This is a genomic window from Phocaeicola acetigenes (assembly GCF_027529745.1).
In the GTDB taxonomy this organism is placed as follows: Bacteria; Bacteroidota; Bacteroidia; order Bacteroidales; family Bacteroidaceae; genus Phocaeicola; species Phocaeicola acetigenes.
The window spans coordinates 1-57,671 of record NZ_JAPZVM010000007.1 but is presented as its reverse complement, the minus strand read 5'-3'; the positions used below and the strand labels follow the sequence as shown (position 1 = coordinate 57,671).

Below are 57,671 nucleotides of genomic sequence, written 5' to 3'. Positions count from 1 at the left end.
CGTGAAAGATATACTGACATCATTCCGACAAGGGAAAGGACTATTCATGTTTATGCGGGCACAGTTGTCTGCACAAATTGCGACAGTAACAGATTTTCTGTTGTCTATTCTGTTGAATCAGTTTTTTGGAATGTATTATGTATATGCCACACTCATCGGTTCAGTAACAGGCGGACTGGTAAATTGTATCATTAACTACAAATGGACATTCCGGACCGACGACTGCAGTCCGGCAAATGTCTTATTCAAATATATATTGGTATGGATTGGCAGCATCGGACTAAATTTATGGGGAACTTACCTGCTTACCGAATTCCTGCTCATGCAGAGTGGCTTTATTCAACTTAATTCTTCCACAGCCTTCATTTTATCCAAAGTTATTGCAGCAATAATGGTAGCTGTACTTTGGAATTATAATTTACATCGGACTTTTGTATTCAAAAATGCACACATCAACAGATTACTGAAGAATAAAATAAAACGAATAAAATATGGAAATAAAAAAACAAGCAAAAAAGATGCGTGATGCCTTGCAGCAACTCATCTACAAAATCATCAATCCTCTTATTCATGGAATGATTAAGATAGGAATTACTCCTAATGTAGTTACAACAATAGGATTTCTCGGTAATCTGGCCGGTGCCTGCATACTTATCTACGCCGGTGCACACCCGGAACAAGAGCCTTTTACCTGCATAGGATGGGCTGGAGGTATTATTTTATTATCTTCTTTGTTTGATATGATGGACGGCCAGGTAGCACGTATCGGAAACATGGCCTCTACTTTTGGAGCAATGTACGACTCTGTGCTCGACCGTTACAGCGAACTGGTCACATTGGGTGGTATTATTTTCTGTCTGTTCGGACATCAGCAACTGGCAGGTGCAGTGATTACATTTGCTGCTCTTATCGGCTCATTGATGGTCAGCTATGTACGAGCTCGTGCAGAAGGTCTGGGACTGGAATGCAAAATCGGATTCATGCAGCGTCCGGAACGTGTAGTACTGACTTGCATCGGACTACTGGCTTGTGGAATCACAGCGCATACAGCATCCGATTTGTCTTTTGACCCAATGCTTATCCTTATCGTACCGATGGGATTCATTGCCATCTTTGCCAACGTAACAGCTTTTGCGCGTATCGAATACAGCCGTCGTCAGTTAATCAAGAAATAAGTCCAACCGATGAATACATTATACAATAAACCTACTGCAAGGGAAAGCCTGACGCTTGTCTTGTCTCTGGCAGCCTGGATGCTTGTAACGGCTTTATTTGTGGGAATACGTCCGGAACACATCGGAATGGGAATACTGATAGCTGCCCTTTTCCTGATCAGCTCCGTTACACGCAAACTCGTAGTAGCTCTTCTTCCTTTTGCCATATTCGGCATTTCATACGACTGGATGCGCATTATTCCCAACTACGAAGTAAATCCTATTGACGTACAAGGACTTTATGAAGCAGAAAAAAGCCTGTTTGGTATAACTACAGCTACAGAAGGGATACTGACCCCCAACGAATATTTTCATCTTCACAACTGTCCTGCAATGGATTTTATGGCTGGTATATTCTACCTGTGCTGGGTACCCGTACCTATTCTATTCGGATTAGGACTTTATTTTGCCAAACAACGTGCCATATACCTTCGCTTTGCTTTGGTATTCCTCTTTGTCAATCTGATTGGCTTTGCCGGATATTACATTCATCCGGCAGCTCCACCTTGGTATGTGATGAAATACGGATTCGAAGTCATACTGAATACTCCCGGCGATGTAGCCGGACTGGGACGTTTTGATGCAATGACGGGACTCTCTATATTCGACAGCCTCTATGCCCGAAACTCAAATGTGTTTGCAGCAGTTCCTTCACTCCATTCGGCCTATATGGTAATAGCTTTTTATTACTCACTGAAGGCTAGATGCAGCAACTGGCTACGAGGTATCTTTGCCTTCATTATGATTGGCATTTGGTTTACTGCCGTTTATTCCGGACATCATTACGTTATAGATGCCATACTCGGCGCCTCATGTGCCATCATCGGTATCGTGGTTTTCGAATATGGATTGATGAGAATTCCTGCATTTTCACGCTTCATTGACAGATATACTCACTACATTAACTGATAAAATCAGCCTGTAAATGAGAAATTTGCCATAAAATGAGATAAAACGACAAACATACATCTCTTAAAAGTCTAAAAAATTGCCTACCTTTGCGGGCAAATTTTTAGACTTTACGCCAATGAATGATATTTGTTGCATCGGACACATCACTTTAGACAAGATAATTACTCCGAAACAAACTACTTACATGCCTGGAGGAACGGCCTACTATTTTTCTCACGGAATCCGTCACCTACAGAACAGTCAAAATTATAAACTGATAACAGCACTGGCACCAAGCGAAATGGCTTCGGTAGAAGAGCTTCGCAGCAAAGGAGTAGAAGTAAAAGTGCTTCCCAGCAAGCATACTGTATATTTCGAAAATGCATACGGTGAAAACCAGGACAACCGTACCCAACGCGTATTGGCTAAAGCCGATCCGTTCACAGTAGAAGGCCTCGAAGGAGAAGAAGCCCGTTTCTATCATTTGGGAAGTCTGTTGGCCGATGATTTTCCGTTGGATGTTCTTCAATATCTGTCAAAAAAAGGTACACTTTCTGTCGATGCACAAGGATATTTACGTGAAGTAAGAGGAGAGAATGTTCACGCTATAGATTGGGCAAACAAAAAAGAAATGCTGCAATATGTAGATATTCTGAAAGTAAACGAACACGAGGCAGAAGTGTTGACCGGACTATCAGACTATCAACAAGCCTCTATCCGACTGGCAGAATGGGGAGTCAAAGAAGTTTTGCTCACATTGGGAAGTTCCGGTTCTCTGATTTATGCAGACGGTAAATTTTACAGAATACCAGCTTATCCACCCAAAGAAGTAGTAGATGCTACCGGTTGTGGAGATACCTATGTAATGGGATATCTGTATATGAGAAACAAAGGAGCTTCATATGAAGAAGCCGGCTGTTTTGCTGCTGCATTGTCTACTCTGAAAATTGAAAAATCAGGTCCTTTCTCCGGCAGTGAAGAAGAAGTCCTTCAAATCATAGAAAACAGTAATCTTCATCCAGAGATTTTATAACATAAAAAAAGAGTGTATCCATTATAAGTTATTCAGTGGATACACTCTTTTCTTTTATAATTATATAATGCTATTTTAAATCTTTACTCAAAATCGCTTTGCTGCTTCTCAACTTCCTTTAAACGCATTTTCTTCTGTCTATTATCATTGTCAACCTCTACACTCTGATGCTCTATACGGTATTTTTGTACAGAATGAAGCAGATTTAATTCTTCTTGATCGGCTATCCACTCTCCAGAAGCAGGATGAGTAGTAATCTCTATTTCTGCCAACTGAGGTGTATGAATACCTTGCCAACACATAGAAGCACGCACTCGAATCTTTCCCGGTACCGTAGTTGACTGCACTAACACAGGAGCAGTCCCCCACGAAATAGCCCTTGGATTAGTAAATGTACGTTCATCAGCCACCAACCGGCCTTCTCCTTCTATTTCAAATTTTATCATTCCGTTATTCAGGCGTTTGATATTTCCTTTTTCATCGGTTATAGCTGCTACTACTGTCACTATATCCGAACCATCAGCTACCATGTCCACTCCTTCATTGTCTACCCACAGCACTAATTTAGATGGACGGCGTGCTGGTTCCACTTTATGTGTAGCTACTACCTTGCCACCTACAAGTCCCTCTGCCAGCAAATAAGAATCAGCCTGTTTTGCTTCACGAGAGAGTGCCTTATCATCCATGACATCAAAAACCCCGGGAAAAGTAATTATAGGAGAAGGCATACCTTGTTCATCTGCCGGTTTACGATAAGTAAACGTTTTCCCTTCCTTACAATACGTCAACCGTACTTCTTCACAGTTACTATATACGGTAATATCTTTAGGTGAAAAAGGAGTCATGGCATGAGCAATATATACCATCGGACCATTCTCTGCTATTAAAGCCGGATTCTCTTGTACCGGACGCTGCGAACAAAACATATAATAAGAATATTTAGGTTGACGGAATGCATCCATTATCCCTCCATAAAACGGATCGGGATGATAACCTCGCTGATGATCGAACGAATGCCATAAACAACCACCTACATGTTGACGGGATGTACGATATAAAGCATCATAACAAGTATATTGATAAGAAGGCTTGGCATATCCCTGAGCCTGAATCAGCATTGGAACTTCTCCCCATCCTCTATATACCCTACTTGGAGAATTATGAGAATTCCAGTCATCCACGTTATCGCCCCATTCCCGGGTAAAATAACTGATTTTGGGATCCATTGTATCCGTATTAAACGCTCCTCCTGCTCCATTCAACGGATGAGTAAAATGAACCGGGAAATACTCGTGTCCTTTAGCTGTCACATCACATCCTGCATAACAATAAGGATAGGGATACTCTTCTTTCAGAATATTAACTACATTACAGGCAAAATCTTCCGGATACCAGGTTTCATTCAAAATGGGTTCCCATATCCATACAGAAGGATGATTACGGTCACGACGTACCATATTACGTATATCACTATATACACGACGCGCAAATACTGGTTCCTCATTCCAGAACTGCCAGCCTGGTGTATTGACAATGACAAAAAGTCCCAACTCATCGCAAGCATCCATGAATGCAGGATCCTGCGGATAATGTGCATTACGAATTACCCGAAGCCCTGCATCTCTCAGTTTTTTTGCGTCACGCCAGTGTAAGCTATTTGGCAACGCATTGCCTATCACAGCGAAATCCTGATGACGGTTGGCACCAATTAAAGGGAAAGGATAAGGTTTTCCATTCAGCCAAAATCCGTCCTTTCCTTTGAACTCAATACTTCGTATCCCTATTCTTCTGCGGTATCCATCCACCGTATCTCCATTCCGATCTTTGACATACACAAACAAATCGTACAAATAAGGAGAATCAGGTTCCCACAAATGAGGTTGCTGTACCTTCATTTCTGCAGACAACTGTTGCGCTTTACCAGAGCGGAGCTTTACATTCTTTTCGGTCATAGCTACCAGTTTTCCATCTTTATCGCATAAGCGGTATATCAGTTTGCCTGTAAACATTGCAGACGATGCATTTCGCAGATGAGCATCCAGACGGACCTGAGCTTCTACATCCGAGATATTTCCAAATGAAACGAACAAACCACCACCAGCTACTTCTTCCTCATAATTAGGATCGGTAATATATACTCTATTATGTGCCACCAGCCAACAATCACGGTAAATACCACCTAAATAAGCAAAATCAAGCATATCTTGTGCCTTACCGGGAGGATAAGAAGGGTCATCTGAATTATCTGTCCACACAGCAATCACATTATCCTGTCCATAACGGAGATAGGATGTTATATCTGCAATAACCGGAAGGAAACCTCCAAAGTGTTCCTTCACCAACTGTCCGTTTACCCATACCTTCGACTTACCCATAATTGCTTCAAAATGCAGGAAAAGCTGCTTTCCCTTCCATTCTTCCTGTGGGGTAAAATGCTTTCGATACCAGGCCTCTCCTTGATAATTGATGCAACCACTTGCCTCGTAGGGCAACAGTTCCAAGCCATGAGGCAAAGATACCAGTTTCCAATCCTTGTCTTCAAAATCTACACTTTGAGCTCCAGGCATTTTCCCACGTAAGAATCTCCAGGCGGGATTCATACTATAGGCACTACGTCCGGTTTCAGGAAGCTGATAGAAACCAGCAGTAGAAAAACGGGGTTGATACGAGGCAAAGGCCGAAACGGCACAAAGAACCAGACAAAAACATAAAAGCCTCAACAAATTGGTACAGTGTTTCATAAAATCATAAGATTAGCATCGGTAAATTAAAACATCTGCAAAACTATAGAATAAATAAACAGATACAAAAAGAGACCGTCTCAAAATAAAAAGAAGTTTATCATCTTGCGAACCATCTAGCACAGATAGTTTAGGATAATCTTTTTTACTTTGAAACGGTCTCTTTCTTATTCTATCGAATCAAGCTACAGACAACATTTTACGTGCATAGAACCATACAAATACATATGCACAGAAAGGAACTGCAAACGACCATACCATCGTAGTCTGATCGGCCACATATCCCATCAACAACGGACCAACTACTCCTCCCACCGGAGACATCATCAGGAAAGAAGAAGCACGCTTGGTATGGCTTCCCAGTCCTTTCAGAGACAACGCAAAAATAGTAGGGAACATAATTGCTTCAAAAGCATAACCGCACAGAAGAGCAACCAGCGAAATCAGTCCCACATCGAGCAGCACTACAAACGTAGTAAATACAACTCCGGTAGCACATACAAACAGCATTTTTTCTGCACGCACCCGACGCATAATCCAGCTACCGACAAAACGTCCAACCATGAACAGTCCCAATCCACCGAACGATAAAACCCAAGAGGCATCACGGGCACTCATCCATTTTTGTTCTACCACGTAGTTGATGAAGAAACTATTGATTGAAATCTCACCTATTTCATAAGCAAACAAAGCAAAAGCTCCAAACACAAACAGCTTATGCGACCAAAGACTGACCTTATGTCCTTCCGAATCCACTTCTATTGCATGTTCTATTTCCGGCAGTTTTACACGAGAAAATATAACAGCTACCAGCAATACTATTACTCCCATGCATACATAAGGCAAAGCTACACTTCCACTTCCCTCCTGCCCATCGCTGGAAAACAACATAAATCCTACCAATATCGGTGCACAAATACATCCCAGTCCATTGAACGATTGAGCAAAGTTCAGACGGCTTGCAGCTGTTTCCTTTGCTCCCAGTTCCGTCACATAAGGATTAGCCGCTGTTTCCAGAAAAGCCAGTCCACATCCGATTACGAACAAAGCAAAAAGAAAAGCATTAAACGAAGCAATATACTCCCCTGGAATAAACAGCAAAGCTCCTACTCCATAAAGAATAAGTCCAGACACTACACCTTTTCGATATCCGAAACGATTGATAAATAATCCTGCCGGAATTGCCATCACAAAATACCCCATATACATCGTTACCTGAATAAAGGCCGAATGAGCTTTCGTAATATCAAGCGCTTCCTGAAAGTGTTTGTTCATCACATCCAGAATAGCATGGGCAAATCCCCATAAAAAGAAAAGTGAGGTTACAAGTATAAACGGAATAATATACTGCTTGTCAACCAATGAAGTTCCTTTCGATTTCATTTTTCTACGTTTGTTGGTTTTATAATTATTATAGTTTTGTTTTTATAGATAATATGGCCTCAAAGACCAAAATATCATCAGGTACAGTCAGCTTCATATTCAGTCTGTGCCCCTTTGCAATATACAGCGGATACCGTTTCAGTTCTGCCATAAGTGTATAAAGCGACTGCGCACAGATTCCTTTTCTATCTGCTTCTTCATAGGCCTCTTTCAGGTCTTCCAGCCTGAAAGTATGAGGAGTCTGTGCCTTATACATCACTTCTCGCGGGAAATATTTTTCCGATGCCACACCGTCTGTACTGTACATTAACGCTTCATTATCCAATACAGCCGTTATAGCATTCCCTTTTGTTCGGCAGACCTCAATATTATCGGTAATAATCTGTGCAGAGATAAAAGGACGTACCGCGTCATGCACAAGTACAATTTCTTTCATATCGCACACTTCACACAATCCTTCCATTCCTGCCCGCACTGACTCATGACTACTTTTTTTCCCGACAAAAATATGTTTCAATTTGTCAATGCCATGTTTCTGAGCCAGTTCGCGCACAAAGTCTTCCCAACCCGGCACACAGACAACACCAATTTCATCTATTTCCGGATGCTCTTGAAAGGCTTTCAATGTATATAAAATAACAGGAACACCTCCCAGACATACAAATTGCTTTGGAGTATCAGTTCCCATACGGTCGCCCGAACCTCCAGCCATAATCAGTGCTATGTTCCTTTCTTTTTTCATTTCAACAATATGTTTTCTCAATATTCTTACATAAATTCTCGTGCTTATAGCGCATATAGAAAAACAGAACATTCAAGACTGTTATTTCGAACACAAAATACAGATACGGTTCTTTGACCAGCATCACGACAAAGAGTACCAGTGCCCTTGTATCAAAAGTCAGAATATTTGTGTATTTCATCAGCGGCTTACTTCCACGACGGAATTCTTCGCGCAACTCAACAGGCAAAGTATTTCCATATTTTGTCTTTAATGCTTTCAGTAAATGCTGACAAGCGGGCGACATTTGCTCCTGACTGCGAGTATATCGGATATAAAAGAAGAGATAAATCTTCTCGAACCATGCTTCTTTCCACAAAAGTTTTCTCATTTTCTCCTTCTGTACTACAGAAGAATCCAATTCACATTTATCGGCACCTTTCTGAAAGAATATATGCACATTGCGATAATAATCGGCCAGTGCACATTGCTTACTATGACATATCAGTCCGGCAAATGCTGCCAGCAACCAAATCCATAATCCCCATTCTTCATTCAAGCGCAAACAAATAAAGAAATAGATAGAGAAAAACCATACATCACCGGCAAATCCATCTAAGATACGTCCCAGCAGACTTTTCTGCCCCGTCATTCTTGCCAGTTGCCCGTCGGCACAGTCGTACCAGTTTGCCCATATCAGCAGGAAAATCCCCCAAAGCGTATGATACAAATCGTCAAAATAAAACATATATCCAGCCAATGCTCCCAGTACAATGGATATAATGGTCACAGCATTGGGATGTACATGTAATTTTTTGAAAAACAAAGCCCAGATATATCCACAAGAACGGGTCACGTAAATTTCAAAAAATCCTTCTGTATCCTCCGATTTCAGCGTAGACTTAATTCCTTTTTTCAACGATTCAAACGACATGATACTTTATAGCTATTTATATTCTTCACTTTCTACCGGACGGCGGTTACCAAACTTCATCAGTCCGATACCTACAACAATCCAGATAAGTTCGCGCACACGCATAATCAGTCCCATATATACTCCATAAGCATAAGGTAAGGCCAATCCTCCTACAGCTAAAGCGAATCCTCCCTCACGGGCACCCAACTGCATAGGTGAAAAGAAAAGAGCATTGGCAAACAGAGAAGTAAATGCCAATATCAGAATACAGTCCCAGTAACTGATTGCATCCGTAAAAATCAGCAAAATACAATAAATCTCTGCACACGAAAACACCCTTGCAAAGAATTCTGCTCCTAGCGAAGAGTAGAACGTAATACGATGCTTTCCATGCAACTCGGCTATTTGAGCATCTACCCGTTCCAAAGCATCTTTCTTCCGCTGTGCAAACCCCGTAGCCCAATTCCGCAGAAAAGGTACCTTTTGCAACAGTCCAATGCTTCGCATGGCAAGTCCCGAGCGATATCCTTTTGTAAAGAAATACACGCCACAGAGGCAAAACAGTCCGGACAAACCAAGAAAAGCAGACATACCCGTCGTAAGATAATCAAAATGCAGTACGACATACAGTCCGATAGAAAAGAGCCAAAAACAGAAATGAGAGAAAATATGCATCATCACATACAATATCACACTCGATGTAGCCTTTTCTACCCCCACATATGGAGTCAGTTCCATAATACGGTAAGGCTCTCCTCCCATCAATCCCACAGGTGTGGTTGCGTTCAGGGCAAAACCGGTTACCGTATATTTGTATACACGCCAGAAAGGAATTTTTCCCCCTTTGAATCCATCGTGTATAATAATATACCATGCACCTGCGTTCAGCACATAAATCAGCATCCAGAGCAAGACTACCACCGGAAACCAAAGACCAGCCCTGCGTACACTCTCGGCCAGTTCGGTATACGACACATCAAAAGTGAAAAGCATAACGGCTATTGCCGCTATGCCAAACACCAAAAATATATTTCTGTATTTATTCTTCATCGATAGAGTCCAACTTCAGCTTATCGCTGTCGTCACGTTTCTCATAATACTGTTTACGCAACGGACGCGCACTGATTTCTTCCTCTATACAGCGGTTACGATATACATCCAAAGCTACATAAATAGCCTGACGGAAGGAATCTTCCGAAGCAATACCCTGACCGGCAATATCGTAAGCAGTGCCATGTGCGGGAGATGTACGTACAATCGGCAGTCCGGCAGTAAAGTTTACACCCTCATCCATAGCCAACGCCTTAAACGGTGCCAATCCCTGATCATGATACATTGCCAATACTCCATCGAAATAGCGATAGTTTCCAGCTCCCATAAATCCATCAGCCGGATAAGGACCAAAACACTGAATACCTTTTGCTATCATTTCATTGATGGCAGGAATGATTATTTCCTGTTCCTCCTTACCAATCAGGCCACCGTCGCCTGCATGAGGATTCAAGGCAAGCACAGCAATACGCGGACAATCTATTCCGAAATCCTTTTTCAAGGAACGATGGAAAATAGCAATCTTTTCCATAATCAATTCCTTAGTCAGATGATTTGCAATCTCTGCAACCGGCACATGGCCTGTTACCAATGCAATACGGAAATCACCTTTCAAAAGAATCATCAATGCTTTTTGTCCCTCGCCCACACGTTCTTCAATGTATTCGGTATGTCCGGGAAAATGGAATGAATCCGACTGAATCGTATGTTTGTTAATCGGAGCTGTAACCAGCACATCAAACAAGCCTTCACGATATTCTTCCAGTCCTGCTTCCAAAGCAGAAAGAGCCGCTTTTCCAGCCTCCTGAGTAGGGCGGGTCAATTCCACCTTCAATTCATCATCTATACAGTTCACAATATTCACCCGGCCATCCTGAGCTTCCGAAGCCGAATTGATAATACTGAAATTAGTCTGAATATCCATTGTCTTACGATGGTATGCCGCTACTTTCGGTGAACCATAGATAATAGGTGTACACAATTCCAGCATGGACGGGTCGGAAAAGGTCTTTAAAATAACCTCATAGCCCACTCCGTTTATATCTCCGTGAGTAATACCTACCCTTATCTTACCTTCTTCCATTTCTATTTGTTTACTTGTTATTATTCTGTTCAGTTTCTACCTGAGCCTTCTCTTCATCGATGGAGTTGTCTACCGGAATTTCAGAAACCTCTTTTTCTGAAGGAAGTTTCAAGGTATACAACGCTGCATTCAGCTTACGGATCTGATCGCGTTTCAACTTACCCGGATTATAGACAAAACCTTCTACCACAATTACCCGGCCGTTGTTACGGTCTACACGCATATGCGATACAAAAGGACCACCCATTGCGTCATTCCGCATTTCCCACAAGCCACGAGCCTCGAAAGCATAATCGCCTTTTACGGCAATATTGCGTACATCCACAAAGATAGAATCGGCAGTTTCCATATACATACCTTCGCTGGCACCCGGAAGATTGATTTTCATTACCGAGTCACGTTTGTGGATAAAATATTCTTTTGTAAATGTATTCTTATCAGTATATGGGAATGCATACATTACAAAGTTCATATCATTCAGATTAGTAGAAGCCCAGAAGAAATCCTTGCCTTCCTTATAAGAAAGCATATCGGCCGGCATCCAGATGTCACAGTCGAAAAGACTTGCCACTTTAGAAGAAATCACCTGATTGTGTTTCTTTTCCAGTTGCTTCACTTCACGATTCATTTCCGCACGAGTGAAAAAATCAATAATCACCTGTCCGTTTTTCGATACATAATCAGCAAACTCAGCCTGAGTAGGTGCCTGAATAGTCATAATCATCTGAGGAGATGAATAAGCATCACGGGTATACTTAAATTTAGTCTGCGTATATGTGTTCGGGTTAATATCTACGATAATAATATTTCGGAACAGTCTCATCGTACGATCAAAATGCTCCGGACGTACACGTGAAATACGGAAAGAGCGTTCAGCCTGAGGCAATCCCGGAACATCAGTATCCAGCACATGAAACAAAGCGCTGTCCGGACTCATCCAACAATTGTCGTCTGCCACTACCATTACTTCATAGGGACGTCCGCTCGATACGGGTGTCATTATACTTTTTCCTCCTTCTTTACAAGAAGCCAGCACCAGTCCAACCAGTGCCATACATAAATAAAAGGATAAACGTTTCATATTTTTCTCTGTATTAAATGGTTTCATTTTCTTTTTCTGCCTGTTGCTTGGCAGTAGAGAGCATTCCGCAAGCTGCAAAAATATCCTCTCCTCTCGATGCACGAATGGTCGCAAACAGGCCATGCTGTGTAAGATAATCGCGGAAAGCAATCATCGAATCCGAATCGGTACCCTCCAGATCTACATTCGGAATGGCATGGAAACGAATCAGATTCATGCGGCAATCCAGTCCACGCAAAAGCTTAATCAACTCCTTGGCATAAATCAGACTGTCGTTTACACCCTTGAATACAATGTATTCGAACGAAAGACGACGTTGCTTGCTGAAATCATAACGGCGTAAAATCTCCACCATTTCCGTAATAGAAAATGCCTTTTCTGCCGGCATCAGTTCCCTTCGCTGTGCCGGGAAAGGAGAATGCAGACTGATAGCCAGATGACAATCGCTTTCTTCCAGGAAACGTTCCAGTCCTTTGCGCAGTCCCACAGTAGAAACAGTAATACGTTTCGGACTCCATTTATACCCATAGTCGGCCGTAAGTATTTCCAGTGCACGAAGCACCGCATCCAGATTATCAAAAGGTTCTCCCATTCCCATAAACACCACATTAGTCAATGTATCGCGTTCAGGAATCGAGTAAATCTGATTCAATATCTGTGTAGCGGTCAGACTATTGGTATATCCCTGCTTCCCTGTCATACAGAATTTACAGTTCATCTTGCAACCTACCTGCGAAGATACACACAGAGTAGCTCTGTCCGCATCAGGAATATACACAGACTCTATATAATCTCCTTCAGGAGTGCGGAAAAGATATTTCACCGTACCGTCTACCGAGCGCATTTCATGTACAGGAGCAGAAGCACCGATTTCATAGTTTTCCTTCAGGCGTTCCCGGTTCTTCAACGACAGATTTGTCATTTCGTCAATCGAGGTCACCTTTCTGTCGTAAATCCATGCAGCAATCTGTCCGGCAGTAAACTTCGGCATCCCCAAATCGGAAACAATCCCCTGTATTTCGTTCAGAGTTTTCCCCAATAAAGGAGTTTTTGTCATATCCATTTCTTTTCAAATCTATATATTAGCGTACAAAGTTACCGAAAATCTGTGGAATATCCTTATAAAAAACACAGATTAGCACAACCTATTATGATTATTAAAAGATTAGAAAGGAATACAACCCCAAAGATCCTCTTCATATCGCACATCTACATAAACAGCAAACATCAGAATCAAGTCACATAAACCATCCCATTCAAAAAAAGGGGAAACGGGCAGATACTCCCCATTAAAAACTGTTTATCAACCCTATTTCCATCACATCTTACTCTGAACATACAATCTGTCAATACAGAATTACAACAAACAAGAGCCCATTTTCCATATCATTTATCAAAAATAATTTATAATTTTGCTTCATCAAACAAGGACAAGTTCCATAGAAAAACACATACACATGAACTATCAGCTATACCAATACTCTCTTTGTTCAGCCATTGCATTGATGCTCTTTTTCTGCTTTTACTTCTTTTTTGCCAAGACTCCGGAAAAAGAAATATTCAACAACTATCTCCGTTCGCGAAGAACAATGGGCGTGGCACTTCTGGCACTATCTGCAAATTATTCCGTACATTTATTCTGTGGAATACGATTCATCAATATAAATGCCGCCATTCTGATGAACCTTTCCACCTACTTCCTGTGTTACTGGCTTTTCAGTTCAGCGCTCACTTCACTTCTCGACCGTTCTTACATCACGCCAAGACGATTGCGGACTCATATTTGCCTTTGGATTGTATTTTCTACTCTTTCCGGTACAGTGTTGTTTCTACTCCCCAAAGGAATGATACAAAATATAGGCTTACTCGCCATGGCTGTATGGCTGATAACTTACGGAATTATCTTAGCCCGAAGATTGATACTGACCTACAAACGGGCTGTGCAAACTTTAGATGAAACACATTCCGACGATGTGGCAGTATATGTACACTGGATGTCCGTTTTCACCTATTGGGCTGCTATATTTGGAGTAGGATGTGGACTTCTGACTTTCCTACCCGATGAATACATCTATATTTGGATTTTGTCATCCATACCGTTTTATATCTATCTTTTTTATTCTTATCTGAACTACCTGTTATTCTACGAACAGATAGAACGTACCCTTGAAGATGGAAAAGAAACAAGTTCCACAGACGAAACAATACCCGAAAAGGATATTCCACAATATTACGAACACATTGCCCGCAACCTGGAAAACTGGATAAAAATGGAGACCTATACCCAATCCGGGTTTACTATCAATGATATGGCTAAAGCACTCGGAACAAACAGGACTTATCTAAGTGCATATATTAAGGAAAGATACAATCTTTCATTCCGGGATTGGGTTGCAAACCTCCGTATTGAGTATGCCAAACAAATGCTGAAAGAACATCCGGATATGAATATAAAACAAATATCAGAAGCTTCCGGCTTTCTTTCAGTAAGTCATTTCATCAAGACTTTCACCGAAAAAGAAGGTTATACACCAGCCAAATGGAGAAAACAATAAGAGCAAAGACATACAAATAAAATTACTTTCACAACAAAAAAATGCTCATGCAACAATTATAAATTGTGCTAATCACAAAAAGAAGAGTATTTACAAAAAAATCCTTCCACTTTTTGGGGTAGATTTTAGTTTTTCTTAACTTTGAGAAAGCAACAAGTTATAATTCTTATCATTATGAGCAAAAGAATCTTTTTTCCGGTTCTGTTTCTGTGGCTGATGGTAATAGTTTCTCCTTCTGCCGCACAGCAGAAAGCTGATACGACTTACACCTTCCGCTTCGTACAGAAAAAAGGTATGTTTTATGTACCTTTCGAGAACAACAGTCGGGAGCTTACACGACTTATAAAATGTATAGAAAGTAACAAATCGGATATTGCAAACGGACAGTTACCGCTGTACGTCGATGGTTACTGCAACTCCTTAAACAGTGAAGCAAAGAATCTGGCCACGGCGAAGATCCGTGCCAACCGTGTGAAATCCGAACTGATTACACGCGCGGGAATAAAAGAGGAGAATTTCATTACCCGCAACCATGCAACTGAAGGTGATTTCGTCACCGTGCGCATGACGGTACCGGTAAAGGAAACAGCCGCGACGGATGCGGAAGCGGAAGCACGACGCAAGGCGGAAGCTGAACGACTGGAAGCCGAGAAGCGTGCCGAACAGGAACGGCTTGCCGAAGAGCAGCGCAAGGCGGAAGAAGCCCGACTTGCCGCTGAAAAGGCAGAAGCTGAGAAAGCCGCTCAACAAAACACACTTGCCGACACTCCGTCGGAAACCAAAATCACAAATGATTATCATCTCTCCCTGCGTGCCAACCTGCTGCGCTGGGCTACCCTGACACCCGATTTAGGACTTGAATGGCGTATCTGTCCGTCGTGGGGCATTGCCGTAAACGGCTCGTGGACTTCATGGAGCTGGAGCGACAAAGACCGCCGCTATGCACTCTGGGAAGTGGCTCCGGAAGTGCGTTACTATATGGGTGAGAAGAAAGCCTGGTATCTGGGTGCGATGTTCAAGGCGGGCGAGTTCAACTATAAACTTTCGGATACAGGCAAGCAGGGCGACCTGATGGGTGGCGGCATCACTGCCGGCTACCAGCTGCGGCTGAACAAGGCATTAGATCTTGATTTCAACCTCGGTCTGGGCTACCTGAATGCCGACTATGAGAAATATGAAGTCATTGACGGTGTGCGAGTACGCCGCGGCAACGAGACAAAGGACTGGTGGGGCCCCATCAATGCCGGTGTGACATTGGTATGGAAGTTATTCTAACTCGGAGGAATCGAATATGAAAGCAAGACAATATATAAATATGATGGGAATGGCAGCCGCCGTGCTGCTCTCTTCCTGCGTGAAGGACACGCTATATGACACGCCGCATCCCGACAAGGGAGCTGTCATCGTCAGCCTGACGGGACTGTCGGCAGACGATAACTATGTACTCGACATGGACAGGAAGGTGGCCGACATTACAGGTTCGCCATTCACCAATCCCGACCTGCTCAATCCGGGAACACACAGTATGGTAATCTATAACCGTGCGGAAGGTTTCACTTTCGACGGACGGATGGCACGGGTCAATGCCCCTGATGGCAAGAGCCGTGCGGACGGTGCATCCGTCATCCCCCTGCCGGGCTATCTGAAGACCGTCAGTCAGGAGATAACTGTAACAGCTGACGACACGCTGCGTGTCAACCCTGTTCCGCAGCAGCGTGTACGTGACCTGCAACTGGAACTGGAAGTGACACAGGGACGCCCCGAACTGATACAGAGCGTGACCGCCACCCTCAGCGGCATAGCCGGAATTTTTGATATGGAGAAGGGACAGACCATCGGCGAACCGACCTCCACGGTCTTCTCCTTCACCCGTGACGGCAGCAAGCTCACGGCCGACGCCCGCCTGCTGGGTACGATGGGAGCCGTGCAGACGCTGGTACTGGACATCGTCTTTACCGATGGCGGACGCACACAGCGCACGGAAGTCGACCTGACGGAAGCCCTTGAGGACTTTAACGGCGATATGACCACCACCTACCGTGTGACCGGAACACTGGAAACCCCCGTCGGCATGGAAGAAGGCAAGGGCGAAATTACCGGATGGGAAACGGTAGAAGGTGGTGATGCCAGTGCGGAAATGTAACGGTAACTATGCAATTTAACAATTAAAGACTATAAATATAATGAAGACAAGATTTTTTGCTTTCGCAGCGCTGGCATTGACACTTGCCGCCTGTAACAACGACAACGAGAACCTGAATGACGGCCCGGTAGCCGCCAAGTTTATCGCCGACATTACGCCCGCTACCCGCGTCAATTCGGAAGGAACCGACTGGACCGACGGCGACCGCATCGGCGTCACCGGCGCAGGCTTCACCAACGTGCCCTACAAGAGAGAGAACGGTAAGTTCGTGACCGACGGTACGACCATCTATTTCAATGACACCGAAACGCATACCTTCCATGCCTACTATCCGTATCAGTCTGACGGCGGAACGGTGACCGTCAGCACCGCAGCCGACAAGCAGGGCGCGGACATCGACTTCCTCTTTGCCTCGGGAGCCACAGGCGACACCCACAACCCGACGGTGAGCTTCACCGGCGACCATGCGTTCCACCACTGCATGAGTCTCATCAAGTTCACCTTCAAGGCAGGCGATGGTCTCAGTTTCAACGAAACGGAACCTGCCGGCTACACGTTGGAGGGGCTGAAGCACGAAGGCACATTCGACACGGCTACCGGCACGACTGCCGTAACCGCAGCCTCCGAATCGCCGATTACCATGCAGCTGGGCGGTGCCACCACTTCGCAAGTCATCATTCTCCCGCAGGAAGTGACCTCCTCTCTTAACCTTAAAGTGTCTTACAACGGACAGAGCTACAACGCCCAACTGAAACTGCCTGCTACACCCACAGCCAATTTCTACACAGCAGGCTATGCCTACACCTACAACGTAACGCTCAAAAATAAGGACGTCGATGTGAGCGACCCCACAATTAACCCGTGGGAATCCGGAGATTCGAACGATGCAAGCGCCACGCTGTAAGTTCTGCACCGCTGCCCCGGCGCAAGCGTCAAGCCGGAGCTGCCCATAGACAGAATGGTGCGACGGCCGCCTTCGCAGGCGGCGGCAGCACAAAACGAAAACAAATAAAAAACAACCCGATATGAAGAAAAGACATTCCATCCATGTAATTCTTGCCGCAGCCGCGCTGCTCCTTGCCACGGCTGCCTGCACGAAGGACGAACTGGCGGACGGCGACCTTCTGCCCGAAGGACAATACCCGCTGGAGATAGCCCGCATCACCCTCGGCGTGGAGGGCGGCGAAGCGCAGCCGTGGGGCGCACCGGCGACGCGCGTCAGCGAGACCGTGGACGGCACGGGCAGCGTGTTCGACACGGGCGACCCGTTCGCCGTGCAGATAGACGACGGCACAGAGACTGCCACCTACACCGTGCAGGACGACGGCACAGCCACCTCCGACGCACCCCTCTACTGGACGAACACGACACCCAATCGCACCGTCAGCGCCTGGTACCCCGCAAAGAGTGGCACCCTCGACCTCGGCGACCAAAGCCAAAGTCTTGCCTACCTGCTGGGCGGCTCGGGCACGGGAGACTACCAGACACCCGTCACGCTGACCTTCACCCACCAACTGGCCAAGGTGCGCGTCACGCCCACCGGCGATGCGCTCGGCGAAGTGCAGAGCCTCCAGCTCTATACCTACACACAGTGTACTTATGAAAAGGGCACGGTAGTGCAAGGCTCGCAAGAGGGCTGGATAGAGATGAAGCGGTGCGAATATACCGAGAACGGCAACGCCATCACCTGCTGGGAGGCGAACGTGGTGCCCGGCTACACAATAACCAAGCTGCAGGCGAACGGCACCGAGGAGCGCGAACTCTCCTCCAGCATCACTCCCGTGGCAGGCAAGTTCTACAACATCACGCTGGATAAGGACAAGGGATATACCGACGACGGACAGGGCAACTACACCGTGACCTCCGCCGAGGGATTGAAGGCTGTGGCAGACATAGCCAACAACGGTAATCTCGGTATCAACATTACTTTGACTGAAAACATCAATCTCACAGATATGGACTGGACGCCGATAGGCATAGACTATAACCACCAATACACCGGCACCTTCAACGGCGGCGGCCATACCATTACGGGGCTGACCGTTACGGGAAGTGACCAATATGTGGGTCTGTTCGGCCACATCGGCTCCGGCGGCACGGTGAAGGATGTGACGCTGGAGGAGGTGAAGATAGAAAGCAATAACGATATGAGCGCTGTCGGCGGCGTGGCGGGACGCAGCTATGGCACCCTTGAAAACTGCTCGGTGTCGGGCAGCGGCAGCGGCAGCGGCATTGCTGGCGGTGTAGTAGGCTACCAATCGGGCGGTTTCCTTACCGGGTGCAGCTCCTCGGCCACAGTGAATGCCGGGGGTGTAGCCGGCGGCGTGGCAGGTCTGACGGATAGTGGTGCCACCCTGACCGCCTGCTATGCCACGGGCGATGTGACCCTTGAAAGTATCAACTCAGGCGGCAACTTTGTCGGCGGCGTGGTGGGAAGTAACACATCCTGCACCCTCAAAGCCTGCTATGCCTGGGGTAGCGTGACCGGTAGCGGAAGTGGCACCATCTATGTAGGCGGCGTAACGGGAACCAATGATGAGGGTACCCTGACCGCCTGCTATCATGCCAATGGGACTGTCAGCGGCCCGGCCGGAACCACAGGCGGCGTAACGGGACGGAACTATAAATTTTTCAATGACCCTGTCATCACCGCCTGCTACTGGGGAAGCAATCCCGACACAGGCATCGGCTACAATGAGGGAGGCAGCACCACCATCGAAACCACCAAAGTGACGGACGGCGACTGGCAGAATGCCGTTACACAGATGAACGCCGCCCTGAGCGGTAAAGGCTGGCAGTACGAACTCAAAGACGGCAACAGCCTGCCTGCCTTAAAGAAGGAACAGTAAACCGTCGGGCGGGAAAAGTTACGCCCGAAACGGAAAATAACCGAAGTATAACCCAAAAAGAAAAGAACTCCCATTCCGGGCGGGAGTATTGTGCCCGGCAACATCATACAGACACCGCAGCCCGCTACCGTAAGGTCAGTGGGCTGCATTTTAATAAGGAGAAAAGAATAATATAAAAAATGAGGTAACCCGCATGAAACAGAAAACAATAGCAACCAGACACCTGCGCACCAAGATAGCGGCAGGATATGTGCTGATACTATTCGTCATTTTCGGCATCGTCTATATTTGGCTCAATGAACAGAACAGACAACAGGAATTGGAAGCTACTACCTACAAAATAAGAAGTCTCCGCAAGGATGTACACGAGGTATATATGAAGGTAGTGGATTTATCCATGATTGGTGAGACCGTGCTGGACTGGAATGAGGAAGACATGGCGGCGTACCATGAGAAGCGACTGGAAGTGGACAGCCTGCTCAGCCGCTTCAAGTCCAAAACCTGCCGCAGCGAGCGTATAGACAGCATATGCCAGCTGCTGGCTGAAAAGGAAAAATTGCTGAATAGAATCATGCTGGTACTCTACGAACAAGAAGAGATAAAGGAAAAGATAGCAAGACAAGTGCCAGCCATTGCGTTGAAAAGTTCACAAGAAGAACCGAAAAAAAGGAAACGGACAGGCTTCTTAGGACTGTTCGGGAAAAAGGAAAAAGCGAAACCGACCGCAACGACCACCATGCTCAATACGCTGAACAGCGGTATGATAGCCCGCCAGAAAGAACAAAGCGAGAGGTTGAGCCAATACACCGACAGCCTTTCTGTAAGAAACAGAAAACTTATGGCAGTTATATAAAATACTTCCACTTATATAGTGGATTATTGCGGATAATCTATTATCTTTGTGTGTGAACAATACAAAGTAGCATGGAAATAATATTCAACGAAAAGTATTTGAAGGAAATGTACATTACGGGGCAGACGGACAAGAGGCACCGGTATCAGCCACAAGTGGTACGGAAATATATACGTGTTATCAACATAATGCTGGAAACTCCGAATGTACAAGGGCTTTTGAAATACAACTCGTTGAATTATGAAAAGTTGAAAGGCGATAAGGCAGGTCTTTCTTCTGTTAGAGTTAACGACCAGTACCGCATTGAGTTTGAGGAACGGACAAGAGAAGTTGAAACTATCGCTACAATATGCAATATAATAGATTTATCGAACCATTATAAATAACAGACGACTTATGATTGAGATACAAGGAATAGATCCTACTATGATTGCCAACAACCTCACTCCGGCATATCCTACTCACCCTGGTGAAGTCCTGAAAGAAGAGATTGAATACCGCAAGATTTCGCAGCGTAAGTTATCAGAGCAGATGGGAATCTCCTATAAAATGTTGAATGACATTCTTAACTGCCGTCGTCCTGTTACGGCACAGACAGCAATGCTCTTCGAGGCAGCTCTGAATATACCTGCGGATTCACTAATGCGTCTGCAGTTGAAATATAACATGTGGCAGGTCGCCGCCAATCCCTCTTTTATGGAGCGTCTGAAGCAGGTACGCAAGTATGCCGCCATGCTGTAACTCACGTTACATAGAAAGTTTCCTGTCCCGCTTCTCTTGATAAAAGGGGAAGGTGGAACAGGTCTTTTGGATTGAAAATAGCCCGTGCCATATTAAAAAAAGCCAATATGCTGTAAGTATGGGATTTCTGTTAGTTGCCGGTGAAGTGGAAGAATAAGAAGGGGCAATCACTAGACTAAAAAGACAAGAAATAAACAAAAGAATCAAAATATTACACTGTCTTTCCCAGGAACACCCCGACAACGGACAATGCTCCCAGTTGTTCCATTTTTCGTTTCAGCTGCCTGCCTACTCCGTACATTCTTCATCGCAGAAAACTACACTTCTACTTCTTCAAGCAGGTCAAATTCTTCTACCATACCGTTTCTGTTTTTAATTACATGTTTAAGATGGCCATAAATCACTGTGCCATTCTTCTTTTCAAATGATTCTGCCAGACTATCTTGAGTTATATATGCTTTAGTCTGGCTGCTTGATTTTGCTAAGAAAAGAATAACGCTTTAATTTTCAATCCTTTTTCTTTTATTTTTTAGTGGATTGGTCGCACGTTAAGACTGGATTTCGATTCTGTCCGCTACGGAGGATAACCGAAGTATAAACCCAATAAAGAAAAGAGGACGTGATGGAACACACGGCGAATCCACTTGTGAGAGAGGTTGTGTTGGAGGTTATAGAAAAGTGAGATAAGAGAATAAAAAACAGGAGCCTTCGGCGGTCACTTCACCGCCGGAGGCTCCTTGTTTTTTGGAGACAAAGAAGAGAAAGAGTGAATACCATTAAAGTCAAAGAAAACGAAAACAATGAATGAACTCGTTCCTTATGCCGGATTGAGTTCGAAGAACAAGAACGTTTTTATATTCATTTATTCGGCCATTCCATAGAATTTACGTAAGTTTGTTTTCTATAAATTGATAAGATATGAACCAGACTATAACGTGCTATCTCCTATATGGGGACAAAGAACTGTCGGATAAGAATATAAAGCACTTCACGGAAAGTCCGTGCGTGAAAGACATCTGCTTGCTTACCAACCAGCATATACCGGAAACCACATTACCGGAAAATTGCCGTGTCTTGCCATACGGTTCATTCGATTCTACCTCTGCCCTGACACAAATTGCAGCCCATACCTCTACTCCCTACCTGCTTATCTATACCAAGCCACAGATATTGCAATGGGGAGAAATGGCATTGGAAAGAATGATCGATTATCTGTCGGCTCCAGAGTGTGGAATGGTATATGCCGACCATTATCAGGAAACCCAGAACGGACGACAGCCTCATCCGGTTGCCGACTATCAGCCGGGCAGTGTACGCGATGACTTCGACTTTGGCTCCGTACTGCTGTTCAAGACCGATTGTTTCCGCAAGGCACTCCGCCGTATTACACTGGAACCGGAGTATCAGTTTTCGGCTCTCTATGCATTGCGTCTTGCTCTTTCCGAGCATGCAAGCCTTACGCATATACACGAATTTCTATATACGGAAATAGAAGAAGACACACGCCTGTCCGGAGAAAAACAATTCGACTACGTAGACCCTCGCAACCGGCAAGTGCAGATTGAAAGAGAAGTAGTCTTTACGCATTACCTGAAACGGATTGGTGCTTATCTTTCTCCTGTGAAACATACAGTAGATTTATCAGCCGGAGAGTTTGAGTACGAAGCATCTGTCATTATACCGGTCCGCAACCGGGTGCGTACCATCGAAGATGCCATCCGTTCTGTACTGACACAGGAAACCAACTTCCCGTTCAACCTGATTGTCATCGACAACCATTCTACCGACGGGACCAGCGAAATTATCGAACAATATAAGAAAGACAAACGGGTGATTCACCTCATCCCCGAGCGGACAGATTTAGGTATCGGAGGTTGCTGGAATCAAGGTGTACATCATCCGAAGTGCGGACGCTTTGCCGTACAACTGGATAGTGACGACCTGTACAGCGTTCCGGATACCTTGCAACGTATCGTCGACAAGTTTTATCAGGAGCAATGTGCAATGGTAATCGGCTCGTACCGCATGACCAACTTCGACTTGCAGACATTACCGCCCGGGGTAATCGACCACAAAGAGTGGACAGACGATAACGGACACAACAATGCATTACGCATCAACGGTCTGGGAGCACCACGGGCATTCTTTACTCCCGTTTTAAGAGAGATACGGGTACCCAATACAAGCTATGGCGAAGATTATGCACTGGGACTGGCATTTTCACGCCGGTACCGCATCGGCCGTATTTTCGACGTACTCTATCTGTGCCGCCGCTGGGAAGGAAATTCCGATGCAGCGCTCAGCATAGAAAAAACAAATCAGAACAATACCTATAAGGACAGTCTGCGTACACTGGAAATCAGCCATAGAAAAGCATGGGCAGCCGCACAAGGTCTCACTGCCGGCTCCGGCTTCGTTGCACACCAACTGGATACCTGGGAACTGGCTCATCGGAACTATGAAGCACTACAAAATATACAGACACGCAGATTTGAAATAGACGGCAACCAGATTACCATACAGTTTAATCCGGCCCGTGCCGTATCGACCTGCGCTGCTACAGACAAGGCTTCCATTGCTGCACGCCCCTGTTTCCTTTGTATGGAGAACAAACCACAGGAACAAGACAGTCTGACCATTGAACTCGACGAACCTTTCAGCCTGCGCATCAATCCGTATCCTATATTGCAAGGCCATCTCACCATTTCCAGCCTTCGCCATCAGGAACAGACTCTGGCAGACAAAACGGCACGTCAGCTTCCGGGAAGACTGCTGGAATGGATAGAAAACTATTTCGACAAAGGATATGCCCTGTTCTACAACGGGGCACAATGCGGTGCTTCTGCCCCCGATCATTTTCATTTTCAGGCAGCACGAAAAGAAGACATACCGTTTATTGCCCAATGGGAACGGCTGATGAAGACAGCTCTCCAGACAGCAGAAGCAACGGATGCCGATGGAAACATCTGCCGCAGCTATCAAATCAAGGATTATGTATGTCCGGTTCAGGCATTCATCACCGCAGGAAGCTACACTACCCCTCCTTCTCTGATAGAGCAATACCTGCACACACTACCGCTGCATGAAGGAGAAAGTGAGCCCCGCTACAACTTGTTTGCATGGAAAGACGGACAGAGAGGATTTACAATAGCCTATTTCCCAAGAGACAAACACCGTCCTTCCTGCTATACCGCACAAGGAGAAGCACAACTTCTAGTCAGTCCGGGAGCCTTGGATATGGGAGGACTCATTGTAACCCCACGCGAAGAAGATTTTAATAAAATAACCCTGGAAGACCTCCGGCAGATATTCGGAGAAGTCGCACATCATTAAACCACACATACGCATCAATATATGAAAGAACCTGAAATAAGTATCGGCATTGTCAGTGCCCAGAAAATACACTTTACCCTGAACGCACATTTCCTGGCAAAAGGAGAAACGGTAGACGGACCACAAGTAGTAGCATTCGAAGACGGAGGCATACTATGGAACGGCAATGTATACCGCGAACTGACCTTTACCCCACTGGAAAATGAAGCCTCTTTCTCTTTGTACGATGTCACAATCGGTATCAATTTCCATTGGGAACGGCAGGAAACACAAGTATTCAGAGGAACATTGAAATTAGTGGTAGACGAAGGAAAGATTGTAGCCATCAATCTGCTTCCGGCAGAAGATTACCTTATCAGTGTGATTTCTTCGGAAATGAACTCGGCTTCATCTCCCGAGTTTCTGAAAGCTCACGCTGTAATCTCACGCAGCTGGCTGCTGGCACAAATCGAAAAACGGAAAGCCATGAGCCAGCAACCTGCCGATTTCTTTTCGTTCATCAAGACAGAAACAGAATACATCCGCTGGTACGACCGGGAAGACCATAGCATCTTCGATGTCTGTGCCGACGACCATTGCCAGCGCTATCAGGGAATCACCAAAGCAACCAGCCCGGCTGTAGAAGAAGCTGTAAAGACCACCAAAGGACAGGTACTGATGCACAAAGGAAGCATCTGCGACGCACGCTTTTCCAAATGCTGTGGCGGAGTAAGCGAGGAATTCAACTACTGCTGGGAGGACAAAAAACATGCCTATCTTTCGGCCGTGCGCGACACCGGCTCAAACGAACCGATTCCCGATCTTTCGGACGAACAGACCATACAGCAGTGGATTCGTACCTCTCCAGCCTCGTTCTGTAATACAAAGGATTCGCATATCCTTTCACAAATCCTGAACAATTACGACAGGGAGACGACCGACTTCTACCGCTGGAACGTGCGATATACGCAGGAAGAACTGGCAGAACTGATTCGTAAAAACACCAAGACCGATTACGGACAGATACTCGACCTCATCCCAATGGAACGTGGAAAATCCGGACGTATCAGCCGTCTGAAGATTGTAGGAACAAACAAAACGCTCATCATAGGAAAAGAACTGGAAATACGCCGTACGCTATCGGAAAGCCATCTGTTCAGCTCGGCCTTCGTGGTAGACAAAGGACAGGAGGAAAACGGAGCGCCCGCCTGGTTCGAACTGACAGGAGCCGGATGGGGACACGGAGTAGGACTGTGCCAGATTGGAGCAGCCGTTATGGGGGAACAGGGATACAATTACAATGAAATCTTGCTGCATTACTATCGGGGTGCAGAAATAAGGAAACTGTACTAAATGAACACACCATCTGCCTGGAAGTGGGTACCCAGTCTGTATTTTGCAGAGGGGTTACCTTATGTCATTGTCATGACCCTGTCTTTGGTCATGTACAAACGCATGGGCATATCGAATACCGACATTGCCCTGTATACCAGCTGGCTGAACTTGCCCTGGGTAATCAAACCGCTGTGGAGCCCGTTTGTCGACCTTATCAAGACGAAACGCTGGTGGATTGTATCCATGCAGTTACTTATCGGAGCCGGACTGGCCGGAATCGCTTTTACCATTCCCACCGAACATTTCTTTCAGGTGACACTGGCGGTATTCTGGCTTCTTGCATTCAGTTCGGCAACCCACGATATTGCAGCCGACGGATTCTATATGCTGGGACTCACCCCACACCAGCAGGCACTGTATGTAGGCATACGCAGTACCTTCTACCGGATTGCAACCATTGCCGGACAGGGAGTACTGATTATGCTTGCCGGCTTTCTGGAGAAATCGGGACAAGGCATTCCGTATGCCTGGGCACTGACTTTTCTGCTTGCTTCCGGATTATTGCTCGCACTGTGGGTCTACCATGCCTACCGGCTGCCTCGTCCCGAACAGGACCGGGCTGTCCGTCAGCACTCGGCCTCCAGCCTGCTGTACGACTTCCTGCAGACCTTCCGTTCTTTCTTCAAAAAAGAACAAGCCGGAGCTGCCATTCTCTTTATGCTGCTCTACCGGCTGCCGGAAGCCCAGCTTGCCAAGATGAGTATTCCTTTTCTGCTCGACCCGGTATCCGAAGGGGGACTGGGAATGACGACCGAACAGATTGGGTTTGCCCAAGGGACCTTAGGCATCATCGGACTTACGGCAGGAGGAATATTGGGAGGACTGGCTGTAGCCCGTCACGGACTCTGCTACTGGCTGTGGACCATGGTATGGGCTATTTCTTTACCCGATATCGTCTATGTGTATCTAAGTTATTTCCCGGATAGCAGCCTGATTCTGATTAATATTTGTATCTTTATCGAACAGTTCGGATATGGCTTTGGCTTCACGGCATATATGCTCTATCTGATTTACTACTCCCGAGGCAGTCATCAAACCGCACATTATGCCATCTGTACGGCTTTTATGGCATTGGGAATGATGTTGCCCGGCATGATAGCCGGATGGTTGCAGGAAACATTAGGCTATCCGCATTTCTTTGTATGGATAATGATATGCTGTATCGCTACTTTCGGCGTCACTGCCTTACTGAAAATAGATCCTGAATTTGGGAAAAAATAACTTACTTATACACGTATGAAAACTATAAACCGTTTTTTAATGCTTGCGGCAATGATAGTTGCCACTGCATGTACTACAGACGATGAACCGACAGAAATTACAGGCAGATACGGCAATCTGACCGGAGAATCGGACACAGTCATTACTATTGGAAAAACCTCCGATGGGTATAGTTTCCAATGTACTTACGAAGTATTTCCAAAAAGCAGAGCAGACAACTACTACGTATGGAACGGAACCTTTAAAAATACCCCATCGGATGTAGTGACCGACAGTCAGGGAAATAAAATCGGCAATGTATCGATAAGTAGCGATGCAGTTACCTTCACTGCCACCACACAACGTCCGGGCACGTACAAGGCTTACCGCGACGAAATGGCCGACATGCACTAATCCGTTCTGCCTACACTACTCAGATTATATTATTCCGCCCCTGTCATATCTGTATCCGAACAGATGTGCAGGGGCGGAATGATGAAAGCTAATTCCGTTGCAAGCGTTTCACTGCGAGGTGATGTCCCTCTTTTGCCGCTTGTCTGTACCATTGCATGGCTTTATCCATATCTGTATATCCCAGCCATCCCTCTTCGTATGCCTGTCCGATGCGATAATGTGCATAAGGATCGTCGGAGCGCATATAAGCCTGAAATGCGTGGGGCAAGGAAGCAGGAAGCGTGCCACAGCCCTTGCGGTAAAGGTCGCCCAAATTGGTCGGTGCATAATGCCGGTCGCCTTGCTGTGTCGCCTGCTCGAACCAGTATTCGGCAAGATAACCGTCTTGCGCTACTCCGATGCCTTCCTGATAAATGGTACCCAAATCATTCAGTACCACTCCATCCACTTTCTCTCCCCGCTTGAAACATTCTCCTAAATGCTGAAGCATCTGCACATCTTCTGCAGCATAACTTTCCCAGGTCTCTGCCCCATCCAGTTGCCACGACTTCACTCTTCCTACCGACACGTGTTGAGGCACATCCACCATAACCTCGTTTTCACTCAAAGCCTGATCTTCTTCTACTTCCTGCTCCGTGGCCTGGAGTAGCCGGCTGTTACGCATCAGAAACTGTGTGTATCCGTAGATACGTGGAGTGGAAGAATGCAATCCTGCCCCTACCCCTGCCAACATGTCTTCCGATACATAGGTGAATGGCTTGAACGGTAAGGTAAGATAATAGCGGGGAGCAATGGAAAGAACCGATTTCAAGGTAGCAATCTCCTCGCCGATGGTCTCTGCTATCCAGTCTTCGTTGTAATATTCGAATGCAGACACCCCTTTTATCTGCAATGGAGTTCCGTTTAAGAAACGGTGCAGACAATCGGCAAGATAAGGGAAAAACTTATAGTCGGCAAACGATGCCATCCCGTCCATCCAGATTTCATATTTGCCTTCTCCATGATCGGCCAGTACGAAAAAGGTGGTAGAATGCTGTGGACGTTTCAAATAATAATAGGTTGAAGTACCGTCTGTGCCTTCGGCTTCCAGATCGACAGGAACTTCCAGATCGATCAGGAATTGAGACAGACTGAACGACACGGAGTGATGCGAGATGACAGGTAAAATATGCAACATGAAGATAAAATTTATTTCACAATGCGGTAATATCCTTCCTTACGTGGTTTTGCCTCAGCAGCTTCTCCCGCCGGATAACCCAATGACAAAGCACCTATACCGACCAGTCCTTCGGGCAATCCCCACTGTTTCATCAGTGCCTTGCCTTCTTCCGTAGAAAACATTTCCCGCTCGCGGTGAATCCAGCAACTTGCCAGACCGATGGTATGAGCAGCCAGCATCATGTTCTCCAGTACACAACTGCCGTCCTGTATCGGGTTGTTGGCATCGGCCGGAGTAAAGACCAATACATAAGTAGGAGCATCGTAATAAGGATTGGAGGTAACTCCCATCACCCGGGCATTCATGGCAGCCAGTTGTTTGCGCTGTTCCTCGTTCTGCACGGCCACAATATAAGGCGACTGCATACCACGTGAAGTGGGTGCATAAGTTCCGGCTTCGAGTACAGCCTTCAGTTCTTCGTCTGTAATCTGCTCCGGTTTATATTTACGGCAACTGCGACGTGTCTTTATAATTTCCAAAAAGTCTTTTCCGCTCATAGTTTCTTACTGTTTTTAATTGTATATAGTGATGCACAAACTTACAAAAAAATCGGAAAAGACATTCTGCACTTACCTAAAATAAAAACAAACAGAGAAAGGCTCCCGGTATACACCCACAAAAAGAAAGAAGAAAAAAGAGAAAAAGGAAAGCGTATAAAAACAGATGAACCGGTGTGCAGGAATATAAAAAAAGCTTCCCCAAGAAGGAGAAGCAAAGGGCGTCTCACTGCAATGAGACGAGTGTCCCACTGTAAGGAGACGGGCGTCTCACTATAAGGAGACACCTGTACCACTACAATGGGACACCTTTTATTTTAGTTGTTTTCAGGACGGAGTTTACGAACCACAGCTCCAGTCTGCCACATTTCGCTTTCGCGCAACTGACGGAGTTCTTCGTTCAGTTTTTCACGATAGTCCGGCTGTGAGTTGGAGTCGATAGAACGTTGTGCTTCTTCGCCGCTGGCTACAGACTGGTACAGTTTTTCGAATACCGGTTTGGTAGCATCGTGGAACGGAGTCATCCAGTCCAAAGCACCACGCTGTGCAGTTGTAGAACAGTTTGCATACATCCAGTCCATACCTTTGGCAGCAAACAGAGGCATCAATGACTGAGTAAGTTCTTCTACTGTTTCGTTGAAAGCTTCAGAAGGAGTATGTCCGTGTTCGCGCAGTGTTTCGTACTGAGCCAAGAGCAATCCCTGGATAGCTCCCATCAAAGTACCACGTTCGCCGGTAAGGTCTGAATATACTTCGCGCTGGAAGGTAGTTTCGAACAGATAGCCGGAACCTACACCGATACCCAATGCGATAACACGTTCGAAAGCACGTCCGGTAGCATCCTGGAAGATAGCGTAAGAAGAGTTCAAGCCACGTCCTTCGAGGAACATGGTACGCAAAGATGTACCTGAACCTTTTGGAGCAACCATGATTACATCGACATCGGCAGGAGGTACAATGCCTGTACGTTCTTTATAAGTGATGGCAAAGCCATGAGAGAAATACAGAGCCTTACCCGGAGTAAGATGTTTCTTAATAGTAGGCCAGCATGCAATCTGTGCTGCATCCGAAAGCAATACCTGGATAATAGTAGCGCGTTCGCATGCTTCTTCGATGCTGAAGAGTGTTTCTCCAGGTACCCATCCGTCGGCTACTGCCTTGTCGAATGTTTTTCCCTGACGCTGTCCCACGATTACATTGAATCCGTTGTCGCGCAAGTTCAATGACTGACCCGGACCCTGTACACCGTAACCAATGACAGCTATAGTTTCGTTTTTCAATACTTCACGTGCTTTTTCCAATGGAAATTCTTCGCGGGTTACTACATTTTCTGTTACACCGCCAAAATTCATCTGTGCCATTTTTCAATCTTTTTTAGCTAACTCCCTAAGGAGTTTCGGTTATTAAAACAATTTATTGAATATTGAATATGAGTTTTTGAGTTTTTAAGTTTTTGAGTTTGTTATTAATTTGGCAATCAAGCATTAATAAACTTATAAACTTAAGAATTTACGAACTTAAGAACTTAAGAACTTACAAACTAAAAAACTCATAAACTTAAAAACTTACTTAAATATCACTTTACTGCGAACAACGGCTTCACCGTTATTCTTCTTTACTTCTATATCGTATTCGTTTTCTCCCTTCTGTTCGCGATGAAAAGTAAGCGTATCGCCATAATAGCCTTCTGCCACATAGGCCACTTCGAAGCGGCGGACGGTTTTATCACGGAACTGCTCCATCGGAAAGAGGTCGAGAATATGCTCGATGTACTTGATACTGTTTACATGACCGTTGAGATCGATGTCGCTGTATTTGGCCAGATGTTCGCCCACCTGCTCCGGCTGCTCCATCTTGATACGTCCCGGTTTGTCTATCGGGCACTCTACATCGGTACAGATATAATCGGTGATTTTTCCGCCATGCAAAGCCAGCAAGTCGGCCGGCTTACGTGTCTGCATGCTAATCATCGCCCATACGGAACGAGCATACCCTATCGGTTTTCCTTCTGCATTCAGAATGGCAAAGTTACGGTCGGTAAACAGACGGTATACATTTTCTACCCACGTCTGTATGCTGAATTTTTCATAAGCACGGGGCAATTCATTCATCTCTACAGCCAAACGGGAAAGCACCCATGTGTAATGATTCTCGTTCAAGGTGGCAATACCAAATCCTCTGTCGGCTGCATGAAAACCTGCACAGTTCAGCAGGTGGTTGCCCAGCACTCCCATGGTCAGTTTTTCCGTGAAATCAACATGGAAAGGTTCTGCCACAAACTCATACGTTCCGACTTTATTCTCATTTACCATTTTTTGAGTTTTTAAGTTTGTGAGTTTTTAGTTTTTAAGTTCTTTAGTTTGTGAGTTCTTTAGTCTTTAAACTCCTTGGTTTGTTGTGGCTTCGATATAACATCACTGCCAAAAACAGTCCTTTATCTGTTGTTGTATCTTTCTTCGCGATGAGCCAGATACTCGTTTACTCTTTCGAAACAGCTGGTCGATACAGCAATTCGTCCGGAGCGTACAAACTGAAGCACACACTTCAGAGCCTTGAGTTCCTGATACAGCGAAGTAATGTCGTCGCTCATTCCGGTCAGTTCCACGATAGAAAAAGTAGGATTCACCTCTACAATATGAGCACTGTACCGGCGAATTACTTTCGATGCTTCGGGAGTGGACTGAAACTCCGGTGTAGAAACTTTGTACATGGCTACCTCACGCTGGAAAATTTCTTTATCGGTGAAATAATGAGCCTGTATCACATCCAGTTTCTTTTCTATCTGCTTCACTACTTTTTCAACGATATCGGCCGTTGTCCAGCAAGTAATGGTATACTTATGTACTCCTTTAATAGAAGATGCCGATACGTTGAGGCTCTCGATATTCAGTTGCCGACGGGTAAAAACAGCGGTAATCTGATTCAGTATACCTGCAATGTTTTCCGAATGAACAATGATTGTATATAAAGTTTTGTTTTCCATAAATCGCCTTTCTGCTTAACAGTCTAAATCCAACATCATGTAGTTTACAGAGCTTCCCGGAGGAGTCATCGGAAGTACGTTTCCTTCTTCTATCACACAAGCCTCGAGGAAGAACGGGCCATCGGTAGTCAACATCTCACGGATAGCCTCATTCAGATCTTCACGTTCTGCTACACGACGGAACGGAATGCCGTAGGCCGAAGCAATCTGTTTATAATCGGGGTTCATCATCGGAGTAAATGAATAACGGCGGTTAAAGAACATGGCCTGCCACTGGCGCACATTGCCCAAATAATTGTTGTTGAGCAGGATAATCTTTACAGGGGCTTTCTGCTCCATGATGGTTCCCAACTCCTGCATGGTCATCTGTAAACCACCGTCGCCCATAAAGGCACAAACCGTACGCTGAGGAGCGCCAAAGGTAGCACCAATAGCTGCCGGCAAACAGAATCCCATTGTTCCCATTCCACCGGATGTAACCACACTGCGATTTTGACTATATTTGAAATAACGGCAAGCCATCATCTGATTCTGGCCTACATCGGTCACCAATATTGCTTTATTTTCTGTGGCTTCACTTACCGCACGTACTACTTCACCCATATTCAGCGGACCCGAAGAAGGATGTATCTCCTTTTCAATCACCCGGGTATACTCTGTTTCTTCGTACGAAGCAAAACTGTTGATCCACTCTGTGTGCGTATTGGACTGTATCAACTCAGTCAGCAAAGCCAGTGTACGTTTACAGTCGCCTAATACCGGAACATCTACCGGCACGTTCTTTCCTATTTCAGAAGGGTCGATATCCAGATGAATGACTTTTGCCTGTTTGGCGTATGTTTCCAGCTTACCGGTCACACGGTCGTCAAAGCGCATACCCACCGCAATCAGCACATCACACTCGTTGGTCTTCACATTGGGGCCTAAATTCCCGTGCATTCCCAGCATCCCCTTATTCAACGGATGTGATGTAGGCAATGCAGACAAGCCCAGCAATGTACAGCCACAGGGAATATCGGCTTTCTCTACAAACGCACGCAATTCCTGCTGTGCATTTCCCAGCTCTACGCCCTGTCCTACCAACACCAAAGGTTTCTTCGACTCGTTAATCAGAGCTACAGCCTCGGCCAATGCTTTCGGGTTGGTTTCCGGATCCGGGTCGTAACTGCGGATGAAATCCACTTTCATCGGTTCGAAATCGGTCATATCAATCTGCGCATTCTTGGCAAAATCGAGAACAACCGGTCCCGGACGACCGCTGCGTGCGATATAGAAGGCTCTGGATACAGCCCATGCCACATCTTCTGCACGGCGAATCTGGTAACTCCACTTGGAAATAGGCTGGGTAATACCCACCAAATCGACTTCCTGAAAGGCATCCGTTCCCAAAAGTCCGGCTCCTACCTGACCGGCAATCACCACAATAGGCGTACTGTCTATCATGGCATCGGCCACTCCTGTAATGGTATTGGTAGCTCCCGGTCCACTGGTTACCAGACATACTCCTACTTCACCCGACACACGGGCAAAGCCCTGAGCTGCATGAGCCGCTCCCTGCTCGTGACGGACTAATATATGATTCAGTTTGTCCCGATGATCGTATAATGCATCGAAAACCGGCATGATGGCTCCTCCCGGATATCCGAAGATAGTCTTCACTCCTTCGTGCTCCAGCGAACGCATCAGCGCCTCCGATCCTGATATTCTTTCTTTACTCATAACTCTCCTTTTTTACGAAGCATAAATCTTCATTAATCCACAATTCTTACTCCACCTTTATCGGCCGAGCTTACCATGCTGGCATAAGCCCGCAAGGCTTTCGATACTTTTCTGTCGCGTGTGACAGGTCGCATCGGACGTGCTTCCAGTTCTTCCTCACTCAAACGTACGTTGATGCTGCGAGCCGGAATGTCGATTTCAATGATGTCACCGTCTACAATCTTACCGATGTTTCCACCGGCTGCCGCTTCCGGAGAAATATGTCCGATACTCAATCCGGAAGTACCTCCACTGAAACGTCCGTCGGTAATCAAGGCACATTCCTTACCCAAATGTTTCGATTTGATATAAGAAGTAGGATACAACATTTCCTGCATACCCGGACCTCCTTTCGGTCCTTCGTGAGTAATCACGACTACATCACCGCTTACGACCTTACCTCCCAGAATTCCTTCGCAGGCAGCCTCCTGAGAATCGAAGACTTTTGCAGGTCCGGAGAATTTCCAGATGCTTTCGTCTACTCCGGCAGTCTTCACTACACAACCATCCTGTGCAATATTCCCCTTCAGTACAGCCAGCCCGCCGTCCTTACTATATGCATGAGCTAAATCGCGGATACAACCCGACTCACGGTCTGTATCGAGTTCTTTATATACAGCTCCCTGCGATCCTAACTTGATATTGAACTTTCCGCCCGGTGCACTGCTGTAGATACGCTGTGCTTCAGGATTGACTGCCGGTGTACAAATATTATAAGCAGCGATGGCTTCGGCCAGTGTAGAACCGTCTACCCGACGTACTGTAGTATCGAGTAATCCCCCTTTAGCCAACTCGTTCAGGATATTAAGAATACCTCCGGCACGGTTTACATCCTGTATATGGTATTTCTGTGTATTCGGAGCCACTTTGCACAAACACGGAACTCTGCGGGAAAGCATATCGATGTCGTCCATCTTAAAGTCGACTTCTGCCTCGTGTGCCACGGCAAGCAGATGCAATACTGTATTGGTAGAGCCTCCCATAGCGATATCCAAGGTCATGGCATTGAGAAAAGCAGCACGGGTAGCAATGCTACGGGGCAATACACTGTCATCGCCCTCTTCGTAATATTTATAGGCATTTTTCACAATCAATGCAGCTGCATCCCGGAACAGCCGGGCACGGTTTTCGTGTGTAGCCACAATAGTACCGTTTCCAGGCAGAGCCAATCCGATGGCTTCATTCAGACAGTTCATGGAATTGGCTGTAAACATGCCCGAGCAGCTTCCACAACCCGGACAAGCATGACGCTCTATTTCTGCCACATCTGCATCGCTTACCGTCGGGTCGGCAGACTGGATCATGGCATCAATCAAATCAAGATGTTTTCCGTTCCAGTCACCCGCTTCCATAGGACCTCCGGATACAAATACGGTAGGAATATTCAGACGCATGGCAGCCATCAGCATCCCCGGAGTAATCTTGTCGCAGTTGGAAATACAAATCATCGCATCTGCTTTATGGGCATTGACCATATACTCCACACTGTCGGCTATGATATCGCGCGACGGAAGAGAATAAAGCATACCGTCGTGTCCCATCGCAATACCATCATCGATGGCAATGGTATTAAACTCTGCCGCAAAGCATCCTAACTTTTCGATTTCGGCCTTCACCTGCTGACCTATTTCATGCAAATGTGTATGTCCGGGAACAAACTGAGTAAATGAGTTTACAATAGCGATAATGGGCTTTCCCATCATCTCCGGCTTCATGCCGTTGGCAACCCACAAGGCGCGGGCTCCAGCCATGCGGCGGCCTTCCGTACTCATCGAACTGCGTAACTGGTTTTTCATCTTCGTATCTTTTCTTATCAATTAAAAAGCCTTTCTCCTGAATCAGTGAGAAAGGCTTTCATACATATCTTAGCATATACAACTATATACACGAACCTTCCTCACCTCTTGGCTGCAAAACCACGACGCGAATGACCTGCAAAATAATTAGGTTGCTATGTAAGATAGTTGCTTTCATTTCTTTATCAAAATTGATTATTGTGCTTGCAAAGGTAAAGGCTTTTTTGTAACAAACAAATAAAATGATAGTTTTTTTTCTAATAAATTATTAATCGTAAAAATGAAAGCCATTTTACTATCAGTTTATCACTTTTACACCTTTTCATCAGGCTGTAAAGGCTGCAATTTACAGACAAATGTTCATATATGTTTACCCAAGCACATAAAAAAGGCTTTTTTTCATCTTACCTTACTAAAAAACACTAAAACAAAAAGTATTTTCTCTGAAATCAATTTCCCTCATCCGAAATATCATTTTTATTTCCTACCTTTGCCGACAAATCAAAATATTAAAACATGGAAAATAAATACATTACTGTCGCATATAAGCTATATGCTATTACAGAAGGCAAGAAAGAGTTATTGGAAGAAGCTCCTGTAGAACATCCCTTTCAGTTCATTTCTGGAATAGGATATACTCTTGAAAAATTCGAAAACGAAATCCTTGCACTCAACAAGGGAGACCACTTCAACTTCACTATTCCTTGTGCGGAAGCATACGGAGAACGTGACGAAGAAAGTGTACGCGCCGTTTCAAAATCTATGTTCTGTGATGCAGACGGAAATTTTGACAGCGACAACATCTTCGAAGGAAACATCATCATGCTGAACGATGCAGAAGGTCATCAGTTCTACGCAAACGTAGGTGAAATCACTGAAGACAAAGTGGTACTCGACCTGAATCACCCGCATGCAGGAAAAGACCTGATTTTCGAAGGAGTTATCACTGAAATGCGTGAAGCAACCAACAAAGAAATAGAAGGTATGGTAAATCTGATGAGCGGTGAAGGCTGTGGTTGCGGATGTGACAGCTGCGGAGGCGGATGCGGAGACCACTCACACGAAGAAGAAGCCGGATGCGGTTGCGGATGCGGACATTGCCACTAATAGGATAGCTATTATTAATCCGATAAAGATAAAAGAGTAAATCAGTACCACTGGTTTACTCTTTTTTGTATATTTGAAGAATATAGGATGCGGCTTGGCATTACCTTCGTCCAAAAGCAAGCTTTTGTCTTGGTACTGCACTTGCCTTTCACTACATTTGTTTTATTAAGAATTTAAAAAGACGATTATGATACTCATTGCAGACAGTGGAGCCACCAAGACTGACTGGTATGCTGGAGACAATCCGGAAAACGGCCAACTGATAGAAACCAAAGGAATCAACCCTTTTCACCTAAAAGAAGAAGAAGTATTCCGTATCATCCGCGAGCAACTGGTTGCACAGCTGGCCAATGCCGATACGTGTACTGCCGTTTATTTTTACGGGGCAGGATGTATCCCTGAAAAAACAGGCATCATCCGCCGCTCACTGGAACACTTTTTCCCAAGAGCGGACATACATATTTACACAGACTTATTGGGTGCGGCTCGTGCCGTATGTGGAAAACAGCCGGGGATAGCCTGTATTTTGGGAACAGGCTCCAACTCTTGCCTGTACGATGGCGAACAAATTACCGACAGTATTTCTCCGCTGGGTTATATATTAGGTGATGAAGGAAGTGGAGCCTACATTGGCAAACGCTTCATCGCCGACTGCCTGAAGAGACAGCTTCCACGGGAAATAGCAGACGATTTTTGTCGGGAATACAAACTGACACCTGCCGATATTCTGGACAGAGTGTACCGACAGCCTCAAGCAAACCTTTTCTTATCGGCTATTACACCTTATATATATAGGCACAAAGACATTCCGGAAATACAGGCATTGCTCATCGACTGTTTTATGGAGTTTTTCCGACGCAACATCCTGCAATACAAACAAAAGTTACCGGTTTCTTTTGTGGGCTCCATCGCCTGCTTCTTTGAAAAGGAATTGCAGGAAGCGGCCTTGCGCTCCGGACTGCATGTAGAAAAAGTTATCAAACAGCCCATCAATAGCCTGATAGCCTATCATTGGACATAAAATATACCTGAATTATATTACTTTAAATTGATCAGATTATGAAGAACTTTAGAGTAGAAGCAATCATCCTAAGTATCGGATTGTTGCTGTTGGGAGTGTTCATAGAGCGTGGTTTCTCCGAATTTGCAGGAAGAGACCGCAGTGTAAACGTAAAAGGACTGGCCGAAATGGAAGTTCCGGCAGACAAAGTGACCTGGCCTTTAGTATACAAGAGCCTGGGCAACGACCTGAATGCATTATACGAGGAGATAAAGCGCTCCAACCGGACCATCACTGAATTTTTAAAGGAAAAAGGACTTACCGATAAAGAGATAAGCATCAATGCTCCTGTTATCGTAGACATGAAAGCAGAACGCTACGGTAATAATCAGGACTCTCCTTACCGGTACAATGTAACCACCGTTATTACTGTTACATCCAACAAAGTGGATTTGGTGCGCGGTCTTATTACTGAACAGGGAGAACTGCTGAAACGTGGTATAGCCATTACAACCGGCGACTACCAGTATAATATTCAATATGAATATACGGGCCTGAATACCATCAAGCCGCAAATGATAGAAGAGGCTACCAAAAACGCACGTCAGGCTGCCGAAAAGTTTGCAAAAGATTCGGAAAGTACATTGGGTAAAATACGTCATGCCAATCAGGGACAATTCAGCATCAGCGACCGAGATCCAAATACTCCGCACATCAAAAAAGTACGTGTAGTGACTACCATCGACTACTCACTGGAAGACTGATAACAGACAGCAGTAAAAGCACTATCAATCACATGAACTGACGCTATTAGTATCGTCGTCTGACGCGACTGTCAACAAAGACACATGATACTAATAGCGTTTTTTCATACAATAACCCTTTCAAAAAGTTCTGTAAATGTATCTTTCTCCCTTTTCAACCCCATCCTTTCCCCTTCCTGTAACCATATCTGCCGCCCTTTCTTCAAGAAAAAGTAAAAAAATGAAAGAAGTTTCATTCAAGTTTACACAAAAATAAATGCAAATATTTTCTATATCAGTAATTTATTGTATCTTTGCGACCGATTTAGATAAACAATATAAAGTCTAACACAATTAATTATTTACAAACAATTTATTAATTTAATGGAAAACTTAAAAAACATTGCTCCTATTGAAGATTTCAACTGGGAAGCGTATGAAAACGGTGATGCAGTATCAAACGTAAGCAAAGAAGACTTGGAAAAAGCTTACGATAACACTTTGAACAAAGTAAACGACCGTGAGGTTGTAGACGGTACTGTAATCGCAATGAACAAACGCGAAGTTGTAGTTAACATCGGCTACAAATCAGACGGTATCATTCCATTGAGCGAATTCCGTTACAATCCAGACCTGAAAGTTGGTGATACTGTAGAAGTATACATCGAAAATCAGGAAGACAAAAAAGGTCAGTTGATCTTGTCTCACAAGAAAGCACGTGCTACTCGTTCTTGGGATCGCGTAAACGCTGCTCTTGAAAACGAAGAAATCATTAAGGGTTACATCAAGTGCCGCACTAAGGGTGGTATGATCGTAGACGTATTCGGTATCGAAGCATTCTTGCCGGGTTCTCAGATCGATGTGAAACCTATCCGCGACTACGATGTATTCGTAGGAAAGACTATGGAATTCAAGGTTGTAAAAATCAATCAGGAATTCAAGAACGTTGTTGTTTCTCACAAAGCTCTTATCGAAGCTGAATTGGAACAGCAGAAGAAAGAAATCATCGGTAAACTTGAAAAAGGTCAGGTACTTGAAGGTACTGTTAAAAATATCACATCTTACGGTGTATTCATCGACTTGGGCGGCGTAGACGGTTTGATCCACATCACAGACTTGTCTTGGGGCCGTGTAAGCGATCCTCGCGAAGTTGTTTCTTTGGATCAGAAGTTGAACGTTGTAATCTTGGACTTCGACGACGAAAAGAAACGTATCGCTCTTGGTTTGAAACAGTTGACTCCGCACCCATGGGATGCTTTGGATCCTAACTTAAAAGTTGGTGACCACGTAAAAGGTAAAGTTGTGGTTATGGCTGACTACGGTGCATTCATCGAAATCGCTCCGGGCGTAGAAGGTTTGATCCACGTATCTGAAATGTCTTGGTCACAGCACTTGCGTTCAGCTCAGGACTTCATGAAAGTTGGTGACGAAGTAGAAGCTGTTATCTTGACTTTGGACCGCGAAGAACGTAAGATGTCTTTGGGTATCAAACAGCTGAAAGCTGATCCATGGGAAACTATCGAAGAAAAATATCCGGTAGGTTCTAAACACACTGCAAAAGTTCGTAACTTCACTAACTTCGGTGTATTCGTAGAAATCGAAGAAGGTGTAGACGGTTTGATCCACATCTCTGACTTGTCTTGGACTAAGAAAATCAAACATCCTTCTGAATTCACTCAGATTGGTGCAGACATCGAAGTTCAGGTATTGGAAATCGACAAAGAAAACCGTCGTTTGAGCTTGGGTCACAAACAGTTGGAAGAAAACCCATGGGATGTATTCGAAACAGTATTCACTGTAGGTTCTATCCACGAAGGTACTATCATCGAAATGTTGGATAAAGGTGCAGTAGTTGCATTGCCTTACGGTGTAGAAGGTTTCGCTACTCCGAAACACTTGGTAAAAGAAGATGGTTCACAGGCTCAGTTGGATGAAAAACTGGAATTCAAAGTAATCGAATTCAACAAAGACGCTAAGAGAATCATCTTGTCTCACAGCCGCATTTTCGAAGATGCTGCTAAGGCAGAAGAAAAAGCAGAAAAGAAAGCTACTAAGAAGGCTGCTAAGAAAGAAGAAGCTCCTATGATTCAGAACCAGGCTGCTTCTACTACATTGGGTGACCTCGATGCATTGGCTGCTTTGAAAGAACAGCTTGAAGGCAAGAAATAATTCTTCACCTGAGATATTTCAAAAGGGATTACGAATGTCGTAATCCCTTTTTTTATGTCTTCTACCAATTACCCCAATAACAAGATCCATTTACTCATCCACAAATCTTCTATTGATTCCAACTTAAAACACTTCTAAAAGTAAATAGACTTGTTCTTATCGATTATTTTTCTTTTCTTTGCTTCTCTGATTGTACTAACCTAAACATGAATCATGGAAGAGAAGCAAGAGCAACCATTAGTATGGATGCCTATAAAAACTTTTTACTGTAAAGAACTTCGAGTAGCCGAATTGCTACGCGAAGAAGGCATTGAATACTACTTGCCAATGGTATACGAATTGCAAGAGACAAAAGACAAAGAACATAAGTGTGAGCATGTTCTTGTTCCAGCCATTCATAATCTGCTATTTATCCGACATACATACAACAAAAGCTGGTGCAGGAAATTTGCACGTAACTTTCCTCTCCCTATATATTTTATGAAAAGGGAAAGAGACTGCGACGAATTCTGCATCGTACCGGACGATGAAATGCAAAACTTTATACGCGCTACAGATCCGAACATTCAAGGTACACGCTTTATTGATTCCGAGAAGCTAAAAAACAAAAAAGGATTCCCTGTACGCATCGCCAAAAAAGGACCTCTTTACGGCATCACCGGCAAATTCATACGATATGGAGGACGGCATTACATAGCAATTGAAATGAACAACAGCACAGCCTTACTCAAAGTGAGCTATACCTGGTGCGAAGAAATAAGCGGAAACGGAGCTCATGCATCAGAAACTGAATAAAAAAACGTGGACATCTTCATTACAAATGAAAATGCCCACGCTTTTTATAAAAAATTATTTCAATTATTTCACCAGACTTTCTCCTGTATTCTTCACTAAGGTAAGGAGCACTTTACCGTTTCCATCCAACAATGAAACAGATCCATCCTCATTCTTTTCAAATGAAGCTACTTCATTAAGTGCTTTCAACACCTGTGTTTCCACATCCATATCCGGGCAAGCCATCATCGTAGAAATCATTTGTGAGAATTTCAAGGAAGCTGCATTGCCTTCTTCCTGAGAGAAACCTCCATTGATAATATTACAGCCCGCATTACCATGTACACGTTTTTCCTCAATGTTGAATGCCAGGAACGGAGTCTTTTCCATCTTCTTCACAGCTTCTCCATTCACTGCTGAAATAATCCATTCTCCTGCCAGATCATTGATAGAAACAGCAGCCTGTACACGCTTTTCCAAAACAATGACAGTCTTACCTTCCGCATCTGTCAGTTCAATACCGGTTTCTGTTTCCGAATAACCTTCTACTTTATTAAGAGCTCCCAATATCTTCTGTTCCGTATCCATATCCGGACACATCATCAGTGTAGTAGCAATCTGACTGAAATGAATTTTTCCTGCATTGACAGAATCCAATTCAAAACCGCCCATCATACGGTTGCAACCTGCACTACCATATACTCGTTTGGTTTCTGTATCCAAACCGATAAAAGGCATATTTTCATTTCCAAGTTTCTCTCCATCTACAGTTACGATATTCCACTCGCCTGTCAGATCTACTGTTTGTGCTGCTTTCTTACTGCTCATGCAGCTTGCCATCAGCGCTCCGGCACAAATAGCCGCAACACCTAAAAATGTTCTTCTCATATCAATTTTAATTTCTAAACTTCGCAAATATAACGATATATTTGAACAAAAGTTCAGCCCACCTGCATTTTTCCGTTTTTTATGTTTATATAATCTAATTATTCTTATCTTTGCATACTGAACGGTAACGTTTACCGGGCATTAAAATCATCAATAAAATAAATGAGTAAAGTATTAATTATTGGTGCAGGCGGAGTAGGAACCGTTGTTGCACACAAAGTGGCTCAACATCCTGAAGTATTTACAGAAGTGATGATTGCCAGCCGCACCCAGTCAAAATGTGACGCTATTGTAAAAGCAATTGGCAGACCAGACATCAAGACCGCTAAGGTAGATGCAGACAATGTAGACGAATTAGTGGCTTTATTCAACAGTTTTAAACCCGAAATCGTTATTAATGTAGCGCTCCCTTATCAGGATCTGACTATCATGGAAGCTTGTCTGCAAGCCGGAGTCAACTACCTGGATACAGCCAACTATGAGCCGAAAGACGAAGCTCATTTCGAATACAGCTGGCAGTGGGCTTACAAACAGCGTTTCGAAGAAGCCGGACTGACAGCAATTTTGGGTTGTGGTTTCGACCCGGGAGTAAGCGGTGTGTATACAGCATATGCAGCCAAACATCATTTCGACGAAATACAGTACCTGGATATCGTAGACTGTAATGCAGGTAATCATCACAAAGCGTTTGCAACCAACTTTAATCCGGAAATCAACATCCGTGAAATTACCCAGAACGGACGTTATTATGAAAACGGACAGTGGGTTACAACAAAGCCATTGGAATTCCATAAAGACCTGACATATCCAAACATTGGTCCGCGTGACTCCTACTTGTTGTACCACGAAGAACTGGAGTCGCTGGTTAAGAACTTCCCAACTATCAAACGCGCCCGTTTCTGGATGACCTTTGGACAAGAATACCTCACTCACTTGAGAGTTATTCAGAATATTGGTATGGCAAGCATCGAGCCTATCAATTACAACGGCATGGAAATTGTGCCCTTGCAATTCCTGAAAGCAGTTCTTCCTAATCCACAAGACCTGGGAGAAAACTACGAAGGCGAAACATCTATCGGTTGCCGTATCCGTGGTATCAAAGACGGTAAAGAACGTACCTACTATGTATACAACAACTGTTCACACCAGGCTGCTTATCAGGAAACAGGTATGCAGGGCGTAAGTTACACAACCGGTGTACCAGCCATGATTGGTGCAATGATGTTCCTGAAAGGCTTATGGAAACGTCCGGGTGTATGGAATGTAGAAGAATTCGATCCAGATCCGTTCATGGAAGCACTGAATCAATACGGCTTGCCTTGGCACGAAGTATTCGACGGAGATTTGGAACTGTAATTATCTGTATTCTTGAATCTGTATAAACAAAGCATCATGCAAGTAGGAGATAAAGCCCCCGAAGTATTGGGACTGAATGAAAAAGGAGAAGAAATCCGTACAAGCGATTACAAGGGAAAAAAAGTAGTCCTCTACTTCTATCCCAAAGACATGACATCGGGATGTACGGCTCAAGCCTGCAACCTGCGCGACAACTATTCGGAACTTCGCGCAGCAGGTTACGAAGTAATTGGTGTCAGCATCAACGATGCCAAATCGCACCAGAAGTTCATCGAGAAAAACCAGCTTCCTTTTACACTCATTGCCGATACAGAACAAAAGTTAGTGCAAGAATTTGGGGTATGGGGTGAAAAAAGCATGTATGGACGTAAATACATGGGTACATTCCGCACCACATTTATCATAAACGAAGAAGGCGTGATTGAACGTATCATCTCTCCCAAGGAGGTGAAGACCAAAGACCATGCCGCACAAATCTTAAAATAACCAAGAAAAATATATGGCTAAAAAAGACGAATTGGAATTCGAAGGAGGAGTAGATACTCCTTCCAAGCCCAACAACAGCGAAAAGCTCAAGGCATTGCAAGCCGCAATGGATAAGATTGAGAAAAGCTTCGGTAAAGGCTCTATCATGAAAATGGGCGACGACCATGTTCAAGAAGTAGAAGTCATTCCTACCGGCTCCATTGCACTCAACGCTGCACTTGGTGTAGGAGGTTATCCCAAAGGACGTATCATTGAAATATATGGTCCGGAATCTTCTGGTAAGACCACACTTGCTATCCATGCTATTGCCGAAGCACAGAAAAACGGAGGTATTGCAGCGTTCATCGATGCAGAACATGCCTTCGACCGTTTCTATGCAGCCAAGTTGGGAGTAGACATCGACAACTTGTGGATTTCACAGCCCGATAACGGTGAGCAAGCTCTGGAAATTGCAGAACAGCTTATCCGCTCTTCTGCCATTGACATCATTGTTATCGACTCTGTAGCTGCCCTGACTCCGAAAGCCGAAATCGAAGGCGATATGGGAGACAACCGGGTAGGCTTACAGGCACGTCTGATGTCGCAAGCATTACGTAAGCTTACTTCCGCTATCAGCAAGACCAATACAACCTGTATCTTCATCAACCAGTTGCGTGAAAAAATCGGAGTAATGTTCGGCAATCCGGAAACAACAACCGGTGGTAATGCCTTGAAGTTCTATGCTTCAGTACGTCTGGACATCCGCCGCGCTACCCAGTTGAAAGACGGTGAAGAAGTTATCGGTAATCAGGTACGCGTAAAAGTGGTAAAAAACAAAGTAGCACCTCCATTCCGCAAAGCAGAATTCGACATCATGTTCGGTGAAGGCATTTCCCGCAGCGGTGAAATCATCGACCTGGGAGCAGAACTGGGCATCATCAAGAAAAGCGGCTCATGGTACAGCTACAACGATACCAAACTCGGACAAGGACGCGATGCAGCCAAACAGTGTATTCAGGACAATCCCGAACTGGCTGAAGAGCTGGAAGGACTCATCTTTGCTGCACTGAAAGACAAAGAATAAAATTTCTTTCACAGAGAAATACATCAGAACCTTCTTCTGTATACGATATCCACAAAAGGATTTCCAGACAGAAGAAGGTTCTTTTTTATACCTTTTTTACCCGATGATTCTCCACAGCCTTTCCTCTAAAAACTGTAATGTTTTCCTCCTCCCCCAATCATATTTTCTCTTCAAAAATTAGAAAAAAACAAAATTTACATTTATATTTACCAACTCATACTGACTAGATAAAAGATAAACCTTATGAAACTAACATCCTTACTCGCCCTTACATGGTGCTGCTGCGTAGCTACCACCGGCATTGCCCAAGAAAATAAGACTTCCCTACCTTACCGTTTTGCCACAAGAGCTGAAGCACAGATGCTGGTAACAGACATAGACGACTACACCAGCAATTGGAATCAGTTTGATATTGAGTTCCGTCTGCAAAAAGTAGAAGGAAAAAAGTCTGAACTGCTACGTATGGCTATGGATGAAACCCGAAACTGGAGTGACCAAGAGAAAAGCAATGTAGAAAAAGCTTTCAAAACAATACAAAATCAAATCAGCAAGCAGAAATTCAACCTGCCTTTCCCTGAGGAAATTATCATTGTAAAAACAACTCAGAAAGAAGAAGGAGGAGCTACGGCCTATACCCGTAAAAACTGGATAGCATTAGGAGAAAAAGCGTTGAATGCCCCAATTGAAACACTGACTCAGGTAATGGCTCATGAACTCTTCCACATTCTGACACGTGAAAACCATGAATTCAAAAAAGCGATATATGCTACCATCGGATTTACCGTACTCGATAAGGAAATTATCTTCCCGTCAGATATTAACCAGAAGCGGATATCCAATCCGGATGTAAGCCGCTACGACAGTTATGCAACATTTACAATCGAGGGAGAAAAACAACCGTGTACAATGGTATTATATTCCGATAAGCCTTATAGCGGAGGAGATTTATCCCAATACATGCAGACAGGTCTTATCCCTCTGAACGAACGCTATATACCCGTACAGGAAAAAGGAAATACTGTAATCTATCCGCTTACCGCTGCTACCGACTTTTATGAAGTAGTAGGCAATAATACTCCATACACCATTGATCCGGAAGAAATTGCAGCAGAAAACTTCCAGTATGCTCTTCTAAATACCGGTAATATAAAGACTCCTCAAATTATAGAAAAAATAAAAGAGGTATTGAAAAAGAAATAAATATCACGAAGCATATAAAACTTTAACCAATCTATGATAAAAAGTCATCGGCTGGACGATAGAGAACAGTTCTCTTCGTTCAGCCGACATTATTTTTACCATTCTATAAGTTTATAGCTTCTTATCCTTGCAACTGACGATGCATAGCTGCCGCAGCACGGCGTCCGTCGCCCATAGCCAGAATTACAGTAGCACCTCCGCGCACAATATCACCACCGGCATAAATAGTCGGAATAGACGACTGCATATCCTCATTTACTGCGATTGTACCTTTACGTCCCAACTCCAGTCCCGGAATAGAATTCGGAACAATCGGGTTAGGCGATACCCCCACACTGACAATAGCCATATCGATATCGATGGTCTCTATAGCTCCCGGAATAGCAACCGGACTACGGCGTCCTGAAGCATCTGGTTCGCCCAGTTCCATCTTCTGCAATACCACCTGTTTTACACGACCCATTTCGTCGGCAATATATTCGATTGGATTATGCAAAGTAAGGAATTCCACACCTTCTTCTTTTGCATGTTTTACCTCTTCCAGACGAGCCGGCATTTCGGCTTCCGAACGGCGATAGATAATCATTGCTTTTTCTGCTCCCAGACGGCGTGCAGTACGTACAGAATCCATAGCAGTATTACCGCCACCAATTACCGCCACACGCTTACCGAATGTGACCGGAGTATCAGAATCTTCGCTGGCAGCATCCATCAAGTTTACACGAGTCAGATACTCGTTAGACGACATGATGTTGATAGAGTTTTCACCCGGAATATTCATAAAGTTAGGCAGACCTGCTCCCGAAGCTACGAAAATACCCTTGTAACCTTCCTGTTCCAAGTCTTCTACACTGATGGTCTTACCCACAATACAGTCTTTTACAAACTGTACACCCATCTTCGAAAGATTGTCAATTTCTACGTCTACAATCTTGTTCGGCAAACGGAATTCAGGAATACCATATTTCAATACACCCCCAATTTCGTGCAGTGCTTCGAATACAGTCACATCGTATCCCAACTTAGCCATATCACCGGCAAACGACAGACCGGCAGGTCCCGAACCTACTACCGCTACCTTAATACCGTTCTTTGCAGCAATCTGAGGAACGGAAATCTGTCCGCTTTCACGTTCATAGTCGGCAGCAAAACGTTCCAGATAACCGATAGCCACAGCTTCGTGTCCCATCTTCAGGTGAATACACTGCGATTCGCACTGTTTTTCCTGCGGACACACACGTCCACACACAGCCGGCAATGCACTGGTCTGCTTCAGAGTACGTGCAGCTTCGAGGAATTCTCCACGCTCTATGTTTTTGATAAATGTAGGAATATTGATACCCACCGGACAACCCTGCATACAAGACGGATTTGCACAGTCCAGACAACGTTTAGCTTCTGTTACAGCCTGTTCCTCGCTCAATCCCAGGTTTACTTCTTCTTTACGGCTGTGTGAACGATATTCCGGTTCCAACTCGTTCATCTTTACACGAGGGATCGCAGTACGTTCCTTCGGCTTCATGCTCTTACGAAGTTCTTCACGCCAAGGAGCCTTACGGTCTGATGCCTCTCTTTCTGCCTCACAAGTATCAGGTTTTTCAACTTCCAATTTATGTATTTCAGCACGTTCAATATCCTTGAAGGCTCCCATACGTTTCAACATCTCGTCGAAGTCTACCTGATGACCGTCAAACTCCGGACCGTCTACACAAACGAAACGAGTTTTTCCGCCCACAGTGATACGGCATGCTCCACACATACCGGTACCGTCTACCATGATAGTATTCAGTGACACATCGGTAGGGATTTCGTATTTCTTTGTCAGCAAGCAAACAAATTTCATCATAATAGCCGGACCGATGGCAAAGCACTTGTCTACTTTCTCGCGCTTGATGACCTCTTCCACTCCTTCGGTTACAAGGCCTTTCTTACCATACGAACCATCGTCTGTCATGATGATTACTTCATCGGAACTCTCACGCATTTCTTTTTCCAGGATAATCAAATCCTTTGTACGTCCTGCCAAAACTGTAATCACACGGTTTCCCGCAGCTTTCAATGCCTGTACAATAGGAAGCATCGGTGCCACACCTACTCCACCTCCGGCACATACTACTGTACCAAAGTTTTCAATATGAGTAGCCTTACCCAACGGACCTACTACATCGGTCACGTAATCGCCTTCATTCAGTTCACACAGACGGGTAGACGACAGTCCCACCTCCTGTACCACCAAAGTAATAGTACCTTTTACAGGATCGGCAGCAGCAATGGTCAGCGGCATACGCTCGCCTTTCTCTCCCACACGCACAATTACGAAATGTCCCGCCTTACGAGACTTGGCAATCAAAGGGGCTTCAATGACAAGTTTGAAAACCTTTTCTGAAAAATGTTCCTTTGAAATAATTTTATTCATTTTCTTACGCTATAAGTTAGTTATTTCTTTAGTATCCCCAGAGCCTGTAGAAATCATTCCGTAAAGACTGACCGGACAACCTGTTCAATCTCAAACAGACTCCATTCTTTCGATTTTAACCCTGCAAAGGTAGTATTAAGAAAAGATATACACAAAGAAATGAGCAAATTAACTCAACCCTGTAAGCAATAATTTATGGGATATTACGGTAGCTTTTCTCTGTTTTCAGGCTTCCAGTCTCCCTTTCTTTCTAACAAATATCAAGGAAACAAATTCCATAGTTCAATTGACAAAATGTAAAATCCCCCAATCTCTTTATCAGTACTGCAAGAGGATTGACAAAATGTCAAATCAGAGGCCTCTACACGACGATATTTGCCCCCAGGTACAAAAGTGATAAGAAAAAAGCCTGTTTTTCGAAATCAGGCAAACTCAAAAAGAAAGCTGTTCTTTACCATTGCAAACACAAAACCATCAAAAAAAGGGATTTATCAATCTTCATACTCTCCAAAAACCATCTATCAATAACATTATACTATTATCAAAAAGAAGATTCAGACAGGAGGGTTGATAACTGAAAATGTGAAAAAGTGTATAAAAACTGGGGTTCAAACCTCCCAAATTCTATCATCAGTATCGAGTACACACGGAACTAATGGCGTGAGCATACGGTATTAGTCACATCAGGCATTGATACTTGTATCGTTTGCCCCCGATTCAAGTATCGTTTCCTTCTATTACAAGTCCTTTCAAATATGTTTTCCAACATGTTTAGAAGGCATTTCATAAGAATTTAACTGTGATTCAGGCTTCATAAAGGCTCTTTTTGTACAAAATACGAGTTAGAAGGAAATGGCATTTTAGCTCTTTTTGATACAAAAACCCCTTTATTGATATCAATATGACTACACACTTTTAACAAAAAATTAATATATAAATAACAGTAGGAAAACTATATTTATATCACAAAATAATTATCTTTGTGATTAAAGAGATTAAATATATAGTGTATGGAGCTGAACCATAAAAGCAATAAACCTTTGCATCTTCAAGCAGAAGAAGTTCTTCGAACCCTAATCGATTCAGAAGAATATAAATCGGGAAAATACTTACCCAATGAAATAGAACTTTCACAAAAATTGAATATCTCCCGCAATACATTACGACAAGCCATTAACAAACTGGTTTTTGAAGGTTTATTGATACGAAAAAAAGGAGTCGGTACAAAAGTAGTACAAAAAGGTATTATAAGTGGAGTGAAAAATTGGCTTAGTTTTTCACAAGAAATGAAGATGTTAGGAATAGAGATTCGAAATTTCGAACTCCATATAAGCTGGAAAAAGCCCAATGAGGAGATTTGCAACTTCTTCAATATCGACAAAAAGAATCCTATAAAATGCATTGTCTTAGAGCGAGTAAGAGGGAAAAAAGAATATCCATTTGTATATTTTATCTCCTATTTTAACCCCAAAATACCTTTTACCGGAGAGGAAGATTTTACACGGCCTCTATATGAGTTGTTGGAAAAGGAGTATCAAATAACCGTAAAAACCAGTAAAGAACAGATTTCTGCCAGCCTGGCAGGAGAAGAAATAGCAGAAAAACTGGATATCAAAACCACGGATCCGATTCTTATCCGCAAACGTTTTGTATACGACACCAACAATACCCCAATAGAATATAATATCGGCTATTACCGTGCAGACAGTTTTACATATACAATTGAAGCTGAACGATAAAACTTGTATATCAAAAACAAAAAAAAGATGCGTAAAAGCCTTTCCGGCATTTACGCATCTTTTTCATACACTTCAAGATTGTTACTTATTTCAACTTAACAAAAAGTTCACCTTCTACTTCGCTTGTTTCAATCTTATCTTCTCTCAATAACCAACCCAAACCCAAAAAGAAATCTTTATCTACCAGTTTGGTAGCTTTTTTAATCTGTTTTTGAGTTTTTCCATCATTTCCATTTAGTGTTTCCCAGATTTTTCCGGCAATTACACCTGCTTTTTCTTTCAACATAGCTCTTAGTTTAAATCGTATTTACAATTTATTTAACACGAATAAGTATTTGTGTCTTACGGCGCAAAAATAAACAAAAAACAAGACCTTCTTCTACTTTCCTTAAAAAAACTTTCATTTTAATAGTAAAAAAAGGGAACATTTTACAATTTTCCTTCTTTTTCGAGGAAATCCCCCCATATCGTTGCAGCTATTTCAACCATCTTTGCACAAGGACGTTTGGCATAATACTGGGCGGTACGCGCTTCTGGAGTTGCTACAACAGGCTCTTTTTTTGACAAGCCCAGCAATTCTGCACAGTGTATGGTTCCTGTAACTTCCTTGAATTTTGCAGCCAGTTCCTGCACAAGAGCATAATTGGCAGCCTTACTTTCACGATCGGCTCCGGAAAGTGCACTACGCTCTAGTCCAGCCAACAAAAACATTCCACAAGCCGCCCCACATATTTCACGCATACGCCCAATACCTCCTCCAAAAGAAGCAGCCATGCGCAGTGCCTGTTCGGGCGTAAATCCATAAAGATCGGCATAAGCAGCCACAACCGACTGCGAACAATTATATCCCTCCTTAAAAAGAGCTACAGCTTTTTCGATGCGTTCCTGTTTATTCATTTCCTGCAACATTATTTATAGGATTTCCATTCATATAAGCTTTTAAATTCTCGACCGCCTGTTTCATCAGACGTACACGAGCCTCACGAGTAGCCCAGGCTATATGCGGAGTTATAAAACAGTTTTTCAATTTTAGCAAAGGATTACCAGCTGAAGGTGGCTCAGCAGAAAGCACATCAAGTCCTGCTCCCAATAAACGACCTTCCACCAAGGCTTCCTCCAAGGCTTTTTCATCAACCAGGCCACCTCTTCCTGTATTGATCAGAATAGAATTCCGTTTCATCAGCGACAGACGGAAAGAATTGACCATTTCCTTAGTCTCCTCATTCAAAGGACAATGAAGACTGACAATATCACAATTGTGAAACAGATCGTTCAACTCCATTTTTTTCACTCCCTCGGGAAGACTATTCTCCGGTTTACTGGTGTATACACAAACTTCCATACCGAAGCTTCGTGCAATGGCCGCAGTAGCCTGTCCGGTATGTCCGAATCCCACAATTCCCATTTTCTTTCCTGCAAGTTCTATCAACGGAGTATTCCAATAACAGAAATCAAGCTGTGAACTCCATACCCCATTTTGTACTTCACTGGCATAATGTGCCACATGTTGAGTGATATTCAGAATATGCGCAAAAACCATCTGAGCTACCGACTGAGTGCTATAGGCCGGAATATTGGTTACTACAATTCCCCGTTTCTTTGCCGCTTGAACATCTACCACATTATATCCGGTAGCCAATACACCTATATATTTCAGGTCAGGAAGCGAATTGATTGTTTCTGCAGAAAGTACCGTCTTATTCGTCAATAATGCCTCAGCTCCTTCTGCCCGCCGTAATACATCACTTGGGGCTGTACGATCGTGTATCGTCAGTTCACCCAGTTCATTCAATGACTCCCACGAAAAATCCCCGGGATTCAATGTAAATCCATCTAAAACAACTATCTTCATTTCTATATTCTTTAATCTTTAAATCGTTCTCCCCATAGCTGAACCATCCGTTCTTTCAACTTAGCCTCAGCCGGATTATCTTGAGCATGCCAAATACGTCTCTGCTGCATTTCATCCGGTAAGAACTGCTGCTTTACAAAGTTCCCTTTATAAGCATGCGCATATTTATAATCTTTTCCATATCCTAACTGCTTCATCAATTTGGTAGGGGCATTTCTTAAATGAAGTGGTACCGGTAAGTTTCCAGTCTCCCGTACCATTTCCAGCGCAGAGTTGATTCCTTCATAAGCCGAATTGCTTTTCGGACTGGTTGCCAGATAAACGGTTGCTTCGGCTAACGGGATTCTTCCTTCCGGCCATCCTATCTTCATTACAGCATCAAATGCAGCATTGGCCAGCAACAATGCATTAGGATTGGCCAGACCGATATCTTCGGAAGCTGATATAACTAAACGTCGGGCAATAAAAGCAGGATCTTCTCCTCCCTCCACCATACGGGCAAGCCAATATAAGGCTCCATCCGGATCGCTGCCACGGATAGACTTGATAAAAGCAGAAACAATATCATAGTGCATCTCTCCTTCCTTATCGTATGCCAATGGATTTTGCTGCAAACGTTCCACTACTTTTTCATCTGTAATGACAACCTCTTCCTCTCCATCGGCCTCTACCACCAGTTCCAGGATATTCAGCAACTTGCGCGCATCTCCTCCTGAATAGCGGAGCATAGCATCCGTTTCTTTCAACACTATTTTCCGCTCTCTCAAAATAGCATCACGGACTAAAGCCTGCTGCAGCAGTTCAAGCAAATCTTCTTTCTCAAGAGATTTCAGTACATACAACTGACAGCGCGACAAAAGCGGACGAATGACTTCGAAAGAAGGATTCTCTGTAGTAGCTCCTATTAAAGTCACTACCCCGGTTTCTACTGCTCCCAATAAGGAATCTTGCTGAGATTTGCTGAAACGATGAATTTCATCTATGAAAAGAATAGGACTCTGCTGGGAAAAGAAACGATTGCTACGCGCTTTCTCAATTACATCGCGTACATCCTTAACTCCAGAAGTCACTGCACTCAAAGTATAAAAAGGAGTTTCCAACTTATGGGCAATAATCTGTGCCAATGTAGTCTTGCCTACTCCGGGAGGTCCCCATAAGATAAAAGAAGAAATACGTCCCGCATCAATCATTTTACGCAAGACAGCCCCCTCTCCTACTAAATGCTTTTGTCCGATATACTCATCCAGCGTCTTTGGACGCATTCTTTCTGCCAAAGGTTGTGCCATATTCTGATACTCCAATTAGAGACACAAAAATACGTAATTCTACTCAAAAAAACCTTTAGTGATTCGGAAAAAAGCCAGACATAAGGGCAATAAAAAAAGGCGCTTTTCACAAAGAGCCTTTTTTAAGTTTTCAATAGGTATTAGTTTTTTTTTAAGGTAAAAAGATTGTTTTCAGGATAACGCCACAAAGATGCGGCCTTTTTTTTAGCTAACCAAATAAAAAAACATGTCTTAAAACACATTTCTGACATTTCTGGCATTTTCTTTTATTTTAAATCTGTTCATTGTCTTTTTTTGAAGCTTTTTCAAAAATAAGAAAAATTTATTAAATCGATACAAATTCATCCATTCAAAAATTCCCAAGTTATCCATCAGCAAAATTTACATAAAGTCTAATAGGTATATAACAAAAGAATGCTTATTTTTGCACACATAAAGTGTAAAAGAAAAAACCACTATGACTGAAATGAATGCAGCTGAAAGTTCAGAAAAGAAAAGTTTGAACTTCATAGAACAAATTGTAGAAAAGGATTTAAAAGAAGGTAAAAACGGAGGTAGAATACAAACCCGTTTCCCGCCCGAACCGAATGGTTACCTGCACATCGGACATGCCAAAGCAATCTGTATGGATTTTGGTATTGCACAGCGTTACGGTGGTGTATGTAATTTGCGTTTCGATGATACCAATCCTACAAAAGAAGATGTTGAATACGTAGAAGCCATCAAAGAAGACATTCAATGGCTGGGCTACCAGTGGGGAAATGAATATTATGCATCAGATTATTTCCAGCAATTGTGGGATTTCGCTATCCGTTTGATTAAAGAGGGAAAAGCTTATATAGACGAACAGTCGTCCGAAGAGATTGCTGCACAGAAAGGTACTCCTACCCAACCAGGTACAGAAAGTCCATATCGCAATCGTCCGATAGAAGAAAGTCTGGAACTGTTCCAGAAAATGAATTCAGGAGAAATTGAAGAAGGGAAAATGGTATTACGCGCCAAAATAGATATGGCTAATCCTAATATGCATTTCCGCGACCCAATCATCTACCGTGTAGTAAAAACCCCTCACCATCGTACAGGCGACAAATGGAAAGCATATCCGATGTATGACTTTGCTCATGGACAAAGCGACTACTTTGAAGGAGTAACACACTCACTTTGTACGTTGGAATTTGTTGTTCACCGCCCGCTGTACGATTTGTTTGTAGATTGGGTAAAAGACGGTAAAGATTTGGATGACAACCGCCCACATCAGTACGAATTCAACAAGTTGAACCTCAGCTATACTCTGATGAGTAAGCGTAACTTGCTGACTCTTGTAAAAGAAGGACTGGTTAACGGATGGGATGACCCTCGTATGCCGACAATCTGCGGTTTCCGCCGCCGTGGCTATTCTCCAGAGTCTATCCGGAAATTCATCGATAAGATTGGTTATACTACCTACGATGCATTAAACGACTTCGCTCTATTGGAAAGTGCAGTACGCGAAGATTTGAATGCACGTGCAACCCGTGTATCTGCTGTCCTGAATCCGGTAAAACTGATTCTGACCAACTATCCGGAAGGACAGGTAGAAGAAATGGAAGCCATCAACAATCCGGAAGATCCGAACTCAGCCACACACAAAATCGAATTCAGCCGTGAGTTGTGGATGGAACGCGATGACTTCATGGAAGATGCTCCGAAAAAATATTTCCGTATGACTCCGGGACAGGAAGTTCGTTTGAAAAACGCATATATTGTAAAATGTACCGGATGCAAGAAAGACGAAAACGGTAATGTAATAGAAGTCTATGCTGAATATGATCCTAACACAAAGAGTGGTATGCCTGAAGCAAACCGTAAAGTGAAAGGAACATTACATTGGGTAAGCTGCAATCATTGCCTGAAAGCAGAAGTCCGCTTGTATGACCGCTTGTGGAAAGTGGAAAACCCACGCGATGAAATGGCTGCTATCCGTGAAGCCAAGAACTGCTCTCCATTGGAAGCAATGCAGGAAATGATTAATCCTAATTCTCTGAATATTCTGACAGAATGTTATGTAGAGAAATTCCTGGCAGATGCCAAACCTTTGGATTACTTGCAGTTCCAACGTATTGGTTATTTCAACGTAGACAAAGATTCTACTCCAGAACATTTAGTATTCAACCGTACTGTGTCTCTTAAAGATACTTGGAGTAAAATCAGCAATAAATAAGATTGATTTATAAAAATCCTATTTTATCCAACGAAGAATTTGCGAGCCTCATCATAAATCAGCTTGCAGATTCTTCGTTATTCATTCATAAAAATTACCTACACATGAGACATGATTTAGCATCCAGCTTTAATACTCCCGAATTTCAAGCCATCAAACATAAATATGAAGAAATGAAGCAAAATCATACTCATGTTTATATGGAAAGCAACGAGTTGACCCATCTTGCAGAATATTATGCACATCAGGGAGACAGCAAAGCTTCGGAAGAAGTTATCAATTATGGACTACAACTTCATCCCGAGAATCTGGATATTCTTATCTACAAATGCAATAATCTGGTAGCCAGAGGAAAAATCAACGAAGCTTTTTTTCTATTGGAGACGATTCCCGATCAAAACGATAGAGAAGTAAGACTGACTTACGCCAATCTCTGCCTGGAACGTCAGGATATAGAAAGTGCAGAAGAAGTATTCAAACAACTTGCAGAAGAAGAAGATAATGATACCAACACATTGCTGGATATAGCCGATATTTACATGGATGCCAACATGGAAAAGATGGCTTACCACTGGCTACAAAAAGCTTACAGACAGGCTCCCAATGATATAGAAGTATTGGAATCAATGGCTGATTATCATTATTCGTTCAAAAGTGTAGAACAAGCTACCGTTTATTATAATAAACTATTGGATGAAGATCCATACAATCTATACTATTGGACAGAACTCACCCGCTGTTACCTGCAGATGGGCGAAATAGAACAAGCCATGGAATCCGTAGAGTTTGCACTGACCATAAACGAAAACGATCTGACATGTATTGAAATGAAAGGTTATTGTTTTCAGCTTTTAGGAGATGGTACTTCCGCATGCAAATGCTATAAGCAGGTAGAGCAGTCCGTTTCCAACAAAACACGGATTCGAATGGTACTGATGGCTTGCTATTTCATCGATAAAAAATACGATGAAACGATTCAATATTGCAACAAACTTTTGGAAAGCAACGACTTGGAAAACTTTGAAAGAGCCAATGTATATCATAAACGTGCTGTATCTCACTTAGCAAAAGGTGAATACGAAGAAAGCGAAAAAGACGTTATCAACGGGCTTACCTACGATGGAGAATTCAGTGAGCTGTATCTCGTTCAAGGAGAACTATTCGTATCCGAAGGAAAAATGATAGAAGCAGAATGTTCATTCAGAAAAGCAGAATCATTCGCAATGGAAAAAGCAGAAACTGCACAACAGGCTGCAACCACTTATATGAGATATGAACATTTTAAAGAAGCAGTTCAACTTTATCATTGGATAGAGAAAGAGTATCCAGAAGAGGTAAAAGACTTCTACAGCTACATCGCTTTCTGCTATTACCGCTTAAAAGATGAAAAAAATATGCTCAAGTATATGGTTCGAAGTTGTTTCTATACTCCAGAATCATTGTCTAATCCCCTATGGGGAGAAAAAGACATGGGAGAAGACCAAGATTTCTTTAATTTGGCAAGAATTGTTTTGAAGGAAATTCAAGAAGGAAAAATAAACGTTTCTTCGTTCTTATAATTTC

The 57,671-nt window shown here is 43.9% G+C and carries 50 protein-coding genes (1 of these 50 running past the window's edge); 29 read left to right on the top strand and 21 right to left on the bottom strand.

What is annotated here, in order from left to right; genetic code table 11:
* The 5 genes from O6P32_RS09215 to O6P32_RS09195 form a co-directional block, all read left to right on the top strand.
* Positions 1–5, top strand: partial view of a phosphatidylglycerophosphatase A family protein gene (locus tag O6P32_RS09215; RefSeq protein WP_269878159.1) — the 3' portion only. 475 nt of this gene lie to the left of the window's left edge; only the last 5 of its 480 coding nucleotides appear in the window; the start codon falls outside the window, past its left edge; it ends in the stop codon at positions 3–5.
* Between the two features lie 41 nt (positions 6–46).
* Positions 47–526, top strand: coding sequence for a GtrA family protein (locus tag O6P32_RS09210; protein WP_269878264.1), 480 nt, complete (start codon positions 47–49; stop codon positions 524–526).
* Positions 492–1,175 (top strand): CDP-alcohol phosphatidyltransferase family protein, encoded by a 684-nt coding sequence (locus O6P32_RS09205; RefSeq protein WP_269878158.1) that lies wholly within the window; start codon positions 492–494, stop codon positions 1,173–1,175. Before O6P32_RS09210 ends, O6P32_RS09205 begins: the two co-directional genes overlap by 35 nt.
* A gap of 9 nt (positions 1,176–1,184) precedes the next feature.
* Positions 1,185–2,123 (top strand): phosphatase PAP2 family protein, encoded by a 939-nt coding sequence (locus O6P32_RS09200; protein WP_269878156.1) that lies wholly within the window; start codon positions 1,185–1,187, stop codon positions 2,121–2,123.
* A gap of 118 nt (positions 2,124–2,241) precedes the next feature.
* The gene (locus tag O6P32_RS09195) at positions 2,242–3,138 is read left to right on the top strand and encodes a PfkB family carbohydrate kinase (protein ID WP_269878155.1); all 897 of its coding nucleotides are present in this window, start codon (positions 2,242–2,244) and stop codon (positions 3,136–3,138) included.
* Positions 3,139–3,221: 83 nt separating this feature from the next.
* Here O6P32_RS09195 and O6P32_RS09190 read toward each other — a convergent pair whose 3' ends face one another.
* The 8 genes from O6P32_RS09190 to rlmN form a co-directional block, all read right to left on the bottom strand.
* On the bottom strand, positions 3,222–5,879 hold the full coding sequence (locus O6P32_RS09190) for a glycoside hydrolase family 2 protein (RefSeq protein WP_269878153.1): 2,658 nt from the start codon (positions 5,877–5,879) through the stop codon (positions 3,222–3,224).
* 180 nt (positions 5,880–6,059) lie between these two features.
* A complete protein-coding gene (locus O6P32_RS09185; protein ID WP_269878152.1) occupies positions 6,060–7,262 on the bottom strand; it encodes a sugar MFS transporter in 1,203 nt (400 codons plus the stop codon).
* A 28-nt stretch (positions 7,263–7,290) separates the two neighbouring features.
* Positions 7,291–8,004 carry an IspD/TarI family cytidylyltransferase gene (locus O6P32_RS09180; RefSeq protein ID WP_269878151.1) on the bottom strand — a complete coding sequence of 238 codons (714 nt, stop codon included), beginning with the start codon at positions 8,002–8,004 and terminating at the stop codon, positions 7,291–7,293.
* 1 nt (position 8,005) lies between these two features.
* Positions 8,006–8,917 (bottom strand): CDP-alcohol phosphatidyltransferase family protein, encoded by a 912-nt coding sequence (locus tag O6P32_RS09175; protein ID WP_269878150.1) that lies wholly within the window; start codon positions 8,915–8,917, stop codon positions 8,006–8,008.
* A 12-nt stretch (positions 8,918–8,929) separates the two neighbouring features.
* The gene (locus tag O6P32_RS09170) at positions 8,930–9,949 is read right to left on the bottom strand and encodes a lysylphosphatidylglycerol synthase transmembrane domain-containing protein (protein ID WP_269878148.1); all 1,020 of its coding nucleotides are present in this window, start codon (positions 9,947–9,949) and stop codon (positions 8,930–8,932) included.
* Positions 9,939–11,033, bottom strand: a complete 1,095-nt coding sequence (gene pdxA, locus O6P32_RS09165) for a 4-hydroxythreonine-4-phosphate dehydrogenase PdxA (protein WP_269878147.1) — start codon at positions 11,031–11,033, stop codon at positions 9,939–9,941. Before pdxA ends, O6P32_RS09170 begins: the two co-directional genes overlap by 11 nt.
* A gap of 10 nt (positions 11,034–11,043) precedes the next feature.
* Positions 11,044–12,114 carry a DUF4837 family protein gene (locus O6P32_RS09160; protein ID WP_269878146.1) on the bottom strand — a complete coding sequence of 357 codons (1,071 nt, stop codon included), beginning with the start codon at positions 12,112–12,114 and terminating at the stop codon, positions 11,044–11,046.
* 13 nt (positions 12,115–12,127) lie between these two features.
* The gene (gene rlmN, locus O6P32_RS09155; protein ID WP_269878145.1) at positions 12,128–13,177 is read right to left on the bottom strand and encodes a 23S rRNA (adenine(2503)-C(2))-methyltransferase RlmN; all 1,050 of its coding nucleotides are present in this window, start codon (positions 13,175–13,177) and stop codon (positions 12,128–12,130) included.
* Positions 13,178–13,571: 394 nt separating this feature from the next.
* On the opposite strand from rlmN, the gene O6P32_RS09150 reads away from it, so the two are divergent.
* The 12 genes from O6P32_RS09150 to O6P32_RS09095 all read left to right on the top strand — a co-directional run bounded on the left by O6P32_RS09150 (position 13,572) and on the right by O6P32_RS09095 (position 27,576).
* Positions 13,572–14,669: a helix-turn-helix domain-containing protein gene (locus O6P32_RS09150; protein ID WP_269878144.1), complete on the top strand. Its 1,098-nt coding sequence runs from the start codon at positions 13,572–13,574 to the stop codon at positions 14,667–14,669.
* Between the two features lie 174 nt (positions 14,670–14,843).
* The gene (locus O6P32_RS09145) at positions 14,844–15,944 is read left to right on the top strand and encodes a DUF3575 domain-containing protein (protein ID WP_269878143.1); all 1,101 of its coding nucleotides are present in this window, start codon (positions 14,844–14,846) and stop codon (positions 15,942–15,944) included.
* A 16-nt stretch (positions 15,945–15,960) separates the two neighbouring features.
* Entirely contained in the window at positions 15,961–16,812 is an 852-nt protein-coding gene (locus tag O6P32_RS09140; protein ID WP_269878141.1) for a hypothetical protein, read from the top strand.
* Between the two features lie 40 nt (positions 16,813–16,852).
* Positions 16,853–17,716 carry a fimbrillin family protein gene (locus O6P32_RS09135; protein WP_269878139.1) on the top strand — a complete coding sequence of 288 codons (864 nt, stop codon included), beginning with the start codon at positions 16,853–16,855 and terminating at the stop codon, positions 17,714–17,716.
* A 121-nt stretch (positions 17,717–17,837) separates the two neighbouring features.
* The gene (locus O6P32_RS09130; RefSeq protein WP_269878138.1) at positions 17,838–19,661 is read left to right on the top strand and encodes a fimbrillin family protein; all 1,824 of its coding nucleotides are present in this window, start codon (positions 17,838–17,840) and stop codon (positions 19,659–19,661) included.
* Positions 19,662–19,854: 193 nt separating this feature from the next.
* Entirely contained in the window at positions 19,855–20,514 is a 660-nt protein-coding gene (locus O6P32_RS09125; RefSeq protein WP_269878136.1) for a hypothetical protein, read from the top strand.
* A gap of 71 nt (positions 20,515–20,585) precedes the next feature.
* On the top strand, positions 20,586–20,900 hold the full coding sequence (locus tag O6P32_RS09120; protein WP_269878135.1) for a type II toxin-antitoxin system RelE/ParE family toxin: 315 nt from the start codon (positions 20,586–20,588) through the stop codon (positions 20,898–20,900).
* A 10-nt stretch (positions 20,901–20,910) separates the two neighbouring features.
* Positions 20,911–21,255 carry a HigA family addiction module antitoxin gene (locus tag O6P32_RS09115; RefSeq protein WP_269878134.1) on the top strand — a complete coding sequence of 115 codons (345 nt, stop codon included), beginning with the start codon at positions 20,911–20,913 and terminating at the stop codon, positions 21,253–21,255.
* A gap of 918 nt (positions 21,256–22,173) precedes the next feature.
* Complete coding sequence (locus O6P32_RS09110; protein WP_269878133.1) at positions 22,174–24,588, top strand: DUF4922 domain-containing protein; 2,415 nt, start codon at positions 22,174–22,176, stop codon at positions 24,586–24,588.
* A gap of 21 nt (positions 24,589–24,609) precedes the next feature.
* On the top strand, positions 24,610–25,920 hold the full coding sequence (locus tag O6P32_RS09105; protein ID WP_269878131.1) for a SpoIID/LytB domain-containing protein: 1,311 nt from the start codon (positions 24,610–24,612) through the stop codon (positions 25,918–25,920).
* Positions 25,921–27,183 carry an MFS transporter gene (locus tag O6P32_RS09100; protein ID WP_269878130.1) on the top strand — a complete coding sequence of 421 codons (1,263 nt, stop codon included), beginning with the start codon at positions 25,921–25,923 and terminating at the stop codon, positions 27,181–27,183.
* A 15-nt stretch (positions 27,184–27,198) separates the two neighbouring features.
* Positions 27,199–27,576 (top strand): hypothetical protein, encoded by a 378-nt coding sequence (locus O6P32_RS09095; RefSeq protein WP_269878129.1) that lies wholly within the window; start codon positions 27,199–27,201, stop codon positions 27,574–27,576.
* A gap of 88 nt (positions 27,577–27,664) precedes the next feature.
* On the opposite strand, the gene O6P32_RS09090 is transcribed toward O6P32_RS09095, so the two are convergent.
* The 7 genes from O6P32_RS09090 to ilvD form a co-directional block, all read right to left on the bottom strand.
* The gene (locus O6P32_RS09090; protein ID WP_269878128.1) at positions 27,665–28,753 is read right to left on the bottom strand and encodes a tetratricopeptide repeat protein; all 1,089 of its coding nucleotides are present in this window, start codon (positions 28,751–28,753) and stop codon (positions 27,665–27,667) included.
* Between the two features lie 11 nt (positions 28,754–28,764).
* Positions 28,765–29,292, bottom strand: coding sequence for a nitroreductase family protein (locus tag O6P32_RS09085; RefSeq protein WP_269878127.1), 528 nt, complete (start codon positions 29,290–29,292; stop codon positions 28,765–28,767).
* 317 nt (positions 29,293–29,609) lie between these two features.
* Complete coding sequence (gene ilvC, locus O6P32_RS09080; protein ID WP_269878126.1) at positions 29,610–30,653, bottom strand: ketol-acid reductoisomerase; 1,044 nt, start codon at positions 30,651–30,653, stop codon at positions 29,610–29,612.
* Positions 30,654–30,857: 204 nt separating this feature from the next.
* Positions 30,858–31,604 carry an acyl-[acyl-carrier-protein] thioesterase gene (locus O6P32_RS09075; RefSeq protein ID WP_269878125.1) on the bottom strand — a complete coding sequence of 249 codons (747 nt, stop codon included), beginning with the start codon at positions 31,602–31,604 and terminating at the stop codon, positions 30,858–30,860.
* 122 nt (positions 31,605–31,726) lie between these two features.
* Positions 31,727–32,275 (bottom strand): acetolactate synthase small subunit, encoded by a 549-nt coding sequence (gene ilvN, locus O6P32_RS09070; protein ID WP_269878124.1) that lies wholly within the window; start codon positions 32,273–32,275, stop codon positions 31,727–31,729.
* A gap of 15 nt (positions 32,276–32,290) precedes the next feature.
* Entirely contained in the window at positions 32,291–33,994 is a 1,704-nt protein-coding gene (gene ilvB / locus O6P32_RS09065; RefSeq protein WP_269878123.1) for a biosynthetic-type acetolactate synthase large subunit, read from the bottom strand.
* A 32-nt stretch (positions 33,995–34,026) separates the two neighbouring features.
* Positions 34,027–35,829: a dihydroxy-acid dehydratase gene (gene ilvD / locus O6P32_RS09060; protein ID WP_269878122.1), complete on the bottom strand. Its 1,803-nt coding sequence runs from the start codon at positions 35,827–35,829 to the stop codon at positions 34,027–34,029.
* A 516-nt stretch (positions 35,830–36,345) separates the two neighbouring features.
* Between ilvD and O6P32_RS09055 the strand changes: the two genes are divergently transcribed.
* The 5 genes from O6P32_RS09055 (at position 36,346) to O6P32_RS09035 (ending at position 41,643) form a co-directional block, all read left to right on the top strand.
* Positions 36,346–36,936 (top strand): FKBP-type peptidyl-prolyl cis-trans isomerase, encoded by a 591-nt coding sequence (locus tag O6P32_RS09055; RefSeq protein ID WP_269878120.1) that lies wholly within the window; start codon positions 36,346–36,348, stop codon positions 36,934–36,936.
* A gap of 187 nt (positions 36,937–37,123) precedes the next feature.
* The gene (locus tag O6P32_RS09050; protein WP_269878119.1) at positions 37,124–37,957 is read left to right on the top strand and encodes an ATPase; all 834 of its coding nucleotides are present in this window, start codon (positions 37,124–37,126) and stop codon (positions 37,955–37,957) included.
* 38 nt (positions 37,958–37,995) lie between these two features.
* Positions 37,996–38,700, top strand: a complete 705-nt coding sequence (locus O6P32_RS09045; RefSeq protein ID WP_269878118.1) for an SIMPL domain-containing protein — start codon at positions 37,996–37,998, stop codon at positions 38,698–38,700.
* A 363-nt stretch (positions 38,701–39,063) separates the two neighbouring features.
* Entirely contained in the window at positions 39,064–40,848 is a 1,785-nt protein-coding gene (rpsA, locus tag O6P32_RS09040; RefSeq protein ID WP_269878116.1) for a 30S ribosomal protein S1, read from the top strand.
* A gap of 213 nt (positions 40,849–41,061) precedes the next feature.
* Positions 41,062–41,643 (top strand): UpxY family transcription antiterminator, encoded by a 582-nt coding sequence (locus O6P32_RS09035; protein WP_269878114.1) that lies wholly within the window; start codon positions 41,062–41,064, stop codon positions 41,641–41,643.
* Positions 41,644–41,706: 63 nt separating this feature from the next.
* Here the strand turns inward: O6P32_RS09035 and O6P32_RS09030 are convergent, their stop codons facing one another.
* Positions 41,707–42,510, bottom strand: coding sequence for an META domain-containing protein (locus O6P32_RS09030; RefSeq protein ID WP_269878113.1), 804 nt, complete (start codon positions 42,508–42,510; stop codon positions 41,707–41,709).
* 162 nt (positions 42,511–42,672) lie between these two features.
* On the opposite strand from O6P32_RS09030, the gene O6P32_RS09025 reads away from it, so the two are divergent.
* From O6P32_RS09025 to O6P32_RS09010, 4 genes are all read left to right on the top strand, one after another.
* A complete protein-coding gene (locus O6P32_RS09025; RefSeq protein ID WP_269878112.1) occupies positions 42,673–43,866 on the top strand; it encodes a saccharopine dehydrogenase family protein in 1,194 nt (397 codons plus the stop codon).
* A 36-nt stretch (positions 43,867–43,902) separates the two neighbouring features.
* Positions 43,903–44,352: a thioredoxin-dependent thiol peroxidase gene (gene bcp, locus O6P32_RS09020; RefSeq protein WP_269878111.1), complete on the top strand. Its 450-nt coding sequence runs from the start codon at positions 43,903–43,905 to the stop codon at positions 44,350–44,352.
* 13 nt (positions 44,353–44,365) lie between these two features.
* Positions 44,366–45,415 carry a recombinase RecA gene (gene recA, locus O6P32_RS09015; protein ID WP_269878109.1) on the top strand — a complete coding sequence of 350 codons (1,050 nt, stop codon included), beginning with the start codon at positions 44,366–44,368 and terminating at the stop codon, positions 45,413–45,415.
* Positions 45,416–45,658: 243 nt separating this feature from the next.
* Complete coding sequence (locus O6P32_RS09010; RefSeq protein ID WP_269878107.1) at positions 45,659–46,615, top strand: hypothetical protein; 957 nt, start codon at positions 45,659–45,661, stop codon at positions 46,613–46,615.
* Between the two features lie 121 nt (positions 46,616–46,736).
* On the opposite strand, the gene O6P32_RS09005 is transcribed toward O6P32_RS09010, so the two are convergent.
* The gene (locus O6P32_RS09005) at positions 46,737–49,031 is read right to left on the bottom strand and encodes a bifunctional dihydroorotate dehydrogenase B NAD binding subunit/NADPH-dependent glutamate synthase (protein ID WP_269878106.1); all 2,295 of its coding nucleotides are present in this window, start codon (positions 49,029–49,031) and stop codon (positions 46,737–46,739) included.
* Positions 49,032–50,041: 1,010 nt separating this feature from the next.
* Between O6P32_RS09005 and O6P32_RS09000 the strand changes: the two genes are divergently transcribed.
* On the top strand, positions 50,042–50,770 hold the full coding sequence (locus tag O6P32_RS09000; RefSeq protein WP_269878105.1) for a GntR family transcriptional regulator: 729 nt from the start codon (positions 50,042–50,044) through the stop codon (positions 50,768–50,770).
* A gap of 85 nt (positions 50,771–50,855) precedes the next feature.
* Here the strand turns inward: O6P32_RS09000 and O6P32_RS08995 are convergent, their stop codons facing one another.
* The 4 genes from O6P32_RS08995 to O6P32_RS08980 all read right to left on the bottom strand — a co-directional run bounded on the left by O6P32_RS08995 (position 50,856) and on the right by O6P32_RS08980 (position 53,908).
* Complete coding sequence (locus tag O6P32_RS08995; RefSeq protein WP_269878104.1) at positions 50,856–51,056, bottom strand: winged helix-turn-helix domain-containing protein; 201 nt, start codon at positions 51,054–51,056, stop codon at positions 50,856–50,858.
* A 143-nt stretch (positions 51,057–51,199) separates the two neighbouring features.
* Entirely contained in the window at positions 51,200–51,667 is a 468-nt protein-coding gene (locus O6P32_RS08990; protein ID WP_269878103.1) for a C-GCAxxG-C-C family protein, read from the bottom strand.
* Positions 51,660–52,622, bottom strand: a complete 963-nt coding sequence (locus tag O6P32_RS08985) for a D-2-hydroxyacid dehydrogenase (RefSeq protein ID WP_269878102.1) — start codon at positions 52,620–52,622, stop codon at positions 51,660–51,662. Before O6P32_RS08985 ends, O6P32_RS08990 begins: the two co-directional genes overlap by 8 nt.
* 11 nt (positions 52,623–52,633) lie before the next feature.
* On the bottom strand, positions 52,634–53,908 hold the full coding sequence (locus O6P32_RS08980; RefSeq protein WP_269878101.1) for a replication-associated recombination protein A: 1,275 nt from the start codon (positions 53,906–53,908) through the stop codon (positions 52,634–52,636).
* A gap of 457 nt (positions 53,909–54,365) precedes the next feature.
* On the opposite strand from O6P32_RS08980, the gene O6P32_RS08975 reads away from it, so the two are divergent.
* Together O6P32_RS08975 and O6P32_RS08970 are read left to right on the top strand one after the other, a co-directional pair.
* Positions 54,366–56,108: a glutamine--tRNA ligase/YqeY domain fusion protein gene (locus O6P32_RS08975; protein WP_269878100.1), complete on the top strand. Its 1,743-nt coding sequence runs from the start codon at positions 54,366–54,368 to the stop codon at positions 56,106–56,108.
* 104 nt (positions 56,109–56,212) lie between these two features.
* A complete protein-coding gene (locus O6P32_RS08970) occupies positions 56,213–57,667 on the top strand; it encodes a tetratricopeptide repeat protein (RefSeq protein ID WP_269878099.1) in 1,455 nt (484 codons plus the stop codon).
* The last annotated feature ends 4 nt before the right edge of the window (positions 57,668–57,671 follow it).

Bases quoted from the DNA above. Each gene is read 5' to 3' on its own strand.
- O6P32_RS09140 (WP_269878141.1), top strand. From the start codon at position 15,961: ATGAAAGCAAGACAATATATAAATATGATGGGAATGGCAGCCGCCGTG.
- O6P32_RS09045 (WP_269878118.1), top strand. From the start codon at position 37,996: ATGAAGAACTTTAGAGTAGAAGCAATCATCCTAAGTATCGGATTGTTG.
- O6P32_RS09025 (WP_269878112.1), top strand. From the start codon at position 42,673: ATGAGTAAAGTATTAATTATTGGTGCAGGCGGAGTAGGAACCGTTGTT.
- O6P32_RS09010 (WP_269878107.1), top strand. From the start codon at position 45,659: ATGAAACTAACATCCTTACTCGCCCTTACATGGTGCTGCTGCGTAGCT.
- O6P32_RS08990 (WP_269878103.1), bottom strand. From the start codon at position 51,667: ATGAATAAACAGGAACGCATCGAAAAAGCTGTAGCTCTTTTTAAGGAG.
- O6P32_RS09195 (WP_269878155.1), top strand. From the start codon at position 2,242: ATGAATGATATTTGTTGCATCGGACACATCACTTTAGACAAGATAATT.
- O6P32_RS09035 (WP_269878114.1), top strand. From the start codon at position 41,062: ATGGAAGAGAAGCAAGAGCAACCATTAGTATGGATGCCTATAAAAACT.
- rlmN (WP_269878145.1), bottom strand. From the start codon at position 13,177: ATGGATATGACAAAAACTCCTTTATTGGGGAAAACTCTGAACGAAATA.
- recA (WP_269878109.1), top strand. From the start codon at position 44,366: ATGGCTAAAAAAGACGAATTGGAATTCGAAGGAGGAGTAGATACTCCT.
- O6P32_RS09150 (WP_269878144.1), top strand. From the start codon at position 13,572: ATGAACTATCAGCTATACCAATACTCTCTTTGTTCAGCCATTGCATTG.
- O6P32_RS09100 (WP_269878130.1), top strand. From the start codon at position 25,921: ATGAACACACCATCTGCCTGGAAGTGGGTACCCAGTCTGTATTTTGCA.
- O6P32_RS08995 (WP_269878104.1), bottom strand. From the start codon at position 51,056: ATGTTGAAAGAAAAAGCAGGTGTAATTGCCGGAAAAATCTGGGAAACA.
- O6P32_RS09120 (WP_269878135.1), top strand. From the start codon at position 20,586: ATGGAAATAATATTCAACGAAAAGTATTTGAAGGAAATGTACATTACG.
- O6P32_RS09030 (WP_269878113.1), bottom strand. From the start codon at position 42,510: ATGAGAAGAACATTTTTAGGTGTTGCGGCTATTTGTGCCGGAGCGCTG.
- ilvN (WP_269878124.1), bottom strand. From the start codon at position 32,275: ATGGAAAACAAAACTTTATATACAATCATTGTTCATTCGGAAAACATT.
- O6P32_RS09075 (WP_269878125.1), bottom strand. From the start codon at position 31,604: ATGGTAAATGAGAATAAAGTCGGAACGTATGAGTTTGTGGCAGAACCT.
- O6P32_RS09185 (WP_269878152.1), bottom strand. From the start codon at position 7,262: ATGAAATCGAAAGGAACTTCATTGGTTGACAAGCAGTATATTATTCCG.
- O6P32_RS09205 (WP_269878158.1), top strand. From the start codon at position 492: ATGGAAATAAAAAAACAAGCAAAAAAGATGCGTGATGCCTTGCAGCAA.
- O6P32_RS08985 (WP_269878102.1), bottom strand. From the start codon at position 52,622: ATGAAGATAGTTGTTTTAGATGGATTTACATTGAATCCCGGGGATTTT.
- ilvB (WP_269878123.1), bottom strand. From the start codon at position 33,994: ATGAGTAAAGAAAGAATATCAGGATCGGAGGCGCTGATGCGTTCGCTG.
- O6P32_RS09135 (WP_269878139.1), top strand. From the start codon at position 16,853: ATGAAGACAAGATTTTTTGCTTTCGCAGCGCTGGCATTGACACTTGCC.
- O6P32_RS09125 (WP_269878136.1), top strand. From the start codon at position 19,855: ATGAAACAGAAAACAATAGCAACCAGACACCTGCGCACCAAGATAGCG.
- O6P32_RS09160 (WP_269878146.1), bottom strand. From the start codon at position 12,114: ATGAAACGTTTATCCTTTTATTTATGTATGGCACTGGTTGGACTGGTG.
- O6P32_RS09130 (WP_269878138.1), top strand. From the start codon at position 17,838: ATGAAGAAAAGACATTCCATCCATGTAATTCTTGCCGCAGCCGCGCTG.
- O6P32_RS09000 (WP_269878105.1), top strand. From the start codon at position 50,042: ATGGAGCTGAACCATAAAAGCAATAAACCTTTGCATCTTCAAGCAGAA.
- O6P32_RS09055 (WP_269878120.1), top strand. From the start codon at position 36,346: ATGGAAAATAAATACATTACTGTCGCATATAAGCTATATGCTATTACA.
- O6P32_RS09200 (WP_269878156.1), top strand. From the start codon at position 1,185: ATGAATACATTATACAATAAACCTACTGCAAGGGAAAGCCTGACGCTT.
- O6P32_RS09210 (WP_269878264.1), top strand. From the start codon at position 47: ATGTTTATGCGGGCACAGTTGTCTGCACAAATTGCGACAGTAACAGAT.
- ilvD (WP_269878122.1), bottom strand. From the start codon at position 35,829: ATGAAAAACCAGTTACGCAGTTCGATGAGTACGGAAGGCCGCCGCATG.
- pdxA (WP_269878147.1), bottom strand. From the start codon at position 11,033: ATGGAAGAAGGTAAGATAAGGGTAGGTATTACTCACGGAGATATAAAC.
- O6P32_RS09110 (WP_269878133.1), top strand. From the start codon at position 22,174: ATGAACCAGACTATAACGTGCTATCTCCTATATGGGGACAAAGAACTG.
- O6P32_RS08970 (WP_269878099.1), top strand. From the start codon at position 56,213: ATGAGACATGATTTAGCATCCAGCTTTAATACTCCCGAATTTCAAGCC.
- O6P32_RS09095 (WP_269878129.1), top strand. From the start codon at position 27,199: ATGAAAACTATAAACCGTTTTTTAATGCTTGCGGCAATGATAGTTGCC.
- rpsA (WP_269878116.1), top strand. From the start codon at position 39,064: ATGGAAAACTTAAAAAACATTGCTCCTATTGAAGATTTCAACTGGGAA.
- O6P32_RS09005 (WP_269878106.1), bottom strand. From the start codon at position 49,031: ATGAATAAAATTATTTCAAAGGAACATTTTTCAGAAAAGGTTTTCAAA.
- O6P32_RS09145 (WP_269878143.1), top strand. From the start codon at position 14,844: ATGAGCAAAAGAATCTTTTTTCCGGTTCTGTTTCTGTGGCTGATGGTA.
- O6P32_RS08975 (WP_269878100.1), top strand. From the start codon at position 54,366: ATGACTGAAATGAATGCAGCTGAAAGTTCAGAAAAGAAAAGTTTGAAC.
- ilvC (WP_269878126.1), bottom strand. From the start codon at position 30,653: ATGGCACAGATGAATTTTGGCGGTGTAACAGAAAATGTAGTAACCCGC.
- O6P32_RS09170 (WP_269878148.1), bottom strand. From the start codon at position 9,949: ATGAAGAATAAATACAGAAATATATTTTTGGTGTTTGGCATAGCGGCA.
- O6P32_RS09180 (WP_269878151.1), bottom strand. From the start codon at position 8,004: ATGAAAAAAGAAAGGAACATAGCACTGATTATGGCTGGAGGTTCGGGC.
- O6P32_RS09085 (WP_269878127.1), bottom strand. From the start codon at position 29,292: ATGAGCGGAAAAGACTTTTTGGAAATTATAAAGACACGTCGCAGTTGC.
- O6P32_RS09050 (WP_269878119.1), top strand. From the start codon at position 37,124: ATGATACTCATTGCAGACAGTGGAGCCACCAAGACTGACTGGTATGCT.
- O6P32_RS09090 (WP_269878128.1), bottom strand. From the start codon at position 28,753: ATGTTGCATATTTTACCTGTCATCTCGCATCACTCCGTGTCGTTCAGT.
- O6P32_RS09190 (WP_269878153.1), bottom strand. From the start codon at position 5,879: ATGAAACACTGTACCAATTTGTTGAGGCTTTTATGTTTTTGTCTGGTT.
- O6P32_RS09115 (WP_269878134.1), top strand. From the start codon at position 20,911: ATGATTGAGATACAAGGAATAGATCCTACTATGATTGCCAACAACCTC.
- O6P32_RS09175 (WP_269878150.1), bottom strand. From the start codon at position 8,917: ATGTCGTTTGAATCGTTGAAAAAAGGAATTAAGTCTACGCTGAAATCG.
- O6P32_RS08980 (WP_269878101.1), bottom strand. From the start codon at position 53,908: ATGGCACAACCTTTGGCAGAAAGAATGCGTCCAAAGACGCTGGATGAG.
- bcp (WP_269878111.1), top strand. From the start codon at position 43,903: ATGCAAGTAGGAGATAAAGCCCCCGAAGTATTGGGACTGAATGAAAAA.
- O6P32_RS09105 (WP_269878131.1), top strand. From the start codon at position 24,610: ATGAAAGAACCTGAAATAAGTATCGGCATTGTCAGTGCCCAGAAAATA.